This window comes from Asaia sp. SF2.1 (genome assembly GCF_000505765.1).
In the GTDB taxonomy this organism is placed as follows: domain Bacteria; phylum Pseudomonadota; class Alphaproteobacteria; order Acetobacterales; family Acetobacteraceae; genus Asaia; species Asaia bogorensis.
This window is the reverse complement of the sequence record NZ_AYXS01000002.1, coordinates 57,672-113,178: the sequence shown is the minus strand read 5'-3', so window position 1 is coordinate 113,178 and position 55,507 is coordinate 57,672. Positions and strand designations below refer to the sequence as shown.

Here is a 55,507-nt window from a genome sequence, read left to right as displayed (position 1 = left end):
GCCGGCAGGCGGGCGCGGGCCGGCATAGGCGAGGCTGTCACTGCTCTCGGCAACGCACGCGCCCTGCATCTCGCACGGATCCCATTTCTGACCGGCAGGCGGACGCGGGCCAGCATAGGCAAGACTCGAGGTGGCCGTTACCCCATTGCGCAGCTCATGCCCCGTGGAGGCAGAAGCCAGCGAGACCAGACCAAAGACAGCGCCTGAAAAGGCAAGTGCCGAAAAAGTTTTTGCAGCGTGAATGCGAATAGACATGAGAAGAATCCATTTACATGCGAAAGCTTTATTGCTTGATCAATGTATGGACTCATTTTATTGACAAGTCTCGACCAGTTATGGAATGCCTCCAAGGTAGAGTTATATCAAACAAGAATAATTTGTATTTATCTCTACTTATCTTGTATTTATGTTATCTTTTTATTTACGATATAGCGACAAGATTCCGGAAAGGGGTAATCTCTTACAATGGGTTATATTCCCATCAATCCCGGTTACTTCCTTTTTTTGGATGTGAACTAAGTCGCTATTTGAGCCCGCGCCCACTTACGACGCATCCCTGACCGGCCCCCGCTTGGACCGGGCTCCAGACACAGCCGGTGACCCATTATATGGATCACAACGATTTTGGTTTGAATTAACGTGACAAACCCTTAAAGATCACACGGACTTTGGGATTTCTTGTGTGACAACAGCGATTCCTCTGCAGACCCGGCCCCCCGGCTTTCTCGACTAAGGTCTTCTCATATGAGTAACGTTACCTCGTCCAACCCAGTAGAAACGAAGCTTCCGCTGGTTGGAAAAATGATGCTTGCTGCGATTCTCGCGGCAGTCGCAGGATTGATGTTCGGTCTCGATATCGGCGTCATCTCCGGTGCCCTTGGCTTTATTGCCAAGGAATTTCAGGCCAGTGATACCGCTCAGGAGTGGATCGTTTCTTCCATGATGTTCGGCGCGGCCCTTGGGGCACTCATTGCCGGGCGTCTTTCCTATAGCCTCGGCCGCAAGAAGGCGCTTGTCTTCAGTGCTGCCCTTTTCGTGATTGGCGCCATCTGCTGTGTCGTGGCCCATTCGGTCACTCTGCTGATTGTCGCGCGTGCGATTCTCGGGCTCGCCATTGGTATCGCCAGCTTCGTGGCGCCGCTTTACATTTCGGAAGTGGCTGACGAACAGCATCGCGGCAGCCTGATTTCGGTGTATCAGCTCATGATCACCATCGGAATTTTGCTCGCCTTCATCTCGGACGCCATGTTCGCCTATTCGGGGTCATGGCGCTGGATGCTTGGTATCGTCGCCGTTCCGGGTGCCGTGTTCCTTGTGGGCTCGCTTTTCCTACCCGACAGCCCGCGCTGGCTGATGCTGCGTGGCCGTCATGCCGAGGCGCTCGAAACACTGGCCTCGCTGCGCGCCTCGCGTGCCGAAGCAGAGAGCGAAATCCGTGATATCCAGGAAGGCCTGCAACAGAAGCAGCGCGGCTTTTCGATGTTCCTCGAAAACCCGAACTTCCGTCGCTCTGTCATGCTCGGCATTGGCCTGCAGATCGTCCAGCAGCTCACCGGCATCAATATCGTCATGTATTACGCCCCGCGTATCTTCGAAGTTGCAGGCTTCGGTCAGGACGGGCAGATGTGGGGCACGGCCATCGTCGGTCTGGTCAACATGCTGGCCACTTTCATCGCCATCGGTTTCGTCGATCGCTGGGGTCGTCGCCCGATGCTCGTCGCCGGCTTCGTCATCATGGCCATTGGCATGGGTGCGCTCGCAATCCTTCTTTCCTTCGGTCAGGATTCGAGCACGATGATGCATTACCTCTCGGTCGGGGTTCTGCTGCTCTTCATCACGGGCTTCGCTTTCTCCGCCGGCCCGCTCATCTGGGTGCTTTGCGCCGAGGTGCAGCCGCTTCAGGGTCGTGATTTCGGCATTGCCTGCTCGACCTTCACCAACTGGATTGCGAACATGGTCGTAGGCGCCACGTTCCTGACGCTGCTTGGCACACTGGGCGCCTCGCACACCTTCTGGCTGTATGCTGCGCTCAATGCAGTGTTCATTCTCGTTACTCTTGCCTTCGTGCCTGAGACACGCGGCGTGTCGCTGGAGTCTCTCGAGCACAAGCTCAACAAGGGTATCCGCCTGCGCGATATCGGTCGCTGAAACACACTCGACGTGTGACGCACAGGTCATGGGCTCCGCAGTCTCTGCGGGGCCCTTTTTTCTTGGCTTGACGCGGCAGGGACAAATCCCCATTCCCTGAACATCATGCGTATTGCTGCCATCCTCCTCGCCGCCGGTTCCGGTCGCCGCTTCGCTGATGCCAGCGCCGCGCCGGCCACCGGCCTGTCTGCCATGCCAAAGCAGTACCTGCTGCTTGGTGGCAAAACCGTCATTCGCCACGCGGCCGAAGCGCTGCGCGACCACGTGACCCTTATCCAGCCGGTCGGTGATGACCCGCTGCTGCTGCAGGCCCTCGACGGGATCGAAACACTGCCGCCTGTCGCAGGTGGGCGTGAGCGTCAGGACAGCGTGCGCGCCGGGCTTGAAACCCTTGCCCGCCTGCCTGAGCCGCCCGATCTCGTTCTGGTCCATGATGGCGCACGCCCCTACGTGCCAGCCGAGGTGGTACGGAGCGTGCTCAAGGCTCTGGAAAAGCATCCGGGCGCCATACCAGCGGTTGCCGTGGCGGATACGCTCAAGCGCGGTCGCGACGGCCTGGTCGACACAACCGTTTGCCGCGACTCCCTGTGGCGTGCCCAGACGCCGCAAGGCTTCCATTTCCCGCTTCTGCTCGACCTGCACCGCACGCATCAGGGGCCTGTCACCGATGACGCCGCCCTGCTCGAAGCCGCGGGTCATCCGGTCGCCCTCGTTCAGGGCGCTGAAGATAATATCAAACTGACCCTACCGGAGGATCTCGTGCGTCTCGAAAGACTGCTCGGCTCGACCCCACTCCCGCGCACGGGGCTGGGCTATGACGTTCATGCCTTCGAGGCCGGCCGTCCGCTGATCCTCTGCGGTATCACCATCCCCCATGATCGCGGGCTGGCGGGCCATTCCGACGCCGATGTCGGTATCCACACCCTGTGCGACGCCATTTACGGTGCGCTCGCCGAGGGGGATATCGGCCGCCATTTCCCACCCACGGATAATGAGTGGAAGGATATGGACTCCGCGCGTTTCCTGATCCACGCAGGCGAGCGTATTCGCCAGCGCGGCGGCATGCTGATCAATGCCGATGTAACGCTCATCTGCGAGCGTCCCAAGATCGGCCCTCACGCTCAGGCCATGCGCGAACGCCTTGCTTCGCTGCTTCAGGTCGATGTTGGCCGCATCTCGGTCAAGGCAACCACCTCCGAGCGCCTTGGCTTCACGGGCCGCGAAGAGGGCATTGCCGCCACGGCCGTCGCCACAGTACTCGTTCCCTGAGCGAAATACAGAGCGTATAAAAGCAGAAAGCCCGGCCATCGCGCCGGGCTTTTTCGTTGCTGTGCAGCAAGGGCGGCAAGAGCTGCGCCGTTGGACGGCTCATACCGTGCGATCTTGCCTCCCGGCGAAGGCCGGATGAGCGAAACTCAGCCTTTGATGGCGCAGATCACAACAATGACCGGGGTTGCTGCAAGGAGCAGCCAGACATTCTGGACGCAACGTGCCACGAAATGGGCAGAGCGCACCTTGAACGGAATACGACGGATGAGATTTGCAGCAGCTGCGTTCTCATCCAGTACGGCCTGAATACGAGAAGACATACCTGATCCTTGCACGAATTCTTCTGATTACCTGACAACCCTCTAATAAATCGCGAAAAGCGGGTCGAGTAACCAATGGTCACCGAGTGTGATGACCACTAAAGGCAAGGGTTAAAGGCCGATCATGGCAAAATCATGCCTGATTCGTCTCAGCTCCGTAAGAAAGCTCCAGATACCGTAACGCAATTTCCACATCTGCCGCGTTGCGATCAATCTCCTGTATCAGCGCATCATCCTCGCCCCATTGCGCCATCTGGTGCCGCTCCTCGACACTGGCCATCAGCCGTGCCGAAGCAGCGTCCACCCATCCCTCGACCAGGCCAATCGCCAGAATCAGGCTTCCCGTTGCAGGTGCGCAGATTGCGGCACAAGTCAGGGCTGCGTCATCCATACGCTCAAGGGCGGCCCCGTAGGCCTTTTGAAGCTCAGGCGCGATGGAGAGCGGCAGAAGACTGCGCGTGACCTGAGGCAAAACACCATGCCTGCTGCCAAACAGGGCCAGAACCGGATCAAACAGAGCGTCCTGCTCCCGGCCAAGAGACCCGACAGCCCGGTAACAAAGCAGATCGTTTTCACCATAGGCGCTAAGGCCACCAATGATCTGCTCGCGGTCAGGCCGGACACGCTCGATTTCCGTACCAGCCATCTGCGTCATGGGCAGATCTGCGGTCCGAAAGGCCTCTCCTTCGGGGATGGCCCGCCACTCGGCAGCAATAGCATCAGCCAGCCTTGCAGAGGATGTGGTCAGCATATTTCCGCCGGGCAGTCTGAAAGGGCGGCCGTCGAGCATGACAGCGAACTGCCCGTCCGGACCATACGCTGCGACCTCAACTGCCTTCCAGAAACGTTTGATCGTTTGGCTCAATGCAATATCCCCAAATCATGCAGCAATTCAGAGGCCTGCGAATGCTTCTTGCGCTCAGGTGCTGCTTCACCTGACATATTCTCACGCGCGGCGGAGAGGATGTCGGGACAGGTATCGGGCTGGCTGCCGCCAATTGTCAGCTGGAAACGCCCCCCTTCGGTTGCCTCCTGGCTTGCCTTGGGTGCATCGAGCGTTCCCTTGACCAGCACCGGGGTTGAAGCCCCCGTGCCGCCAAAGCCGATACGCGGCACCAGATGCAAATCGAGCATTGCGTCAGCGAGACCGTAAACACCGTGGCCAGACAGGGTAAGCGCACCAGCCTCCATACCGATCGTATCGAGCTGGGCCTGCCCTCCCTCGAACCGGGCGCGAAGCCCAAGGCAGCGCACCGGCAGTTCACGATGCGAAAGCAGCGAGCGCGCCGCATCGCCCAGATAGGCCCCAAGCCTGCTGGTATCGATCGTGCCACCCACCATGGAAAGGCCCAGATGCCCCTGCAGGGTGTCGCGCATCGCTGCGCGTGTCTCGCCCCTTGCATCGAGCTCGCCCACCAGCATCAACGGCCCATGAAAAAGGTCCGGCATTGACAGCAGGGTCTGCGCCAGCGTGGCCGGGAAGAGTACCGGAGAGAAAACAACACGGACAGAGGCAGGCGACACACTCCGGTCGTAAATGGCACGCCCGGCAAGCGTCATGCCATTGCCTGCCCCCTTGATCGACTCGATGGCCAGCCTTGCGTTGTTCAAGGCAATATGCCCGGAGACATCGCTGTAATCCTCACCATTGAAGCGCAGTTTTGCGGTAGAAACAGCAATCGATGCCTGCCCGCGGTCAATGAAGCGCTGCAAGCCGGTCGTGCTGTCGGTATCGCCCACATTGCTGGTGGATGCGGCTGTCTCAGCCGCAGTCTGCGGCGCTGCAGCACCGTTGCCGGCTGCCCCGATCAGACCCGCAATTGGCGTCTGTGCAGGCGAGGTCGCTGTGGACGCGGGAGACGAATTTTCCGAGGCTCCTGGGCCGGCTGGCACAGGGGCTTGCGCTGCTGTTCCGGCTCCCTCATCGCGTCGACCCAGCCACAGCCCCTTGAGGGCATCGAGATCAAGCGCTGAAAACTGGAGTCTCCCGTCGATGGCAGATGGCAGGGGCGCCTTCATCGAGGCATCCATCACACCCGTCGCCTCATGGCTCGTGAGGCTCAGCCCCTTGATCTGAATGGATCCGGACGTGTCGCGCTGCACCTCCCCCTTGAACGTTACATCGTGCAATGCCGCCTGCATGACATTGAGCGTGCGTGCCTGCCCTTCCAGAGCAAGCGTGGAGTCATCCGCGCCGATCTGACCGGAAAGATGGGCCGTAAGCCCGGAACCAGTCCCGATCTTGGATACATCCCGCAGATCCACCGCCACCGGGAGCGGCGTTGCAAGTCCGGACTGCCAGGCCGAACCAGCCTGCGCCAGGGTTCCAAAACGTCCCTCCAGGGCGACGCCCGGTGCCAGTTCGCTGATCAGCGCACCATTGACGACGCCACTCACCGTCAGGGCCGAGGAGAGCGTATCGGCATCGGCATGAACCGCGCTGGAAGTTAGCCCATGCCATGACGGGATGGAATCGGCATGCAGATGCACATGGTTCACACCCAGCCGCGAGAGATCGAGCCCGCTGTCTTCGGCTTGTGGATCGGAATCGAACACCCCGATCTCGCCTCCGAGCCCTTTCACATCGGGCAGATTGGCATTCGGGAAGAGGGATTCGACATCCTTGAGTGAGGCCAGTTCACCGCGCAATACGCCCGAAAAACCGTGGAGATGGCGCATATCAGTGATCTGACCATCGAAATTCAGCCAGTCCTGCTGTTTGCCGTCCCTGCCCAATGTCGCACCCAGACTGACCGCCCAGGGAGGGTTACCCCCCTGAAACAGCGAGAGCGGGCCGATATGGCCATTGATGCGAAACGGGACATCCCCGCGACGCCCATGAACATCGAGATAGGGAGCCGAGGAAGAAAGACCGTCGAATTCGGCGCGCTCTACAATCACAGCACCGCTGTGGTGACCCTGTCTGTCATCGAGAGAGATCGCCATATTGTCTAGTTTGGCAGAGCCGATCTGCAGCTTCCATCGGGCTTGCGGGTGAGACACGTGTCCCGACGGGGAACCGGTTTTGCTCGTCAGTGGGTGGAAGACCCAGTTTGCCTGCCCGGATTCGTTGCGATGCAGTATTGCCGCACCGCGCATCACCGTCAGGTTTTCGAGACGGATCTCGCGCCAAAGCAACGGAATGAGCGCGACCGACGCGCGGATGTCGCGTGCACGCAGCATCGGCGTCACGCCATCGCCCCCCTCGTCAGACAGCGTTACCTGATAAGCACTGAAGGAAGGCCAGGGCAGCACGCCAACCGAGAAACGCGCCATTGCGAGATCACGGCCGGTCTGTCGCTTGACCGCGGCAATCACATCCTCCTTCAGCGATGAGCGATCGGTCAGGATATGGGCCGTCACGGCCAGGCCTGCCGCCAGCACCAGGATGACGATGAGCGCCGCAGTCAGACGTTTCATTTGACTAGTTCCTTGGTCATTTCCTGCCGGTCTTGCCCCCGATCCGTTCGGGGCGCGGCGTCTCACCGGCGGTAAAGCCGAGATCCTTGAATGTGTCACGCATATGGGGCGGCAATGGGGCCGCTACGCGCAGGCGCCCACCGGCAGGATGCGGAAACTCCAGCGCACGCGCATGAAGATGCAACCTGTCGATAAAACCCTCCATATGCGCGGCCTTGCCACCATATTTCGGGTCGCCAAGAATAGGCGTGCCGAGGGTTTCGCAATGCACACGCAACTGATGGGTGCGGCCTGTGAGGGGCTTGAGCGCAAGCCATGAAAGGCGTTTGCCCGCCGCATCGACCACCTCATAATCGGTCTTGGCCACCACAGCGTCTTCGTCATCACGCGTAGCGGCAATCATGAGGGCGCCGTTACCGGCCCCAAGCTTCGCGAGCGGCTGATCGATCACACCTGAGCCGGGCATGGGGCGCCCGACGACTATTGCCCAGTAGGTCTTGTCCACATCGCGCCCGCGAAAGGCTGCGGCCAGCTTGGCGGCAACACCCGGTGTCCGGGCAACCAGCAACAGGCCGGACGTGTCGCGGTCGATGCGATGCACGAGGCGCGGCCGGTCGGGCAGATCGCCACGCAGGCCATCGAGCATCATGTCGATATGCTTGGTGATGCCGGGTCCGCCCTGCGTGGGCAGGCCGGATGGCTTGTCGAGCACGATCACCTGATCGTCACGATAGACCACCATGCGCTCGATCTCGCGGGCAAGCTGCGGGTCGAGCGGGGCGGGGCGGTTGGGCTGCGCCGCCATTGGAGCAGGCAGAGGCGGTATGCGCAGGCTCTGGCCGGGGACAAGACGGCTTGCACCAGTCACGCGCTTGCCATCGAGACGCACCTGCCCTGTGCGACACAGCTTTTGCAGCGCCCCCTGGGTGAGGTCGGGATAATGGCGGCGGAACCAGCGATCGAGGCGCATATGGGCCTCATCTTCACTGACAATACGGGTCGTAACACTCATGGGCGACGGCTTGCCCGTATTGCGGCCTGCCTGTCCAGATTTTTTCTGATTTCGCTTTCCCGACCACGATCGGTGGGCTGATAGAGTGACACGCGCGCCATTTCATCGGGGAAGTAGTTCTGACCCGAAAATCCTTCCTCCGTATCATGGTCATATTCATAGCCCTTGCCGTAGCCGATCGACTGCATCAGCTTGGTAGGGGCGTTGCGTATATGGTGTGGCGGTCCGAGGCTGCCCGTTTCGCGGGCCAATTTGCGGGCCTGGTTATAAGCACGATAGACGGCGTTCGATTTTGGTGCCGTAGCCAGATGCACGACCAGTTGCGCTAAAGCCAGTTCGCCCTCGGGGCTGCCGAGACGCTCATATGTTTCCCACGCTGCCACGGCCAGCGGAAGCGCTGTGGGATCAGCCATGCCCACATCCTCTGCGGCAAAGCGCGTCAGGCGGCGGGCGATATAGCGAGGGTCTTCTCCGCCTTCGAGCATCCGGGCAAACCAGTAGAGGCCCGCATCGGGGTCTGATCCGCGCAGCGATTTATGCAGCGCCGAAATCAGGTTGTAATGTTCCTCGCGATCCTTGTCGTAAAGCACCGCCCGACGGGCCACCACACCGGCCAGCCCCGCCGTATCAAGCAGCTCCCCGGCCGGCAGAGCCTGTATCTGTTCGACCAGATTAAGCAGATAGCGCCCATCGCCATCTGCCATGGCACGCAAGGCAGCACGTGCCTCTGCGGTGAGTGGCAGCGCTGTGTCGGACAGGGCTTCGGCACGCTGGAGCAGCTTCTCGAGCCCGTTATCGTCCAGCCGGTTGAGCACCATCACCTGACAGCGCGACAGAAGCGCGCCGTTGAGGGCGAATGACGGATTTTCCGTTGTCGCACCGATCAGAATGACGGTCCCACGCTCGACATAAGGCAAAAAGCCATCCTGCTGGGCGCGGTTGAAGCGATGGATCTCGTCAACGAAGAGTAACGTCCCTCGCCCTGTCTCCTGCTGGAAGCGCGAGGCGGTTTCGAAAGCCTTCTTGAGATCAGCCACGCCCGAGAAAACGGCTGATATCTGCTCGAATCTGAGCTTGGCCTCACGGGCAAGCAGCCGCGCAATCGTGGTCTTGCCGCATCCCGGTCCGCCCCACAGGATGAGGCTTGGCAGCGTGTTGCGGCTAAGCATCTGGCTGATCAGCCCTTTTGGGCCGAGAAGATGATCCTGACCAACGACTTCCGCCAGTGTGGAGGGGCGCAGCCTGTCCGCCAGCGGCTGCGTCTGTCGCGACGTCGGCGTGGACGCGGTGCCCGTTTGCGATGCAGGGGGCATCATCGGAGCAGAATGTACCGCAGGGCGCCCGTAGCGCGCGGCTTCCTTGCGAGGGGAAGGCGTGCCGAACAGATCTGCATTTCCATCATCTTGCATCGCGCTGGCCTCTTCCTTCCTGCAATCCTGCTCTATTCGACTTACCACGTATCTCATCGCGTCACCGCCAGCCTAAGCAGGAACGTGCACATGCGGACGAACGTCGCACAGAACAGATGCTTCAGATCCATCATGCGTCGGAACGATTACGGGCTATTCTCTACGCAAGGCCAATCACCGGGGCAAATATACCCTTCGTCAGACCGGTACAGGGTGCCCTATTTGGCGAGTTGACGCATGACGCCGGGTAAAAGCATGGCGAATGGATTGATCGACAGATCCGGATTTCCCGCCGTCCCCTTGACCGTAAAGGTCGCGGCAAGAAAGCCACCCCCTTTTTCCGGCGAGAACAACTTGCCCACATTCGGCAGCCGCCCCGGTGCCGCGTTCAGGCCAAAGATAGGCACGACTGTCCCGCGCAGATCGAGCCCGCCCTTGTCGAGATCGATCTTGCCTTCCAGCGTGGCCCCGAGCGCCGGGTTGCCAAGATGCCCCTCATGAATGGTCATGACGTCATCCCGCACTCTGATCGGCAGATGAAGATGCTGAACCTCAAACCGGTCATGGCTGGCCTGGGACCAGTTGAAGACAGAAAGATGGGTAGCCACTGTCAGTGCCGCTGGTGGCTGCCTGAACGCGAAGGGTGAGACAGAAATCATCCCTTTGAAAGGCGGAACGCGCCCCGTATCGCCGTCTCCTACCTGACCGGAAATCTGCGCACGCCCGCCCTCAAGACGATCCGTCATACCGGTTTCGTTCAGAAGCCGACCGAGATTATCAATACGGAGCATGAGCTGACGCCCGGCCTCATGCGGGGCAAGATCGAACGCCACGCCAACGGGCCTGACCGCTGTGAACCGGGCACGGTCCAGCCGATCATGGCGATGCTCCAGATGCGCGGTCACACCCCCCAGAAATTTCTGCGCGTTGTAGAACAGGCGGTCGGTTGCAATATCGACAGTCCAGTCCTGACCTGCTGGCGCCGTACTTTTGCCTGACGCGCTCTCGGCAGGACCGCTCGATGCGCTGCCGGTCACCGCACTGCCGCCCTGCTCCTCCCCGGGCTTTGCATCGTCGCGGTGCAGCAGGGTCGCGATATCGAGGTCCTGCGCATGAATACGCACGGCAATCGCTGCATTGGCCTGTGTCGGCAGCTCGATCACTGCATCCCCGTTGGAGCGGCCAATCATGAATCCGTTCAGATTAATGGCCTGGACCTGCCCCTCGACCAGTCGGCTGTCGCCCTCGACATGCAGGTCTGGCCCCTCGGCGCTGATGCGATCGAGTGCAACCATTTTGCCATCGCGCAGGCCGATATGGGCGGAAGCTGTTGTCGCGATACCGGCCGCTTTGCTCCAGACGGGAATCGTCAGGGCTGCCTGGGTGAGATCAAGTGCAAGATCCAGATTGGCATGACCATCGAATGCCGCATGATAGTCAGAGACGAGCTGCGCCGTACCCTTAAACAGGCCGTTATTGGCGATATGCGCCTTGTTCAGAGCCTGTTCATCGAAAACCGATACGGCATGAACAGTCTCGCGCAGCCCGCCTGACCGGCTCAGGAAATTCTCGTTCAGCGTGGCATCGGTCGGCACACCGTCGAGCAGACCGTGCCCCTGAAGCGCGAGCTTCTTTTCAGTCGCTTCCAGATTGCCCGACGCCTCGGTCAGTTGCCGCCCCAGAACAACATTGCCAAGGGTGACGTGGTCAAACCGCGCCCGTGCGTTGACGTGGATCTGGTCATTCTCGATATGCGACGAAAGCGGCAGCGTGATGGTTTCGCTCACTTTCACTGCACCTGCTGGATGCGTAAACGGCAGTGGATGCCGCGAGAGCAGATGCAGCCTTGGATGGGCAAGCAGGGTGGCACAGTCGCCCAGATTGCAGGAGAGATCGAGTGCAATCGTGCCGGTCTGATCATGGGCAAAAAGATCGCTGATCAACATCGAGCCACCATCGAGATGGATGAGACCGGCATGGGCCGCATCGGATGCGGGCTGGGTGCCATGCAGAAAGTCGATGCGAAGGACATCCGGGGCAGCAAAGCTGAAACGCGCGGCGACATCACGTGCGGGCGGCACGGGCCGAAGCCAGTTCACAGTCGCATGCTCGATGGTCAGGGACGCGTCGGTCTTGCGGGGGCGTAGCTGGTCCCAGCCCGCGTCACTGCCGAGAATGGCATCAAGATGCAGTGAGTCTGTCGTACCGGCGCTCAGATTATTGGTGACCCAGCGGCGCGCGCCCTTCATCAGGAAGCGTGGCCAGATGGAACCCAGATGGGGGACATCGAGCGGTGTCGCCGTAAGGGAAACTCCCCCCGAAATCCGCCGGGCAGAGCGAAGCGAGTCTGCCTCAAGATGGCCATGCGCCTGGAATGTGTCGGTTCTGCCTGTATCATCAACAAGCGCGATAGCGGCATCGCTCCGGTCGACGACGAGACGCCCCTCAGGCAGGGCGATATGGGCGGAGACATGACCCGACTCCACGTTCAGAGGGTCGCCTCCTGACTGATCGATTTTGCCCTTGCCGAGAGAGAGGGCAACCTGCCCTTGCGTGACCGGGATACCTTGTAGCGGCCCATCGCCAGCAGGGTGCCGCTTGCCAGTGCTGCCCCTGACCAGAAAAAAGGCCTGCAATCCGACCGGCACATGCCAGTCACCGGCATAGGGAACGAAACCGCGCAGAATGTCAGGCGTGAAAGGGGGGACCGTCACGCGCCAGGAAAGATCCCCCGCCACCGATGTACTGACGGCGAATGAACTGGCTGCGCTGAAGCCGATCGGCGGTTCATGACCCTGGCTCACCTTGCCTTCGACCAACCCGGTCCACGCATAATCGGCTGTCCGTGGATCGTGATGCAGCACGATATGGTTCAAGAAAAGCGTAGCATCAGCGCGATCGGCATAGGCTCCAACACCATTGGCTGACAGCGCATGGCGGAGTTGCACCGTCACAGCGTTCAGGTCGAGTGCCGCCAGATGATCGAGTGAAAGTGGATTAGCGGCGTTTTTGCGATGTCTCGCATCGGGCCAGTCCAAATCGATCGACCCGTCTTCTTGACGATCGAAGATGATCCGTCCCGATTGTGCAGCAAGACGTGTGGGCTCGACACGCCCGCGTAGCAAAGGCCCCATGCGCAGGGCCAGATCGACCTGCGACAACGCCAGCGTTGGGCTGCCGTCCTTGCGTAGAATACGCAGATCCTGCGCCTTGAGCACAAGTTCAGGATGAACATGACGCAGGCCAGGCTGCCAGCTCAGAAACAGACGCTCCCAGCTCAGCCTGCCGGCAGGACGCCCTGTCTCGTTGCTGGCCTGGATTGTGACCGGCGCAAAACGTGAGGCAATGGCTGTGACATCCAGCGGGCCAAGCGACAAACGCCACAGGAACGCCAGCCCAGCCACCGCAATGATGGTGACCGGCGTTACAACAATGAGCGTCGCGAGACGGAACGCCCGCCAGGACGCACGATGGAAGGGGTCGTGCGGCACTATACCCGAAAAACGCTACAGTTCAGCGGCGGCTTCAGTCACCAGCGCCACATGCTCTGCTGGCTTGACCTTGCGCCAGAGGGCCCGGATGACACCTTCGGCATCGACCAGGAACGAGCTGCGTTCCATGCCGAAATAGGTCTTGCCATACATGGTTTTCTCAACCCACGTGCCGTACTCGTCGGCAAGCTTGTGGTCCGCATCGCTGACCAGCGTGAAATCCAGCCCGTATTTCCGGGCGAAGCGTTCAAGCTTTTCAACCGGATCGGGGCTGACCCCGATCACACGAAGACCAAGCGAACTGAGCGTCTGCTTTTGATCGCGCAGGTCGCAGGCCTGGGTCGTGCAACCGGGTGTATCGGCCTTCGGATAGAAATACAGCAGATAAGGCTGCCCATTCAGGGCTTCGCTTTCGACAACCTGACCAGTTGCATCAGGCAAGGAGAAAGCGGGGGCCCTGTCACCAATGGAGACCATAATGGATGCTTAGCCTTTGAACTCAGTATGCCGGATAGGCGGGGTAAGACGGATAAACTGCAACCGGCGGCGGGTAAACCACCCGCGGAGGCGGCTGATACACAACCGGCGGCGGGGGCGGCGCATAGACCACCGGGGGTGGCGGCGGTGCCACATAGGGCCGTGCAATCGCGCCGATTACGGCACCACCAACAAGACCGCCAACGAGGCCGCCAACGAAGGCATTACCGCCGCGATGCCAGCCGCGATCACCGCGCCAGCCGCCGCCATGCCAGCCACCGCCGCCGTGCCAGCCGGGTCCGCCCCAGCCTGGGCCGGGATGAGCCTGTACCATTGGAGCGCCTCCCATGAGGCCGATCAGGGGCAGAGCCGCAAGGCCAATTTTCAGGATATGACGCATGAAGAAACCTCCTCGTCAGATCGGCCTGAAACGGGTGGCCGATCCGATATCCAGTTCATACCATCCATATGGTGTCGATTTTGGGACCAAACAGGACCAAAACCGGGCTAGAATGTAACATAATCGCTCAGACGCGTTGATGGATCCCATGGCGGCCATGGCCGTAACAAAAAAGGGGCATGCCGACGAAGCTGCCCCTTTTTTGCGCGGTATCTGAAGTGTGGAAAGGCGAATGACCGACCCACCCTTGTATCGCCATACCTCTTGATCCGGTGAGGTCCCCCAGAATGCCGGATTTCTGAAACCCAGCGGCATCTTGGAGCACGCAGGCAGGTCGTCCCGCAACAAGAGGTACAGCTCGCTCCCCCTACTGATGATCAACCTGTATGGGTTTGGCCTCATGGAAGCCTTCCGGCTCCCTGAAGATTTCTGGCCCTTGGGCAGTCATCGCGTAGGAAAGCGCCTTGATCACCTCCAGACCGTTATGGCTCGCGGATAACAGGACGCCGTTGTCATCGTAGCAGAAATCGCCGACCTGACCGTCTGTGTCCGTGGTGGTCCAGTGTGTGCATCCCTGCCCCGCGACACGATCCTGCGTCCCGCGTTGCCAGCGACCGGCGGCCGGGGTGCCGGGCGGGGCGAACTGCGCATCCGGTGCACCAGAGACCGTGTAGGTTTTCGTACGCGTATCGATCACTGAAAGACGATGCGCCTTGTAATCCGTCAGCATGATGAGCCCGGTCGTCTCCATATCGAGACGCTGCTGCCAATGGGCAGCGTTCCAGCGCATGCGCTGGCGATAGGCCTGACCATCGGGCCCCTTGGCTTCGTAGGTGACGTCCACATCGACGCGAGGTGTAACATAAGGCGTTGCCTGTACGTCTTCAGCGTACGCCATGCCGGAATGGCAGGTCAGACCAAGCGCACCGACAGAGAGGGTGGCCAGCGCCGCCCTGCGCAGCGCGGCGCGTGTACGATTATGCAGGCTGACCCTTAGCGATTGTTGGCTCATCTGGGCGCCGCGGAGCTCTGCGGGCCAGCGCCATGCGGAATGGGCATCTGCGCCGTGATCTGCTGATAATCGGCAGGCGGCTGGAACTGGGTATCGGCAACCGGGCCGTAAGTCACCTTCTGGGCTTCAAGCTTGCCATGCAGCCCGTCTGCATCCACGCCTTCCTCGCTCAGGATAACGCCGTCCTCGGTCACGCAGGCTGCCGCTTTGCCGTGGGTCGTCGTGATGGTCCACTTGTTGCAGACAAGCCCGGCCACCGTTGCGGTACCATCCGGCGCATATTGCATGGACATGTCGAGCATGAACGGGTTGCGCAGGCCATGCTTGGGGGCAAAACTCGTATAGACGCGCTGCTTATGCATGATCAGCGTCACGCGCTGGGCGGGACGATCGAGAATGGTCGAACCTGCATGGTCGGGCGAATCGATGCGAAGCTTGTCGCCCTCAGCCTTGAACTGCACGATAGCCTGTACCGGCTGGGGCATTTTCTCGGGCTGGACGGAATAGACCACCGTCACGTCACGCGCTGGCGAAAGCCGGGGGTGGGCGCCCGTGCTTTCCTGCGCCATCGCCGTGGCGGCACCGGCCGTCATTGACAGGGCCAGCGACAGTAACGCCGCATTTCTTACATCGAATACCGACATGGTGTTCCCTCCTTCATGCCTCAGCGAGCCTCTATACCATCGCGCAGACGGATGACTTCATCTCGAAGTCTGCCCAGTGAAACATCCTTGCTCCACGATGCCTCAATCCCGAGGGCATGGTCCAGTAGCAAGCGATAGGCGTGGTCTGGAACGGTCAGGCAGCCGAATGTTTCCAGATGCCGTGTGGGAAACTGGGTATCGAGCAGGGCGAAGCCCGCAAGGCGCAGTGCAGCGACAAGATGCACCAGCGCGATCTTGGACGCATCCGTGCAAAGCGAGAACATGCTCTCACCAAAGAAGGCCCCGCCGATCTGAACCCCGTAGAGCCCGCCAACCAACACATCGTCGCGCCATGTCTCGATGGAATGGGCATAACCGAGCTGGTGCAGCAGGGTATATCTGGCCTGGATACGACCGCTGATCCATGTCTCGTCACGGCCGGGGGTTTCAGCGCAAAGGCGAATGACATCATTGAAGCAGCGATCGGTCGTCACCGCGAATCTGCCCTGCAACGCTGTGCGCGCCAGACGGCGCGAAAGGTGGAACCGGGAGTCCAGCGGCAGAACGCCACGCTCATGCGGACGATGCCAGCTGATCTCGCTGGCATCGCGCCCGTCCGACATAGGAAAAATGCCGTTCCGGTACGCCTCGATCAGAAGCTCCGGTGTGATCGGATCCGTCATCCTCTGTCCCGTTTCGCAGTCTCACTACAGCTTAAGGCATAGTTGGCAGGCCTCATGTCACTAGCTCCCGGCAACTCTTCCGCAAGCCGGGATTTGTCATGGCCAGACAATGCAGCACCATGATAGGCGATCTGTCATCGCATCCTGCCGGGAGGTTCACCATGCCACTGACTTTCGTCTATCTCATCGGTATCGCGCTCAGCGCCGTGCTCGCGCTCGTGGCCCCACATTATCGCGGCCTTTGCTTCGTCATGACCGCCATCTTCTCATTGCAGATCGTTCCGGTCGGATTGCTGGAGACCTTCACTTCCCCGCGTGAGCGCTGACCTCACGCAAGGCACGAAAGCCCCGCTCTCGTCAGTCTGACCCGGGGGTGAGAAACGCGCCATGGCACGACGTGGCGCTCTCTCACCTTGGACCCGTCAGGCCGATGCGGCGTCAGCGCCTGTCTGGCGCATATGCTGGGCGGTATCGCGCACAATTGGGCCATGCTGACGCTCAAGGCGTCGGATGGTGAAATGCGCTCGGGCAAGCGCTCTGTAATGTGAGAGGAAAGCCGCGTTGAGCGACGCGCCGCAGAGCGCACCGGCAACCGGAACCATCTGCAGGGCAAACTTGCGCGAAAGCCCGATGCCGTAATGTGACGCGACCTCAGCAATGAGCAGGACAATCGGCTTGCCGCGCATCAGGGCACGGGCAGAGAAAAAGCCCAGTTCGCTCTCATCGGCATTCTGGCCCGCAAGAAATCCCTTCAGGGCAAACACTTCGAGGCAGGCGCGGCGGGTTTCGTCATCGCTCAGATCCTCACCTTCCTCACGGGCGATGCGGGCAATCTCGCGCATGATGGTGAGTGTGGTGAATCCGATATCGGGCATCAATCCGACCACGCCACCGAAACCGCCCAGCGCTCCTGAAACCGCAACTGCCGCCTGAGCCGCCGGGTCACGCCATTTCGGGGCCTTGGTCACCGATTCCTGCGTCATGCCGAGCACCGCAATATCGAAGGCACGGGCAATCGAGGCTTCAGCCAGACCCTGAAGCTTTGTCTGGATCGCCGGAGCCATGCCCAGCCCCTGCATGCCGATACGGGTCGCCTGACCCACAGCGCCACCCATCAGATCCGCAAGGCGCACGAGTACGCCGCGCCCATGTTCGACCTTGGCCAGAGCCGCCTGAAGCTGGGCGAGCGACTCGCTATCGAGGTTCATCGGGGCGATCTCACCGATTCCGGGGATCGTCGATCCGTTTGCTGTAGCCATGGGTCATGTTCTCCCTGCACTGGCGTTCGGGCCTCGGGCTCCTGCTTTCGCGGGTCGCCTGCACAGCCTGCGCCGAATTCGTTTCATGACGGGCAACGCCCGACGGGTGCGGCAGTCACCAATAATTGTGACAAAGCCTGTTTTTTTACGTCTTACAGGTTCATAGAAAAACGAAACAGACGCGCCCCTGTTAGCACCCTACAGAGGCAGGCAGGAGCACGGACATGCCCGGATCACTTTTCACCACCCCACTTACCCGCATTTTCACCGCGTTACTTTTCATGGCGCCATTCGGTACCGGCATGGCGGTGGCCGATCCGGCCTCGCAGCTCAAGGCGATGGAACACCCCCTCACCCCGGTTGAAAAAGTGGCCCTGCCCGATGGCGGTGCCCCGCCGCCGCCGCACGGCTATGTCGTGACCGAGGATTTCGACAACTCGCTGCGAGATTATTCGTACAAGGTCCGTGCCCATCCGGCACTGGGACTGCCGAATTCGGAGGCTCATCAGAGCACCCAGATCCCCAATGACGCCCCGTCACATTTCTCGTTTTTGGGCTGGCCGGTGAAATTCAATGCACCCGTGCGGCCGCCTTATACCAACGGGGTCTATCACAACTACGCCGGCTCACCCGGCAACGGTCAGACCGATGTCGTGGCCCAGTCCGATGCGGCAGGCACGGCAATGTGGCACAATAACCAGAGGTAAAGATCATGACCCATCCTGCTTCAGGCGATTGCGTATTCACGGTCAACCCGGCCACCGGAGAAACGCTGGGGCGCTACCCGTTTCTGTCGGAGCAGGCGGTCGATGACATGCTGGCCCGTGCCCAGGAGGGGTTTTTGTCATGGCGCGCCAAAACCCTGGGCGCACGGCTTGATCTGCTCCACCGTCTTGCGGCAGGGCTACGTGCGCGCAAGGAAGAACTGGCGCGCCTTGCCGTCAGTGAAATGGGCAAAACCATTACCTCAGCGCGTGCCGAAGTCGAAAAATGCGCCTCGGTTATCGACTGGTATGGCGAACACGCACCAGCCCTGCTGAGGGACAAACCCATGCCCGTACCGATGGGCAAGGCCCATCTGAGCTATGCGCCAACCGGCATTGTGCTGGCGGTCATGCCGTGGAACTTCCCGTACTGGCAGATCATTCGCGCTGCCGTGCCCATTCTGGCCGGAGGCAATAGTTTTATCGTCAAGCCCGCCGAAAACACGCTGGGCTGCGGCGCATTGCTGAACGAGATCGCGCAGGATTGCGATCTTGGCGATGTGTTCATCTCCGCCAATCTCGCTCGCGAGCAGACGGCACGTGTCATTGCCGATAAGCGGATTTCGGGCGTGACAGTTACGGGCAGTGTCAGGGTCGGGCGTCTCCTCGCTGGCATGGCCGGTGAGAACGGCAAGAAGACCGTTCTGGAACTGGGTGGGTCTGACCCGTTCATCGTGCTGGCTGATGCCGATCTGGACAAGGCCGTCGATGCCGCCGTGACGGCGCGCTTTGCAAATTGCGGGCAGGTCTGCATTGCCGCCAAGCGGATCATCCTCGAAGCGCCGATTGCCGAGGCCTTCACGGAACGTTTTCTCGAGAAGGTAAGAGCGCTTCGTCTCGAAGATCCTATGAGTGATGGCGCCTTTATTGGCCCGATGGCACGCACTGACCTGCGCGATGGCCTGCACAAGCAGGTGCAGCAGAGCATCGCGGAAGGTGCGCGGCTTGTGGTCGGCGGCGAGGCTGTGAACCGTCCCGGTGCGTGGTACGAGCCGACCGTGCTACTGGACGTCACCCCCGGCATGACCGCCTTCAGGGAAGAGCTTTTCGGGCCTGTCGCCTGCCTGATCACGGCACAGGATGTCGATCATGCCATTACGCTGGCCAATGACAGTGCCTATGGCCTTGGCGCGAGCCTGTGGACACAGGATGAGCGCCTTGGTCTCGCTCTGTCACAGCGCATCGAATCGGGTGGCGTATTCATCAATCGTATCACTGCCTCGGACCCCACTTTGCCGATCGGTGGCGTCAAGGCGAGTGGCTACGGGCGCGAATTGACCGAACTCGGCCTGCATGAGTTCATGAACATCAAGACGGTCTGGGCCTGCTGAACCAGTCAGTTTCTCTTTCTGGTCCTGACGCCATCGGCGCTCCTACGGCGCCTCCCCGGCCTCATTGACCGGGATCAGGACCGGAACCGGTAAGAACCCTCGCTCTCCCCCCGTTGCATCCGGCAATCCGAGCGCACGCATAACGACACGCCTCGTTCTTTCTCCCTCCAAGCACAGGGCGAATCAGTCTTACGAAAGTTCTTGCGTTATATCTTAAGATAGAACAGTCTAAAGATATAACGGAGAATATAAATGTTTTTTCGCCATCATCTACGTCATGCCCTCAATCGCCATGACGGTTTCGGTCACGGCTCGGACCATCGCTTTGGCGGTGGCATGGGCGGGGGTTTCGGGGGCCGCTTCGGCCGCCGCCGGGGCGGTGACATTCCCGGCGGTCGCAAGCTGAGCGCCGAGGAACTGCAACTGGTCATTCTTGCCCTGCTGGCCGAGAGTCCGGCGCACGGTTACGAAATCATCCGCCGCCTCGAGGAGCGGACAAACGGTTTCTACAAGCCGAGCCCCGGCATGGTGTACCCTGCCATGACCTATCTGGAAGAGATCGGCCAGGCTGAGGTCACTCAGGAAGGAACCCGCAAACTCTACACCCTGACAGATCAGGGGCAGGCTTACCTGACGGAAAACCGAGCAGAAGCCGCTCGCATTCTTGAAATCCTGACACGCATTGGCAGCCGCATGAGCGAGGTTCGCGAAGCATTTGCTGGGCTGCATGATGTCGATCCCGAGGCCGCGGACGGGCTGCACAAGGCGCGTCATCACCTCAAGGCAGCGCTCTACAAGCATCGTGGCTGCAGCCCTGTCGAAGCCAGACGGATCGCTGCCATCCTGATGCGCGCTGCCGCTGAAATCATGGGCAGGGAATCATCATGACCAGCAATTTGCCCCCTCTGCCCCCCACCAAGATCCGCCATCCGCTTCGCCTGAGGCAAATCGAGGTGGCACGAATCATCCCGCTATCCGACACCATGCAGCGCGTCGTCTTTACGGGCCCCGACCTGCATGATTTCGTCACCGTCGGGACCGATGATCATGTGAAGCTGTTCTTCCCCCAGCCCGGCGAGACCCATCCTGTCCTGCCTGACATGAATGCCGACCGTACGGCACCGCGTGATCCGCGTATCATTGCCCGCGACTATACGCCGCGGCGCTTTGACGAGGAAAACGGCGAACTCATCATCGATTTTGTGCTGCACGACTCAGGCCCGGCCACCCAATGGGCGGCCCAGGCCAAACCGGGGCAGCGTCTTGGGATGGGTGGTCCCAAGGCCTCGAATATCCCGCATGAGCGCCTCACCTCGCATCTGCTGATTGCCGATGACACGGGCCTGCCCGCCATCGCCCGTACGCTGGAAGAGTTGTCGCCCGAACACAGCGCCGTTGTGGTGCTCGATACGCAGGAAAGCGACAAGACCTACCCGCTGACGAGCCGTGCCTGGGTCGATCTCTTCCGCTGTGACAGGGCCGCTGGCCAAAGCCTCGCCGATCTTCTGCGCCTGGTCGTTCTGCCTGCCCCAGAGACGCTCAACGTATGGATTGCGGCCGAGATCGATACCGTGCGTGCCCTGCGCGACCATCTGGTGAATGAGGAAGCCATTCCTCGCAACCGGATCAGGGCAGCCGGATACTGGCGTCGCGATACCGAAGCTGGTGGTGCGCGAGTGGATGACTGACCATCCGGAAAACCCAGGCCCTGAGCAGTGAACTCATCCCTTACCGGGAAACCGGTGTTCAGGACCTGGGGTATCATGAATGTTCGCCTCGTTCAGTCATCAGATGATGCAGAGCTAACTGGCCCCCGCTCAGGTTTGGGTGCAGCGCACACGTTCATCGAGTGCCGCTTCGAAACGCGACGGCTCCCAGTTTTCCTGCAAGGCCTGAGTCATAAGAGCCTGCTGACTTTGGGGCGCCAAACCATTGATGGGTGGATCACGATCGAGATTGGTCGGGAAGGCATAACCCTCGGCACAAGCTGCAACAGCGTGCATTACGGCACCGCGCCCAAGCGCCCGCTCGGTCTGGAGACGCTGGAGCACAGGGTAGAGAGCCTTGGCCATTCGCGCGCGATCCATGTTTTCCATTGCGCGGCCGAAGGGGGAGGAAACCTGAAGCAGATTGGCCATACGCCGTATGGACCGGGAATGATTCCTCCCGGCAGCATGAAAGAGCGCCGGGTTGAAAAACACGGCATCACCCTTTTCCAAAGGGAGCTGCACATGGGTGTTCTGGAACCACTCCCTGATCTCGGCACTCTGGGTTGCCAAGTAACCGGGGCCGTATTGCTGAGTGAATGGCTTGTAGAGCGTCGGCCCGCTCTCGAGCGGCATGTCACAATGGGCGACCGCCCCCTGCAGAGTCAGGAAAGGTGAGACGGCGTGCACATGCACCGGATAGCGGATGACCTGCTCGGTGGACTGGAATCCGAGATGATAGTCGCGATGGACCGTCTGCGCCTCACCGCCGGGATTAACCACATTAACCTGTGACGTGATCTGGTAAGCCGGGCCAAGCCAGGCCTCACTTACGAGCGCGATCATTTCATTGCTGTAGTAACGGGCGAACCCTTCCGGATCGAAAAGGCAGAGTTTTTCCAATGCGTTCCAGACGCGATCATTGGCTCCGGCCTTGGCGAAGTGATCGCCCGACTGCACCCCATCGCGTTTTTGCAGAGTGATCAGCGCGTCGAACTGATGCGTCACGTGGTCAAGTGCGGCCATATCATCAAAGGCCTTCTTGAGCACCACAATGCCCGGGCCGTCGCGCAGCGCCTGCGCCCATTCGGCCATCACGAGCTCACGTCCCTCCTGGGTCAGGGTAAGGCGCCGGATATCACCGCAATCGAAAAGGGGAACCTGCCCGGCACCGATAGAGGCAGCCAGAGGATAATCGCGCGGCGTGATCTGCCGCTCGGTCAGCGTTTGCAGCTCTTCCAGCGTGGCATGATCCGGGGAGTACCAGTTGCGGCTTGCCCGCAATACAGAGAGATTGTCCGCTTTCACTTGTCGATCTCCATCTTGTCGATCCCTGCCTGAAACCGGGCGGCTTTCCGTCGGGCTATCGCAGGCAACGCCAGAAGATTACAATCGTGTAATCGAACGCCCCATACGGTAAACACCTCAGAAACACCTCAGGACAGTTTCAACGCTTCTTCATGGAATCCGGAGGAGACGCAGCATGGCCATCGCCCATTCACTCAAGGACATATCCCGTCAGGCCGGGGTCAGTCTCGCCACCGTTGATCGGGTGTTGCATGATCGCAAGGGCGTGCGTGACAGCATGCGACGCCGCGTGCTTCAGGCCATGGAAGAACTCTCCCGCCAGACCCTCGAGCTTTCCCTGCATGGCAGCCGGCTGACAATCGATCTGGTCATGGAAGCGCCCGATCGCTTCTCCTCAGCTGTAAGGTTGGCGCTCGAAGCCCAGCTTGCTGCGCACCTCCCGGTATTGATGCGCGTACGCGCTCATCTGGGCGAGACAGCGACCGGTGAGGAAATTGCCGCCATCATGGCGCGTATCAGGAAACGCGGGTCCAACGGCATCCTGCTGAAGGCACCCGATCACCCCTCCATACGTGCAGAGATACTGGCCTGCGCAAAGGCGCGTATCCCGGTCGTCACTCTGGTAACGGACCTGCCGCACTCCGCCAGACAGGCCTATGTCGGCATGGACAATCATGCTGCGGGAGGCATGGCCGCATGGCTGGCCTCGGGCTGGATGCCCGCCGAGACCCATGCGGGGCGATCCATTCTCGTCGTGGTCTCAAGCAACCGCTTCGTTGGCGAGGAAGAGCGCGCCCGCGGGTTTCGCGAATGGCTGCAGCAATATGCGCCGCATCTTGCCATCGTCTCGCTTGGTGAAGGGCGCGGCCTGGACTGGCAAACCTACGATCTCGTTGCCAACACCCTGCGGGACCGTCCCGATATCGCCGGTATATACTCGATCGGTGGCGGCAATCACGCCATTGCCAGAGCCTTGCGGGACTGTGTAATCGAGCCGCGCCTGTTCATCGCGCATGATCTCGACCGCGATAACAGGGCGCTTCTCTCCGATGGAACCATCACAGCGGTACTGCATCACGATCTGACGGCTGACATGCTTCTGGCTTGCCGGATTTTCACAAGCGCCAATCAGTTGCGCCCACCGGTTCAGAATATATGCCCGAGCCCCGCCCAACTGATCACACGCTTCAATCTGCCTCCGATGGGGCAGCAACTAACTGATAGTCTCTCGAATGTATCTACCCATCGGCATGCACGACCGGGTGAGTGACAACTCGCGCGGTCGCGACTCCGGTAACGGACAACACTGCGCTTTTAGGCCAGGAATTTCGCCTGCGCCTTGCGCAGCGACGCGGGGGGCAGCGTGCCTTCCGGGGTATGGCCGTCCTGCAGGCCTGTCCCGAGAGCGATCACAACCGGCACCACGCCGCCCCACTGCGTGGAGGGCAGATCGGCATCATCCTCGACCGGGCCGCCTGTTCTGATCTTTGCGCTGGCTGCCTCGATGTCCAGGGCCATGACGCCTGTAGCCTTGCGTTCCTGCGCCGTCATGGCCCGCACCTCACCCGAACGGCCCGGCAGGAGATGATCGGTTATGGCGTCGAGCGCCAGCTGATGCTCCTCTGCCAGAACCTTCCTCGCAGTGCCATGCACAACCGCACTGCGGTAATTGACCGAGTGGTGAAATGAAGAGCGGGCCACGACGATCCCCGTCAGTTGGGTCACGGTCAGGCAGAGCTTCTGGCCATCCAGCGCCATGATCCGTGTCTTGGAAGCGCCATGCAGATAGAGCGTGCTGCCGATACGGGCATAGGCCATCGGTATGACCATCGGACGCTCATCGGCCACAAACCCCACATGCCCGACCAACCCCGTATCGAGAATGGCATGGAGGGTCGCTTCATCATAGTGCGCGCGCCGTGCCTGCCTTGCCTTGGCATAATCGGGAATCATGGCTCTCTTCTCCTTGCTCGGCATGCGGCCCCTGATCCGGCACCGCTCGTAAAGGCGTTAGCGCTGGAACTGGACTGATCCGAGAGCCGGTTTTATGGTTTTTCGCCATGCCAGTTTACCTACCCGCCCTGTTCAACGTCGATCCACACGCATCTACCCCCTTGCCGGTCCAGCTCTTCGCTGCTCTGGGTCGCGCCATAAAATCGGGCAAACTGGCTCATGGCGAAGTCTTGCCCTCGACGCGACAGGCCGCCGCCATGCTCGGCCTGTCGCGCAGTTCGATCGCCACGGCCTATGACCTGCTTCGGGCGGAAGGTATTCTCGATATGCGGGCAGGACGACGCCCGGTTGTGCATTGCACGAACCTCCCCTCACCCCGGACGGTTCAGGGCGGCACGGCCACCCTGTCGGACAGAGGCAGGATTTTGGCCCAGGACCCGCGGGCTGCAAGCTACCAACGCGATACAGGCCGCTTATCCCCCGGCGTCCCGGACGAGGCACAGTTTCCCGCCGATCTGTGGGCCCAGACGTTGCGTCGTGTTGCGCGCCAGAATCACGGCGATGAAGCCGCCTATGGCGGGTATCACGGGGCTCATGCCCTGCGTGAGGCAATCAGCACCCGCCTTGCGAGCGATCGCGGGCTGCGTGTCAGCCCCGGGCAGATCATCATCACGCCAGGCACTCAGGCATCGCTCACGCTCATCGCGCAGGTCATGACCGACCCCGGTGATGTGGTTGCCGTAGAGGATCCCGGCTATCTGGGTGCCCGTGCGAGCTTCATGGCATCGGGCGCACGCCTCGTCCCAGTGCCGGTTGATGATCACGGGATGCAGGTCAGCCAGCTGCCCCCCGAAGCGCGTCTCGTCTATATCACGCCATCGAACCAGTTCCCTCTGGGTGGTCGCATGGGGCTGGACAGGCGTCTCGCCCTTCTTGACCGCGCCAGAGCCCAGAATGCGCTGATACTCGAGGACGATTATGACAGCGAATTCCTGTGGCATGGTCGCGAAATTGCCGCGCTTGCCGCGCATGGCACGGGGTGTGAATGGCTCTATCTTGGCTCCGCCTCGAAAGCCTTGCTGCCGGGACTACGGCTGGGCTGGATGGCCGTACCCGAGCCACTGGTTGCACCCTTGCGGGCGGCACACCGCACAATGGGCCTCGCCGCCAATCTGCACGCCCAGCTTGCCCTCGCGGCCCTGATGGAAACAGGGCAATACCGGGCACATCTGCGCCGTATCGCGCGTCTTTACCAGCAGCGGGGCATGGCCCTTTATCACGCTCTTGCAACCGTGGAAGGGCTGCATGTTACGCCGCCGCATGGCGGGGTGCAAATCGGCGCGATCCTTGAACATGCGGGTTTCGAGACAGCCTGCCTGACAGCGCTCAGTGCAGCGGGGTATCGCATGGGGCGTCTGTCAGCCCTTTGCCAGCAGACAAAGCTGGAGGGGCTCATCATGGGCTTTGCCTCGCTGCGAGAAGACGACCCGGCCAGACTTGCCGCCCTTTTGCGCGGCGTCCTTGAAGGTGCGCCGGGCGTTTGAGCCCGTTGCCGCAGGCTCAGCCCTTGGGCTTGTTCCACCTTCCCATATGGCAAAGATGGTGCCATTCATCTTCGGTGACGGGCGCTACCGAGAGACGTGACTGACGCAAGAGCGCCATATCAGCCAGAGCCGGATCAGCCTTGATGGTCACGAGAGAAACCGGATTTTCAAAGGCCCCACAGGCCTGCACGTCCACGCAAACCCATTTGCCGCCCTCGGCGCTCGGATCGGGATAGGATTCGCGGACAACCCGGACCACACCCACGATCTCCTTGTCCGAAACCGAGTGATAGAAAAATGCCAGATCGCCACAGCGCATGGCGGCGAGATTGTTGCGCGCCTGATAATTGCGCACACCGGTCCAGGGCTCGATGTCGTTGCGCACCTGCTGCTGCCATGAGAAGGCCTCGGGTTCGGATTTGATCAACCAGTACTGCATTATCGTCCCTCTCTTATCGGCCTGACCTGTCTGGGTTATCGGAAGAAACTGCACCTTATGGCCTCCCTCCCCCGCCATGAATCCCGTATCAGGACGGCTTTCCGTCAAAACCTGCATTGGATGGTGGCTGAAGCGGGCTATATCATGGCCGCAATCGAGGGGGAGAGAAGCACGAAGTGACAGGAACTGCGCAAGATACCAAGGGAGGCAAAAGCGTGGAACGGCCCATACGGGGAACGTTCCTGCATCGTTACGCCAATCCGGGGCGCTTCCTGAAGCTGGCGCAATGGCTGTTGCCGCTACTGGCCCTTCTGTCATGCCTGACGCTTGGTGTCGGTCTGGTCTGGGCGCTGATCTGGTCGCCAGCAGACTGGCAGCAGGGGGATGCCGTGCGGATCATGTATATCCATGTTCCCATGGCGATACTGGCCTCGGGTGGCTATGCCGCTCTTGCCATATGCGGGGTTCTGTCCCTCGTCTGGAAGCATCCCCTGGCCGACCTTGCCGCCGTCGAGATCGGGCCATTAGGCGCTTCCATTACCGCACTGTGTCTGATCACCGGTTCGCTCTGGGGCATGCCCATGTGGGGGACGTGGTGGGTGTGGGATGCACGGCTGACATCGGTTCTCGTGCTGTTTTTCCTGTATCTCGGTCATATTGCGCTGATTCAGGCCTTCGACGATCCGCAGCGCGGTTATCGTGCCGCGGCTGTTCTGGCCATCGCCGGTGTCATCGATCTGCCCATCATCAAGTTCAGCGTCAGCTGGTGGAATACCCTACACCAGCCCGACAGCATCACGCTTACCCATGCCCCTGCCATGCCCCCATCCATGCTGCTGCCGCTTTCATGCTGCATGGCCGGCTTTGCCTTCGGCTTCGCCGCCCTTGTGACAGGCCGCCTCAAGGCCGCCATTCTTGAAGCCCGGGCCCGACAGATCATGACCCGGTCGCTCATGCACGAGGGACCGGCCGCGTGACCCATCTGCCCTATATCGTTGCCTCCTATGCCGCGACGCTTGTGATGATCGGTGCCTTTACCCTGCCTCTCGTGATGCGGCTGCGCCGCGCCAGAGCCCGCCTTGCGCTGCTCGAACAGCGGCAGGGAGCCAGACACCGCAGCATCGGAAGCCCCGATACCGGGTCGATCCCCAGCCAGGGGGCGACTCCATGAGCGATGCGCTGTTTCAGACGCGCCCGAAGCGTCGCATGACCCGCAAATCCCGGCGTTTATGGCTTGTGCTAAGTTGCCTCGCCTGCTTCACCGTCGCAACGGCGCTGGTGCTGAATGCGTTTTCGTCCAGCATTGTCTTCTTCATGGCGCCCTCACAGCTTGTGCAAAAGCCACCCGCGCCTGACCGGGTGATTCGCCTTGGCGGCATGGTCGTGGCGGGGTCGCTTCGACGCGAAACGGATGGCAAGACACCGGTCAATTTCTTCAGGGTCACGGATGGGCAAGCCGCCGTCGAAGTACGCTTTGAGGGCATCCTGCCGGATCTGTTCCGAGAAGGGCAAAGTGTGGTCGCCCTTGGCAGCTATCATGCCGGCGCGCCCTTTGCAGCCTCTGAAGTTCTGGCCAAGCATGACGAGACCTATATGCCGAAAGAAGTGGCCGAAGCCTTGCAACGCAGCGGCAAATGGGACCCGCGCTATGGCAAACCGCCCAGTTCCGAAAGCTGGACGAGCATGATCCGTGACGATGCCAAGGGTCACACAACACCATGATGTCTGTCGCATGATTTCTGTCCTGGGGGCCGAACAGGGCCATTATGCACTGGCTCTGGCCTGCGTGATCGCACTGGCCCAGTTCATCCTGCCGCTCTGGGGGGCCGCACGCGCCAGAGTTGCGCTGCTCGATCTGGCCCCGGCGCTGGCTGTAGCCCAGCTTCTGGCGCTGGGCTTTTCCTTCGCAAGTCTGATTGCCTGCGCGGTAAATGATGATTTCTCGGTTCAGAACGTGGCTGCGAATTCTGCCCTGAGCAAGCCGTTGCTCTACAAGATCACGGGTGTGTGGGGTAATCACGAGGGGTCGGTTCTGCTCTGGGCGCTTATCCTTGCCCTGTGCGGAGGCGCCGTGGCCCTGTTTGGCCGCAACCTGCCGCTTGTGCTCAAGGCTCGTGTGCTGGCCATTCTCGGTGGCGTGTCAACCGGGTTCCAGCTTTTCTGCCTGCTCACCTCCGACCCGTTCGAGCGCATTTGGCCAGCACCCGATGACGGGCAGGGCATGAACCCGCTTCTGCAGGACCCCGGCCTCGCCTTCCACCCGCCCATTCTCTACACCGGCTATGTCGGGTTTGCCGTGCCCTTCGCCTTTGCTGTCGCCGCGCTGATCGAGGGCCGTGTGGATGCGGCCTGGGGCCGCTGGGTCCGTCCCTGGGCCGTGGCGGCCTGGGCGTTTCTCACATGCGGCATCGCGATGGGCTCATGGTGGTCCTATTATGTGCTGGGCTGGGGCGGCTACTGGTTCTGGGACCCGGTGGAAAACGCCTCGCTTATTCCTTGGCTGACCGGAACGGCCCTCGTTCATTCGGCCATCGTGGTCGAAAAACGCGATGCCCTGCGTATCTGGACCGTTCTACTGGCCATAGCGAGCTTCTCGTTCTCGCTTTCAGGCACATTCCTTGTACGCTCGGGTATTCTCAATTCGGTGCATGCCTTCGCCAATGACCCTGCCCGAGGCATTTTCATTCTGGGTCTGCTTGCGCTCGTCATAGGCGGGTCGCTTGTGCTCTTCGCCTGGCGAGCCCCCTCGCTCACCTCGGGGGGCATCTTTGCACCGTTTTCACGCGAAGGCGGGCTTGTGCTCAATAACATCCTGCTTTGCGCCCTGTGCGCGGTGGTGGTGACTGGCACCATGTACCCCCCCTTCATGCAGATCCTGACGGGGCGGACCCTCTCGGTCGGCAAGCCGTTTTTCGATGCCACGACCATTCCGCTGGCACTACCCCTCCTGCTTGCAATGGGTATCGGTCCTCTGCTGCCCTGGAAGCGTGCACGCCTCTCGCCGGTGCTGGGGCGCCTTTATCCGGCGGCCTGTTTTGCTGTGGTTGGGCTTGCAACCGCGCTCATTCTGCTCGACGGCCTCCTCCCCGCGCTCTGTGGGGCGGCGGGGCTGTGGGTCATTGCGGCCAGTCTTTCCGATCTGGCCATCCGTCTTGGCATCACCACGACCCGGTGGACCGCAATACCCCGGACCATGCGCCAGCGCGTGGCAGGACTTCCCCGCGCCGTGTGGGGCGGGGCTCTAGCCCATATCGGCGTGGGTGTGACGGTACTGGGTCTCACTGGCATGTCTCAGGCGAGCCATTCTGTGGTGGAACTCGGCGTGGGGGAGACGATCCAGCAAGGTACGCTGGTCTGGCGGCTCGATGGCGCGAGACAGGAGGACGGCCCGAATTACCGCGCGCTCGTGGCAGACCTGACTGTCCTGCGCGGCGGGCGTGTCATTGCCCATCTGCATCCGTCACGTCGTGATTTCACAAGCCAGCATCAGGTGACGACCGATGTCGCCATAAGAACCAACCTGCTGCGTGACCTCTACGCGGCGCTGGGTGAGAGTCATGGCACAGGTGCGCAGACCCGCTATGTGCTGCGCCTTCATAATAATCCGCTTGCCCCCTGGATCTGGCTTGGCGGTGTGATCATGGCTCTCGGGGGGGCGCTTTCGCTGTCGGATCGGCGCCATCGCCTCGGTGCGCCCGGCAGAGGCCGCACAGCCTCTACCTTGCCGGGCGCGAAGGAGATACACCCATGACACGCCTGACAAGACGCCGGATGTTCATGGCGCTTCCCGTAGCCGGGGCGACTCTTGCGGGGCTGGGATGCTGGAAGATGCTGGCAGCGATGCAGGACGGTTCCTTCGACCCTCATGCCATCCGCAACGATCAGGCGAGCGAGACGATCCCGGATTTTTCGCTGCCCGGTCTGAGCGGGCAGAGTGACGGTTTCTCAACCGCCGACCTCAGAGCCAGCCCTGTGCCTGTGCTCGTGAATTTCTTCGCCTCCTGGTGTATCCCCTGCGTCGCAGAGATGGCCGCCCTGCGGGTGATCAGCCGCGACATTGCTCTTTGGGGCATTGCCTATAAGGACAAGCCACAGGACGCCCGTCGTTTCATCGAGCGCGATGGCTCGCCTTATGCACGCACCGGCCTGGATGAAAGCGGCATGACCGCCATCGACTGGGGCGTGACCGGCGTGCCCGAAAGTTTTCTCGTCATGCCGGGTGGGCATATTGCCTGGCACGGCGCGGCTGCGCTTGATGAAGCCCTGTTGGATCACACGATCCTGCCTCTCGCCGCGCAGGCGTCTGCCCCATCTACTGGTGATGGCAGGTCAGAATGAGCCCATCAGGACTAGCTTCTCGTTCTCTCGTTCCGGCGTGGCTTGGTGTTGTTCTGCTGACAGCGCTGCTAGCCCTCACACCCCTGATATCCGGTCGGGCTCTGGCGCTGGACGATCCGTCCGAGATGCTGCACGACCCCGCACAGGAAAAGCGGGCGGCTGCCATAGGTGCCCAATTGCGCTGTCTGGTGTGCCAGAACGAATCCATCGAGGATAGCAGCGCAGGGCTGGCGCGCGACTTGCGCCATGTCGTGCGCGAGCATGTGGCAAAAGGCGAGAGCGACGCCCAGATCATGGCATGGATGACCCATCGCTATGGCGAGTTCATCCGGCTGAAGCCGCAATTCTCGATGGCCACATTGCTGCTCTGGACCATGCCGGCTCTGGCGGTTGCCGTCGGTATTGGCGCAGCCCTTGTGATGATGCGCCGCAAGCAGGAAGAACCTCCCCTGACTGAAGCCGAAGCCACGCGTCTGGCCAGTCTGCTGCGTGAGGAGAGCAAGCCATGAGCTGGCCCGGTTTCCTGCTTGTCACGCTTCTGGCCCTCTCGCCGCTGCTTTGGCTGATATTCCTCCAGTCGAAGCGCCAGATCCCACCCGTCGGGCCACGCCTGTCAGCCCTCGCGCTATATCGCGAGCAGTTACGCGAACTCGATCGGGATATGGCCTCCGGGCTGATCGACCCCACTGAGGCGGGTAAGGCACGGCTGGAGATACAGCGTCGCATCCTCGCCGCCGACGCGCTGCCTGATGACGGACTCACAGCCCGCGCTCTGCCCGCAGCACTTGTGGATCCTGATAATCCCGAGGGCCATCGGGCGCAGGTTTCACAAGGTATGCGGCGCTGGAAATCCGTGCTCTGGTTACCCGTGCTGCCCATCGCAGGGCTCGCGCTTTACCTGGTGAACGGTCATCCGTCACTTCCACCCCAGCCGCATCAGGACCGCACGCGCAGTGTTTCGCCGGAACTGCAGGCGCTTTTCGGCAAGCTGGCCCGGCAGGTGGCAACGCTCTCCCCTCAGGACCCGGATTTCATCCGGTCGGCCCTGCTGCTGGGTCAGGTGGATGAGGCCATGAATCGCCCCGATGAGGCTATCGGCCTGTATCGTCGTGTTCTAGCTGTACGCTTCATCCCCGATCTGGCCGTGCAGGTGGCAGAGCTCCAGACACGCCGTGACGGTCATATCTCGCCCGATAGCCTCGCCCTGTATCGGCGCGCTGTGGATGAAGCCCCGGCAGATGCCCCTTGGCGTCTGGCGGTCGAGGCCCGCATCGCGACAGGCGAGCACGAGAACACCCCCTGAAATCCGACCAAGCCTGTCGCCACACTTCCTGCGCGAACGCAACGCCCCTCAGAGCCGACGCGCGATCGCCGCTCGAACGCGCTTCCAGGTTCTACGCAGCCCGTAGAAACGGGTCTGCTCGAAAGCAGGCCTGACCGTGCAGCTACTGCCGAATTTCGGAGCAAAATCGACAAGGGCCCCTTCGCGCACATATCGCTGGTAGAGCGCTTGCGTCTGATCGGTCTGCCACCCAGCTGCCTGACAGAGCACAGCCGCGAAAGCCTGCGAGCGCGGGGGAAGGAGGTCAGCCGCACGGGATGCATAGCTGACGGCAAGCCAGCGATAATGATAGCGCGCATCGGGCTTGACTGCACTGCTGTCGAACCGGGCGATTTCCTGCGCCGTGACGAAGGTTCTTGAGGCAGGCGGCTTCTGGGCTGCTGGACCTTGCACCGAGCGAGGATCGATGTTGGCACCCCAGCCATAAATCCCGCCCCAGATATGATAATCCGGTCCCAGCTCCGTGCCGGTCAGCTCCATACCATAGAGCTTCACGATCCGTGCTGCCAGAAACCAGGCTTCCGCGCGCCCTGCCCGGGTCCAGCGCGACTTTGCGTCCGAAAGCGCCTCTGCATAGGTCTGGATCAGTTGATCATAGGTCAGATTGAGCGGCTGGCCTTGCGCGCTCTCAAGCGCGAACCCTGCCTTGTGGTCGTGATCCGTATAATTCAGCGCTTCCGCGAGGCGGTTTTCACGGATCAGGCGTCTCACAAGGAGCGAACGCATTACATCCGGCATCGTCTCGACGGGGGGCTCACCAGCAGGTTCTGTCTGGTCATCCTGCACCCCGGATGATCTGGCGCCGGAGGCTTCGGCCGGCGTTGGAGGCACGTTGGCATCCACAAACTGCCTGAGTTCATCCACGCTCAGCACGCGCTCAGCGACATAGGCGGCATCGATTCCGACATCACTGCCCGGTCCGGCCTGCTGCGCCGCTTTATAGAGCCAGAGAAGCGCCTGCACATATTCGCCACGCGATAGCGCCAGCACACCCTGCTCGCCCTGCATACGCACTGCAATGGCAGGGTCTTGCGCAGGCACCAGTGTCGGGAACCCTTTGGTCGCTTCGGCATAGGCGAGCGTCGCGGCTTTTGTGTCATTGGCGCGGACAGCCAGCTTGGCGCGCCCCCAGGCAGCCAGAGGGGACGGATTCTGTGTAGCGAAATCCCGCGCCAGATCGAACTGACCCTGACGATAGGCCGCGGCCGCCAGCAGATCGGTTCCGTCATCCGGTTTGACGCCCTGCTCATGCACGGCAGTTGCAAGATTTTTCAGGGATGAATGGGCGAGGTCACCGTCATAGTCGAAAGACAGGGCATAGGCGCTGAGCAGCTTGCGCGACAGCGGATCAGCGGCGAGCGCTCTCACCAAGTCGGGATATTGCGAGACCCAGGCCAGGACGTAACGCAGGGAGTCCTCACCGGCGTAGGATCCGGATTCGACCTGATGCACATAAAGAAGGAGCGCCTTGCCAATCAGATCCTTCCTCAGGCTGCTCGTGCACGGTGCGTGAGTCTCCATTTCGTGCCAGCCGCACAGACCATTGGCACCGCGCAGATAGAGCTTCGCCTCTTCACCCCATGAGGCCTGAGCTAGGGCGTCAGGATCATTTACGCCTGCCTCGACCAGCGACCGCGTCAGGGCAAAGGCCCGGGCGGCTTCGGTCAGGTCATGCTCCGGATCGTTGGCTGACGCAAAAGCCGAAGCACTATACGCCTTGCCCAGCATGAAGGCTGCCGCAACTTTCTCATGAGCATTGCTTGTGTCTGGAAGCGCAAGAACCGCCTTGAATGCGTCGATCCCGTGATCGGCGCTATTGGGGTCGCGATAGGCCTGCGCGCCGCTCTGGTAGAGATCACGCGCCCGGGCTTCAGCTGGGTTATCCTCATCCGGAGGCGACATAGCCCCTGACCCTGGCGAAGGCTCTGGCGTTACCTTCTGTCCGGGATAAAGATGTCTGATTGCATAGGAGAACGAAAAAGAAGGCAGCTTCTCAAGCGTGTGTGTACGGTCATTCAGCAACGGCTCGGGAAAGAACGGACCGCACGCCATGACGCCGACAAGGCTTGCAGGCGTCAGAACCATCACGCCAAGCAAGGCCCGCTGCCTTGCTGTCAGTCGCTTTCGACGGGGTGCACGGTCTTCAGAAGCGTCGGGTAACGTCCTGCGCTGAGACATTGATCTGATCTTTCTTTTTCTGGCAGGTCAGCCAGCCCGCAACAATTTCCTGTCCGACCGGCAGAAGCGCCTCACCCGTTCTGACAAGAACCGGGCCAGTCTGGTCGTAATCGAGACGATAAGGCCCTTGCGCCCCCATACCGGCACAGTCCTTGTCAGCATGGATAATGAGCGGCAGCGTGGCGTCAATCGTGCCGTCATTTCTCAACACGATATGATACAAAGCTGCACCTTGTGGGTTCAGGCCAAGCGAGAGTGCCCGGCGCAATGGCTCGTGCCTGACCAGCGTCAACCACGCAGGAAGGCTCCAGGCGCGTCGGTCACCCGCAACCGGCAGGCGGAACCAGATCCATCCCGCCAGACCCGCGGGCGGCGCGTGTTCGATACGCTGCATGAACCGCGCAACCTCCTCCGGAGCAACGGTCAGTTCCTGCCCCGCCCCTCTGGCAATGCCGCGTGCCATCTCGCTTTCAACCGCGACCGGCTGGCCCGCCTCCCCCCATATGATTTTCGTACCGTAGCTTGGCAGCGCAATCTGCCACGGAACGGGCGAAATCCTGCCAAAGCGGGAAGCATCGCGCTGGGCCTCATGGGCCCTGAACAATCCACCCGCCGGATTGCTGACGGCGTGAAGCTGCAGGACGACGCCCTCGACATGGGACAGGACCGAACCGAGCGCCGGGGCGCCGATCCAGCTTGGCAAGGCTGTAATCGTCAGACGGTAGCGCCCCGACAATCTGCGATGGAGTGCATCGAGCCACGCCGCATAATCGCCAAGCCGGGCGGTGGGACAGTCATGATCGATCTCGATCCCCTCCGGCGTAAGGCCGAGCGTCTGCCATTGAGCGAGCACCTGCTCGATATGGTAGCCCGTTTGCACAGGATCGAGCGCCTCTATCCGGCCGCTGAGGCGGAACACGGCGATCACACGATGCGATGCCAGAACCTGTTTTGGGCTAAGCAACGCCGTATCACGCCACTGGCCGGTCTGGTCGAACTCGGCGGCGAGAATGTGCCAGGTCTGGATAGAGGGCGCAGCCTGCGCGATAGAGCGGATCAGTTCGTCCCGCCATTGGCGCTGCCAGATATAGGCATCCGATGGCAGCTGAACGGATGCGGGTCCAAAAAACCGCATCGCCGAAACACCTGCGAGGCAGATCAGGGCAGCGAGAAGAACGAAGGCCCCGGCGAGTGCAGCACGCCATCTGTGCACGATTCACCTCCTGCATTCAGGCGCAGCCATCGAGGCTCTGGCCCCCACGGGATCAGCCTGTCAGGACGATCTAGACGGGGATCATACACGTTGCCAAGAGATGCGGCTGAGGTGGGGGGACCGTGCCTGCCATATCATATTCTTCACCCAGACCCGCGGGGGCCGGCACGTTCAAGGGCTTCCCCGGACCTTCGCACAGTAGAGGGCGATCAGACGCCTGCCAGAGAGCGCAATACGATAGCGCAACGCGGGTCCGCGGCCTGATCAGGTCAGCCGATCAAGCAGGAACCGTGATGGGTCCAAACAGTCTTGCCTTGGTCTCAGCGCGCTACCTTGCCTGATTTTCATATTGCGCTGCCCCCATGCTTCGCGGCATGTGCACTTCATGGCGCGTCTCTCCCCCCTGCCCCGACAAAGATCGGTCATCACCGGCAATTATCTTCCTGTGCCTCGACCACCGGCGCAGGAAACGGTCGTTCTGTGCCCGGTCTGCCGCGGCAAGATGCAGCGCACGGATGAAGAATGCCCTACCTGCCATGCCCAGCGTCATTTCGGCCCCACTCGTCGAGAGACAATTGTCAGCACGCTGATCGGACTCATTGCGGCTCCTGCCCTGTCCCTCCTGCTGATACGTCCTTCCGGCTGGACATTCGCCTTTGCTGTGGCAGGTCTGCTGGCCGGTTTTTTTGTGGCGCATAGCCGCCACACCGGCGATCGCTGGTTGCGTGATCCGCGCTGATCCTGAACATTCGTAACAAGATGCAGCTTTCGGCACGTCCGGCGAAACGCTAAGGGCAATACTCATGTCTGCTTCGGCTTCACGCTCCAAACAACGCTCTCCCCTGCTGCTGCGAGAACGCTATATCCTGCGTCAGCTTTTCCTTGGGCTGGTGGGCATTACCAGTGGTGCCATTGCGCTCATCTGGCTTATGCAGTCGTTGCGCTTCGTATCACTTGTCGTGGATCGTGGCCTGTCGCTGCGCGTGTTCATCCAGCTCACCTCCCTGATGATCCCGTCTTTCCTCGCGGTCATCCTGCCAATCACGACCTTCCTTGTCGTGCTGTTCGGTTATCAGCGCATGTCGGGCGATCGTGAGCTGACCGTCATGCAGGCAGCGGGGCTTTCGCCTTTCCAGCTGGCGCGGCCAGCCATGGCCTGTGCGCTGATCACGACCGTTATTGGGTATATTCTCAACCTGTGGCTTGTCCCGGTCTCCTACCACGCCTTCAGGCGCTATGAGTTTGAGATCCGCAATCGTATGGCGGCCTTCCTGCTTCAGGACGGTGTGTTTGCTCAGCTCTCGAAAGACATGACCGTCTATGTGCGCAGCCGCGACCGTGATGGGGAAATGCACGGGGTGTTTGTGGAAGATGACCGCCAGCCTGAAGCACGCGCAACCATCATCGCTGAACGTGGAACGATGGTGGTGGTCGATAACCAGCCGCGCGTGGTGCTCTTCAACGGCTCCCGCCAAGAGATCGATCATCATACCGGGCGGCTCAATGTCCTGACATTCACGCGCAATTCAATCGATCTTTCCAGCAGCAAACAGGCCGACACCGAAGTGCGCGACGCCTCCGAAATGTCTCTCCCCGAGCTCTTTCACCCTGACCCGCGCTATGTCTCGCAGCGAGACTGGGGCAAGTTCGCTGTGGAAGGGTGGAGGCGCCTGACCTCACCGCTCACCACTTTGTCTTTCAGCATGATCGCACTTGTTGCCGTGCTGAGCGGTGCCTTTTCGCGCCACGGCAACATCAAACGCCCGCTAGCCGCCATTCTCTCTGTGGTGGGGCTGATGGCCATGTCTCTCATGTTGCAAAATCTGGCAGGCCGAAATCTCGGTCTTGTCCCGCTTCTCTGGGGCGTAGCGATTCTGCCTGCCATCGGCTGCGCAGTTTGGCTCTTCCTGCCCAGAGGGTTGAATTCCGGCCGGAAGACATCTCATGGCGCGTAATACCCTGGCCCTGTTTCGCGGCACCTCGGCTGGGGTGTCGGTCACGCTTTCAGTTTATATCTCGCGAATCTTCACGCTGTTTTCGCTGGCGATGATCGCCGCGCTGACAGGGCTCGTCTCCCTGTTCGATTTCATCGATCTGCTGCGGCGTGTCGCCACCAAACCGGATGTCCCGACGAGCCTGGTGACCGAAATCGCCGGACTACATGTGCCATATTTCATGATCATGATCATGCCGTTCGGCATCCTGCTGGGGGGTATCGTGTGCTTCTGGCGTCTGACGCGCTCGTCCGAGCTGATTGTTGCCCGTGCGGCGGGCATCTCGGCCTGGCAGTTTCTGGCGGCACCCCTGGCTTGCGCCATTCTGATGGGCGCTTTCGGGACGATGGCGCTCTCTCCGCTTTCCTCCTCCATGTTCCGCAAGGCGGAGTTGCTGGACGAGGCTTATCTGAAGACTGGCGGGGGGCCGCTCTCCCTTAATGGCGGTGCGCTATGGCTGCGCCAGCTCGATGATGAGCAGGGCGGACAGGGTGTAGCTATCCTGCACGCGCGTCACGTCTTTCTGCGGGACCGCAAATTGCAGATCAACGACATCAGCATCTTCCGCCTCGATGCGCGCGATCAGCTTGTCATCCGTATCGAGGCCCCTCGCGGCGAACTGGTGGAAGGTGCGTGGAAGCTGGAAAATGCCGCGACAGTCAGGCCGAACCACTTGCCGATCCATATCGGTGATTATCTTCTGCCGACCAATCTCTCACTGCGTCGCGTCGAGCAAAGCTTTGCGTCGCCCGATACCTTGTCCGTCTGGACGCTGCCGGGTTTCATCCATCTCCTCGAGCGGTCCGGTTTTTCCTCCATCCGGCATCGACTGCACTTCCAGACTCTGTTAGCTCTTCCGATCCTGTGCGGTACAATGGCACTCGTCTCTGCCGGCTTCTCGATGCGCCCTACCCGGCGCGGCGGTGTGGCCCGGATGCTGGGCTCGGGAATCGCGGCGGGCTTCGCGCTTTTCACCATCTCGAAGGTGGCGGCGCAATTTGGTGAATCCGGTGCGTTGCCGCCTGTCATGGCGGCATGGGCACCGACTGGCGCGGGTCTCTGCTTGGCGGTAGCCTTGCTTCTGCATCTGGAGGATGGTTGATGTCGAAACGGCGCGTTGCGCATCACAGGCGCAGGTCTTGGCTTGCTGCCTCCATGCTGGCGGGCACGGTGACATTCGGTGCCATTCCTGAGGCGGATGCAACCATGCAGCGCCAGGCGGGGCCGAAAGTTGCCGTCGGCAAGCCGTCTTCACAGTCCGATCCCGTCACCTATCTTGCTGATAACGAGAGCTACACCCGCAGCGGTGTGGCAACCTGGACAGGCAATGTGCAGGTCTGGCAGGGCGAGCATGCACTTCGCGCCGACAAGATCGTGTTCGACCGTAATACCGGTGTCCTGACGGCCACAGGTCACGTTGCAATGGTCGAGCCCGATGGCAGCACCAGCTTCGCGGACTATGTCGAGCTCAGCAACGGCATGCATGACGGCATTGCACGCGGCATCTTCCTGCGCATGGAAGACAATGCCAAGCTGGCAGCCAATGGAATGAGGCGCACCACCGGCAAGATCAATGACATGGCGAAGGCCGTCTATACGGCCTGCCAGATCTGCGCCAAGGATCCGTCACGGCCGCCCTTCTGGCAGTTGCGCGCCTATAATGCGACCCAGGATGCCGAACACAAGCGCATCGAATTCAGCCACGCCTATCTGGACATGTTCGGACTGCCGATCATGTACCTGCCTCTGTTTTCGATGACGGACCCCAGCGTGAAGCGTCAGAGCGGCTTCCTGATCCCGGGGATCAACCCGCATGACCGTTATCTGGGCACCTACTTCACCATTCCCTATTTCTGGGCGATTGACGACCAGCAGGATCTGACCGTCCAGGGGCTTGTCTCGACCCGCACAGGACCGCAGATCAGCGGGCAGTATCGAAACCAGCTCAATTTCGGCAAGATCAACTTCACGGGCGGCGTGGCCTACAGCACCCATAAGGAAGGCAGCTACGTCAACACGTTCGGCAATACGGTTGATGGCACGAACGACAACGGCATCCAGGGCTATGTCCGTGGCAATGCCATTTTCGATATCGACGATCACTGGCGCGCTGGCGCAAACGTCAATCTTGCCTCTTCGGCCAACTACATGCGTGACTACCGCATCACAGGCTACGGCAACGAAACACTGCAATCGACAGCCTATATCGATGGCTTCGGCGTGGGCTCCTACACGCGTCTCGACGGGCAGTTCTATCAGGGCCTGAACCAGGGCGTTATCCGTAACTCGAATCTGCCTTTCGTTCTGCCGCGCTTTACCTATGCGTTCCAAGGTGAGACGGATCCGCTGGGTGGCACATTCTCGCTCAGCACAAACGACTTCAACGTCTATCGCCCCGAGGGAACACGCGATCAGCGCGGGCAGATCCAGATGAACTGGAACCGGCCATTCCACAACGTGCTGGGCCAGATCTGGCTGCTGACAGCGCGTCTCGATGCCACGGTTTATCAGGCGAGCCATCTGACAGAGCAGCCAACCTATTATACCGATACCGGCACGCATACGACGGGCTGGGTCCTGCCCACTGTGGCCCTTAAGATGAACTGGCCCTTCATGCGCAGCTTTGCACATGGTCACGGGTCGCAGGTGCTTGAGCCCATTGTGCAGGCAATTGCCGCGCCCAATATGGGCAATAGTGCCACCCGCATGATCCCGAACGAAGATTCGCTGCAATACGAGTTCACGGACAGCACCTTGTTTGCACTGAACCGCTATACTGGCACGGATCGTCTGGATGGCGGCCTGCGCGGCAATATCGGGGTGCACGGTAACTGGACGTGGCGTGGTCATGTGGTTGATTTTCTGGTGGGTGAGAGCATCCAGCAGCACGTTACCCAGAACCGCATCCCCTATTCGGGCCTGTCTCATCACCTCTCGTCACCTGTGGCGCGTGTGCGCGTCAGTCCCAACCGCTATCTCGATCTGACGGCCCGTGGCCGCTATGACCCCTATCGCAAGAGCTTCGATTATGGCGAGGGACTGGTCAGTGTCGGTGTGCCCATATTCCATGTGAATGCCGGGTATATCTATGAGCCTGTCACGCCCTATTACTTCTATGCGACGAATTATCGACTGAATGGTCCGACGCAGGTCTATTATACAAAGACAAACGAAGTAACAGCGGGCGTCTCGACGGCCTATAAGCAATACCACGCTTCGATCTATGGTCGCCGTTCGCTGTCACGCAAGGAGTTTGTCAGCCTGGGTGGCGATATCGGCTACTCCAATGACTGCTTCGGCTTGGACATCCTTGCGATCAAGCAATATACCTCGATTGGTGGCCAGCAGCGTAATACGACGGTGCTGTTCAATCTCACTTTCAAGACAATCGGTACCTTCGGAATCAATGGCTGACGGACGCGCAATGACCCTTACCGCCCCCTTCCTCCGGGCTGCCCCGCAATCCGGCGCTGCCCGGCCCCTGCGTGCGATACTTATGGGCTTTGCCACCTGCCTCGTCCTGCCGGCTCTGACAGCAGTGGCAGCGACCCCGCATCACGCCACCCATGCCCGCCCGGGCCATGGCAGCGTCGCCCCGGCGGCCAATCCGCCGGAAGATGCCATTCTGGGAACGATCAACGGTCAGGTTCTGACCGAGCGCGACGTCGATAACCGCGGCAAGCTTTTTGCACTCTCTACGGGGCTGAATATCAGCGCCGACCTGATGCAGCGCCTGCGCCCGCAGATCATTCGTCAGCTGGTCGATGAGCGCATCAAGACGCAGGAAATCCTCAAGCGTCACATCAATGTCGAACCGCAGCAGATCGCCCAGGCCATCAACAACATCGAATCCCGCAATGGCATGCCCAAGAATGCCCTGCGTGATCGACTGGCGCAGGATGGTGTATCGCTCACCACCTTGATCGACCAGATCCGCGTGCAGATCGGCTGGATGCAGGTGCTTCGAGAGGAAATTTCGGGCCGCGGGCGTATCACGGCGCGTGAGATAGCCCAACGCGAGGAAGCCCTCCGTGCCGAGGAAGGCCGCGCGCAGTACAATGTGAGCGAGATCTTCATTCCGGTCGCCGATCCGCGCCATTCCGAAACCGAGCTGGAATTTACCAAGACAATCATTACACAGCTGCGCAACGGGGCGCCTTTCCCTATCGTCGCCGCGCAGTTTTCGCAGGCCCAGACCGCGCTTGACGGCGGAACAATGGGTTGGGTGCAGGAAGACAGCCTCGACCCGCCAGTTGTCGAGATCGTGCGCCAGATGCCCATCGGGGCCATTTCGAATCCGGTGAAGGTGGCGGGCGGCTACGTGATCGTCACGGTCAACGGCAAGCGCACCATCGGCCATCAGAACGTCACGATGATCACGGTACGTCAGGCCTTCTTCCCCTTCTCCTCACCGCTCAACCCACAGGCGCCGACGGATCAGCAGAAGCTGACCCTCCAGAAAGCCACGGCCGCCGCACAATCTGTGCATGGCTGTGAGTCGATGGAGGCGCTCAATCGCTCTCTGGGTGAGAAGCATCCTTCCGATCCAGGCGGTCAGCTCGTCCTCGAGCGCCTGAACCCGCAGATGCGTCAGGTACTGGCCGATCTGCCCGTCGGGCTGTCGAGCCGCCCGCTTGTCTCCTCTGATGGTATCGCGCTGCTGACGGTCTGCACCAAGGGGCAGAAGAATATTGCCCAGCAGAGCCCGAGTGAGATTGCCGACAGCCTGATGAATGAGCGCGTCGAACAGGCCTCGCGTCAGCTCGAGCGTGATCTGGAGCGTCGCTCCGTCATCGAGATGCGCAAGGACGACAAGACCGCTTCGGCCAAGGCAAGCAATGACGCTGCTGCCGATGATGAGGCCCCCGCCAAGCCTGCCCATCACGGGTCGGGGCAAGGCGGTGCGGCACAGGGTGGCAAGCCCCACGGCAAGCCAGTGTCGGACCAGGGATGACCCTTCCATCCCTGCGTGACGCAATCCGGATTCATGGTCTGGATGCGAAGAAATCCTTCGGTCAGCATTTTCTTCTCGATCCGGGAATCGTTGCCCGGATCGCCGCACTGGCTGGCGACATGGCTGGACGGCAGGTGGTCGAGATTGGCCCCGGTCCCGGTGGCCTGACACGCGCCCTGCTGGATACGAAAGCCGATGCGGTGCATGCGGTTGAGATCGATCAGCGCGCCTGGCCCCTGCTGGATGAACTTGTCGCCCACGCGCAAGGCAGGCTGCATCTGATCAAGGCGGATGCCACGTCTCTGGACTGTGCCACGCTATGCCCCGCGCCACGCAAGATCGTGGCCAACCTGCCCTATAATGTCGGCACGCCTCTTCTGGTCGCATGGTTACGTCAGGCAGCGTCTTGGGAGCGCATGACGCTCATGTTCCAGCTTGAGGTGGCCGAGCGTATCTGTGCTGCGCCCGATACCGGTGCCTATGGCCGACTGGGTGTGCTGGCGCAGTGGTGCGCAACCTGCAATGTCGTCATGAAAGTCCCTGCGGGTGCCTTCTCCCCCCCGCCCAAGGTAGAGTCGGCTGTGGTCGATATCGTCCCGAAGCCCATCCAGCCTTCAGCCTCGATGTTCAAGGCGATGGAGCATGTGACGCATCTTGCCTTCGGGCAGAGAAGAAAGATGCTTCGTGCCTCGTTGCGTCCCATTGGCGGCGAGGCCCTGCTTGAAAAGGCAGGAATCATCGCGACGAGGCGGGCCGAGACACTGTCGATCGACGAGTTTGCCACGCTTGCAAAACTGGTCTGCAAAGAGGGCTGAGCCGCGCTCAGTGCTTGCACTGGGCTGAGCGAACGCCCATACAGGGTAGACGCGGGTGCTTTTGGCCGGAAATGCGGGTGCATGTGGCGCCCGAAACAGATCCACGAGAGCATGTTTGCACGCATAATTCTTCTGCGTGGCCGCTATACTATCAAGGAGCCTTGCTATGGCAACAGGCACCGTCAAGTGGTTCAACTCAACAAAGGGCTATGGCTTCATCAAGCCGGATGCCGGTGGCGACGATGTGTTCGTGCACATTTCTGCCGTTGAGAAGGCCAACCTTTCCTCCCTCAACGACGGCCAGGCGCTCTCTTATGAGACCGAAGTCGGACGCAACGGCAAGACCTCGGCAGTAGCTCTCAAGCTTAGCTGAATCCAGCCGTTACGGGTGCCGGATTCCGGTAGAGGAAAGCGAACAAAACCAGTCGGGCGCGCAAGAGCCTCCCTTGGTGACCGTTCACGTCTCGCCGGATCTGCCCTGTCTCTGCACGGGGAGGACCATTTCCTCCCCCTCGGGTCGCTTTGAGCCCCCGCTTCCCCCTCAGAATGCAATCGATGTCGCGACAGCGAAGCTGCGCCCCTGCCCCCAGCTATTGCGGTAAACCGACCCTGTCGGAGCGATGATGTAACCCTGGTTGAGCAGGTTGACCGCATTGAGTTGCAGGTTGATCTGCCGCAAAAAGAGTTGCGTCACCGTCCATGATGCAAAGGCATCAACCGTGCCATAACCGGGCACCTGGAAGCTGTTATCAAGCGCTGCCGAGCGCGTCCCCACAAGATGGACACCGCCACCTGCACGCATCGACATAGCGTGCCACGGCAAGACGCCATTCCAGGTTAGGAACAGGCTCCCGCTGTTTTTCGGCACGCCAATCAACTGGCGCCCCTCAGTGGCAGGCGTATCACGCAGCGTCCGGGCATCGGTCCACGCATAGGCGAGCACGGTGCTCCAATGGGCAGACAGTGCCCCTGTTACACTTGCCTCCAGACCTTTGGACCCGGCCAGACCGGTAAGACGCTGCACGATGTTGCCATCGCGATCCTGCCCCGCAGTCTGGAGAACGTTTTTCTTGCGGATATGATAGAGGGCGAGATCGGCTGTCAGGCCGCCATGCGCATAACGTGCCCCGACTTCAAATTCCCGACCCGTCGTGGGCTTGTAGCCTCCCTGCAGCACGCTGCCAGCGGAGAGCTGATTTGCGCCGAAGGATTGCGAATAATCGCCATAGAACGAAACGCTCCTGAATGGCTGCCAGACGAGCGCGGCAAATGGTAACGGCTTTGTATAGGATGCATCGGTCGTCTGGATGAAGGGAATCCCACTGCCATAGCGCAAACCGAACCACTGGTAGCGCACGCCGCCGCTTGCAATCAGGCTGCTTGTCAGGTGGATATTGTCCTTGAGATAGCCAGATGCCGTATTGATGTTCTGCTGCAGATTGCTGTTTGCCGGATTGGGGCGCCCGACGGGTTCCAGCCCCCCATAGACCGGATTGGCCGGGGTAAAGCCACCCTGATTGGCTGACTGATAGAACACCCCCTGATCCTGATTCCGGTTTTCGTAGTCGATACCCGCCGTGATTTCGTGACGCATCCCCCACAGATCGTGATCGCCCAGATAATCGAGGGCGACACTGCCATTGGCACGGATTGTCCCACCATTGGCACGATAGCGACGTAGCAGAATGCCGGTACGCGCCGAGTAGCTCGAAGGGTCAGCCTGCCTGTCATGATAATCGTCGCGGTTATAGCCACCGGACAGCCTGAGCCTGTCATGCATCCCGATCCGGTAGCCCAGATGACTGGCGATGAGATGACGGGCACCAAAAGACGCGGTCCAGGGTTCATCAAGACGCTTCTGAGGACCGGAAACCGGATTATTCCCGACAAAAACGGCGCCGCGATCCAGCACATTGTCGTAAGCGACATATTCGTAAGACAATGCGCCATCCCAGCGTTCGTGATGCCAGCTGAGTGTCGGTGCCACCAGGATCTGCTTGTTGGCGCCAAAATTACGCCAGTAATTCTCGTTGCGGTAACTGCCAATCAGACGGAAAGCCAGCGTCTTTCCGAGCGGCCCGGTAACATCGACATGACCATTTCCACCTCCCAGAGAGCTCCACTGGGTCCCCAAAGCTGCTCCCCAGCGCCGGAAATCGGGCGCCTTGGTGATGACATTGATCACACCGCCTGGCTCCTGCATGCCGTAGAACAGTGAGGCTGGCCCTTTGAGGATCTCGACGCGCTCGGCAGTATCACCCTGATAATTGCGTCCAATGGGCATCCTCACCCCGTCGCGCAGGATGGACCCATCATCAATAGCCCCAAAGCCACGCTTGATGAGGGCATCCTGTGTACCGCCGAAGTTGTTCCCGATTGCCATACCGGGCACGTATTTCGCCATGTCTTCCATGGTCTGCGGCGAGAAGTCCGCGAGCGTCTGATGGGTGACGACATTGGTGGTCTGTGTCTGTTGCAGAAACGGGGTGGCGCGCTTGTCCCCCATAGCGCTTTCGGCAGCGGCATAACCACCACGTGCCCCCATTACGGTCAGCACCTCATGGTTCTGATGGTGCCGCGCGTTCGTCTCGCCTCCCTGGCCTTCCCGGTGCGGGTGGGTGATATGGCGCTTCGGTGCGTCACGCGTGGCGATATCATCCCCTGTCCGCCCGGGGCTTACAGCATTGTCGCCAGGTTTGCCCTCCGCCAAGGCATCAGGCGGCAAGGTCATGCCAAGTGCCGCAATGAGGACGATTCCGGGGCCAGACAGGCTCACCCCATTTTGTGGGTTGAGAATGTTTCTCATTCGCTAATCGTTGGCACAAAGAGTTACGTAACGAAACCGTGAGTCACGGTTTCGAGAGCCTATTTTTTTAACAAAGTATGAGATCGTACGTCAGTCGGCTGACTAGGGGCCAGCCGTGCTGCACAAAATAGGCTTCAACGACCAGCCATATAGTCGCGGGTCAATGGAACAGCATCGATATCGGCAGTCAGCTGAAGCTGGAAGTTCATGTGGCCCTGCAGTCGGAAAGACAGTTCGACCCCAACGAGGTAGAACTCGAACATACGGCAGAAGCGCTCGTCATACAGCGCCTTGATCTTCTCGCGATTGGCCGCAAAGCGCTCACGCCAAAGCCGGATCGTTTTCGCGTAATGCAAGCGCAGGATCTCGCAATCCGTCACCCAAAGGCCGGCCCGCTCGATTGCAGGAAACACTTCGCTCAAAGCCGGGGAATACCCACCGGGGAAGATATATTTATCGATCCAGGGGTTGGTGGAACCCGGCTCATCCATACGTCCGATCGAATGGACAAGCGCCACACCCCCAGGCCGAAGCGCCTTGCGCAGGGTGCGGAAATAGGTGTCGTAATGGCCTATGCCGACATGTTCGAACATGCCGACTGAAACGATGCGGTCATACTGCCTGTCGAGCTTGCGGTAATCCATGAGCTTGAAGGTTACCAGCCCTTCAAGCCCCGCCGCACGGGCACGCTCGCGGGCCACCTGAAGCTGTTCCTGCGAGAGCGTGATGCCTGTCACCTTGGCGCCGTAGTCACGCGCCAGCGTCAGGGCCATGCCTCCCCAGCCGCAACCGATGTCGAGCACATCAAGGCCGGGCCGGTCGAGTTGCAGCTTGGCAGCAATATGATGCTTCTTGGCGAGCTGCGCCTCTTCCAGTGTCATGTCGTCAGAAGTGAAATAGGCGCATGAATACTGACGGTCTTCATCGAGGAAGAGGTCGTAGAGTCTTCCGTTCAGATCATAGTGATGAGCGACATTGCGACGTGAGCGCCTCTGCCCGTTCCATTGCCGAAGAAACCGCGTGACGAAACGGGCCTTTTCCTCGACGCGATTAAGCAGATGGTGACTACCGTGGATGTTGAGCATGAGAACGCTCAGCACATCCTCAAGCGAGCAGTCCACCGAGACGATGTCGCCATCCATCCAGCCCTCACCAAAGGCGAGCCCGGAATTCAGAAGGAGTGCTCTCAGCGCCTTGTCTGTCTTGACATGAATGACTGCGCTCGGACCGGGACGCGTCCCCTTGTAGCGGCGTTTTTCACCACCGGGCAGGATGACGTCGAGTGCTCCGGCACTGATAAAGCGCTTCAGAACACGGTCCAGCAGAAATATCATGGTCAATCCCGCTCTTCTCACATCAATTCAAGTAATTGAACGAGGAAAACCTGAGATCGTCAACTGGCCCCAATAACACAAAACCCGACTGCCTGAGGCAGCCGGGTTTTACATTCAATCGCTAAGCGATGCGTCTTTTCAGACGGCAGCGCCTTCGACTTCACCTTCAGCCGCGGCGTCTTCACCCTCGACTTCGGTTTCGAGAACGTATTCGTCCTCTTCAGCGACGATGGCTTCGCCACGTGCCTGACGCTCGGCTTCTTCTTCCGAACGGGCCACGTTGACCGTAACCGGGATCGACACTTCCGGGTGGAGGGCAACGCGTGCCTCGACCAGACCCAGCAGCTTAATCGGCTCGGCGAGGACAACCTGGTTGCGGCTGACGCTCAGGCCAGCAGCCGTCACAGCAATCGCGATGTCGCGCGTCGTGACGGAGCCGTACAGGCTGCCACTGTCACCAGCCTGGCGGATGATGACAACGCTCAGGCCATGCATACGCTCGGCAAGACGCTCGGCCTCTTCACGACGCTTGAGGTTCTGGGCCTCAAGCTGTGCGCGCTCGGTCTCGAAACGCTGGCGGTTCTGGGCGTTGGCGCGGAGCGCCTTGCCCTGGGGCAGCAGGAAGTTACGGGCATAGCCGGGCTTAACGCGGACGATATCGCCCATCTGGCCCAGATGCTCAACGCGCTGCAGCAGGATGACTTCAGTCTGTGACATGCCTGTCTCCTCAGTTCATCACGTAGGGGAGCAGGGCAAGGAAGCGGGCGCGCTTGATCGCCTGCGCCAGCTCACGCTGCTTCTTGGCCGAAACCGCCGTGATGCGGCTCGGAACGATCTTGCCGCGCTCGGAGAGGAAGCGGCTCAGCAGACGCACGTCCTTGTAGTCGATCTTCGGCGCATTGGGGCCGGAGAACGGGCAGGACTTGCGGCGGCGATAGAACGGACGGCGGGCGCCGACGGCAATGCGACGGGCGGCCGGGTTGATTTCGTTGGTGTTCTCGTCAGACATCGCGATTACTCCGCATCCATCTCGGCACCCTCACGGGCGCGGTATTCTTCACGATCGTCGCCACGACGGCCGCCACGGCCGCTGTCGAAACGACCAGCAGGCTTGGAGTTGCCACCACGGAAATTGCCACGATCGCCGCGATCATCGCCCTTGCGGGACAGGATCGGAGACGGGTCCTGGGTGATTTCCTCAACGCGCAGCGTGAGAACGCGCAGAACGTCTTCGTTGAGGCTCAGCTGACGCTCCAGCTCGCGGATCTGGTCCGGACGGGCATTCAGGCCGAGAAGGACGTAGTGGCCCTTGCGGTTCTTCTTGATGCGGTATGCGAGCGAACGCAGACCCCAGAATTCGCGCTTCTCGATGGAACCCCCATCCTGGGTGAGGAGGGTTTCGATCTGCTCGACGAGGGTTTCGACCTGCGCCTGCGAGATATCATTACGTGCGATAAGCACGCTTTCGTACAACGGCATATGAGCTCCCTTCGGATTGCTTCAACCCAACCGCCCGACCGGGACCGGTCGGATCAGCGCCTCTTCCACAAGGCTCGGGTATAGCCGGGACGATGCCTTCGTCCGGCAGGGAAAGGCGGCATAAAGCACATACGTCCCTACGGGGGCAAGAGTTTTCCTGCCTCGGAACGCTTCCATGCGAGCGACAGCCTGCTTTCCCGCCTATTTGTCCAAGCGATGGGTGCGCTCAGGGGCGGAGCAGATGGGCCGGCAGGGTGAGGCCAAGATCGTCGGGCACCGCCCAATGCTCTTCCTCGACCATGATTGGCACGAAGCCCGCAGCCTTGTAGGTGGGGAGCGCATTGGGGTGATCGGCCGTGCAGGTATTGACCCGCATGACCCGCGTAACCTTGCGCCAGCCATGAGATATGGCAGCCGCCAGCAATTTGCGGCCAAGCCCCTTGCCCTGCGCGCCTGGCACGAGCCCGAGATAGGACAGATAAGGGGTTTCCGGCTTGTGCATATCAAGCTCGAAAAAACCGGCCACGCCCTGCGGCCCCATCAGACGCCAGATTTCCGTATGGCGTGAAGCGATGATGCGATGATGCGATGAAGGGTATCAGCAGGCATCATGTACCGCATCCACCAGCAATGCGGAGCGCCGATCAGACGGTAAAGCGCCAGATAATCATCCACATCAGGATGCCAGCGCTCGATGTGATAGCCTTCAGGCCAGCCGATATGGGCCGAAGGTGGCGGCCTAAGACGTTCAAGGAACGTCACCTCGACCGTGACTTCGGTCGTGGGACGCTCCGGAATCGTCTCAAGCCAGGGCTCCATGAGCCGTTCCCGCCGATCAGTTATCGTCGAGGAAGGAGCGCAGCTTGCGGCTGCGGCTCGGATGCTTGAGCTTGCGCAGCGCCTTCGCCTCGATCTGGCGGATACGCTCGCGGGTCACGTTGAACTGCTGCCCCACCTCTTCAAGCGTGTGATCGGTGTTCATGCCGATACCAAAGCGCATACGCAGCACACGCTCTTCACGCGGGGTGAGTGAGGCCAGAACGCGCGTGGTTGCCTCGCGCAGATTGGTCTGGATCGCGGCATCCAGCGGAATGACCGCCGTCTTGTCCTCGATGAAGTCACCAAGATGGCTGTCTTCCTCGTCACCGATCGGAGTTTCGAGAGAGATCGGCTCCTTGGCGATCTTCAGCACCTTGCGCACTTTCTCAAGCGGCATACCCAGCTTCTCGGCCAGCTCTTCGGGTGCAGGTTCACGTCCAATCTCGTGCAACATCTGGCGCGAGGTGCGCACGAGCTTGTTGATCGTCTCGATCATATGCACCGGAATACGAATGGTGCGTGCCTGATCGGCAATCGAGCGCGTAATGGCCTGACGGATCCACCATGTCGCATAGGTCGAGAACTTGTACCCACGACGGTACTCGAACTTGTCCACCGCCTTCATGAGGCCGATATTACCTTCCTGAATCAGATCCAGGAATTGCAGGCCACGATTGGTGTATTTCTTGGCAATGGAAATCACGAGACGCAGATTGGCCTCGATCATTTCCTTCTTGGCACGCGTGGTATCACGTTCGCCACGCGACACCACGGCATAGACGCGACGGAACTCACCGACCGGCAGACCGGTGCTGTGCGCCAGATCGGCCACCTGATTACGCAGATCGATGATCTGCTCGGCATAGCGCGTGGTGAAGTTCTTCCACGACTTGCCGGGCAGCGCCGAAACGGAGGCCAGCCAGTTCGGGTCGAGTTCGTAGCCGCGATATTTCTGCAGGAAGTCATCGCGCGAGACGCGGCACCCCTCGGCCATACGCAGCATGCGGCCTTCGAGGTTATTGAGGCGCTGGAACTGAACCTTGAGCTGGGTCACCAGCTCCTCGATACGGTTGTTGTGCAGATGGACCTGCTCGACCATCTTTACGAGTTCCATACGAAGCGTTTCGTATTCCTGCTCGGAAGAGCCTGTGGTCTCGGACCCGCTGGTCAGCGTCTCGATGCGACGCACCTGAAGCGCACGCAGTGTATCGTATAGCGGCTCGATGGCCTCGAAATGCGCGAGGATCTCGGGCTTCAGCTTCTCTTCGAGGGCAGAAAGCGACAGGCCGGAGCTCTCCGGGTCGCCACCTTCCTCGTTTGCGGGCTCCTCGTCGAGATTGTCCTCGTTCTCCTCGGCGTTCTCGCTCTCGGCGGTTTCCTCTTCAGAGGGACCACCCTGCATGGCTTCAAGATCAACGATGTCGCGCAGCAACATCTCGCCTTCCTTGAGCTTGTCGTGCCAGGAAATAATGGCGCGGAAGGTCAACGGGCTTTCGCACAGCCCGCCAATCATCTCATCGCGGCCCGCCTCGATCCGCTTGGCAATGGCGATTTCGCCCTCGCGTGACAGCAGCTCGACCGAGCCCATCTCGCGTAGATACATGCGCACCGGATCATCTGTACGACCGGCGCTTTCGCTCACATTACCAGTGGGAGATTCTTCGGATTCCTCGGCCTCTTCCTTTTCCTCGGATTTCTCCTCGGCTTCGTCAGAGTCCTCGTTTTCCTCATTCTCGACGACCTGAATCCCCATCTCGGAGAAGATCGCCATGATGTCCTCGATCTGCTCGGAGGACATCTGATCCTGCGGCAGGACAGCGTTCAGCTCGTCAAACGTGATGTGACCGCGCTCGCGTCCCTTGGCGATGAGCCGCTTGACGGCACCGGACTGCGTGTCGAGGACATTGGTATCGCCGTCCTGGTCCTGCGCGTTCCGCTCCGTTCCCGTGGCCGCTTTCGTCGCCATACCCTACTCCCTGCTCCCGCACGCCCTATCGAACGCCGCACTTAAAACCAGCCATGAAAGAAACGCGCTTGGCCAGCGCTCTGCAATCACAGAACGCCGCCCCACCCGCCAGCCTGAGGCCGACCTGTCTTTCATTTGCGATCCACCAGCGCGAGCGCCAGCAATTTCGGCATCGTGCAGGTGGGCGATACGGGCCACGAAGTCAAGGGCCGGGGGCGCTCTTTTCGCGTTACGAAACCTGCATCGTCAATCTGCGTCATCGCCCTCTTCGCCGCGGCGCAGGCGCTCGAGAGTACGCAGCCGCACCATCAGCGCCTCGGGCAGTCCTTCCAGCGCGGGATTGGCCAGTGCCGCCTGCATGTCCTGCTCGACCTCACGCATGAAGGCCGGGAAATTGACCAGCCCGAAGAAATGCCACCATTGCTGAAGCGGGGCCTGATTGAAAAGTCCGCCCGTCTCGGCTTGCGCGGAGGGCACAACGCCCCGCGCAATCAGTTGCCGGGCCTCATCGCCCAGCCCCTCATGATCGAGCGCCGCAAGGGCATTCTGCTCTGTCAGGAGGTCCGACGAACCGATTTCGGCAAACCAGTCGAGAATCGTGTCGCGGATCTCATCGAGCGGATGGGGCAGATCGAGGCGGCCATAGGGGTCTTCGATCTGCGGCAGAATGGACGGGTGGCGCAGCACCAGAACCGTCAGCACCCGCAGACGCTCTCCCGCCCCGTCCCCTACAGCAATATTTCGCACCCGGCTCTTGCCGGAATCCGGCCGTGAAGGCCCACTCCGCCCCTTGCCCCGACGTGACGATGCGAAAAACCGCTCCATCAATGCACGTCGGTACTCAGCGGCAAGGTCCCTGTCCGCCACCAGTGCGGCAGAGGCCTCCAGCCGCTTTTTCAGCGCTGCACGCTGCTCGGGCACATCCTGCTTCACACCGGCCTGCATGAGCTGGAACAGCTCGTCCGCCAGAGAGGTTGCTCCATCAAGCACCTGACGCATGGCCTGAGGGCCATCGCGCCTGATCAGGCTGTCCGGGTCATCCTTGGGGTCGAGGCGGCAGAATTGCAGACTGCGCTCCGGCGTCAGAAGAGGCAGGGCCAACTCAGCCACACGAAGCGCCGCCCGCGCCCCGGCAGCATCGCCATCAAGGCACAGAATGGGATGCGAGGCCTCGCGCCACAGAAGCTCGAGTTGCTCAACACCCATCGCCGTGCCGAGCGGCGCAACCGCAGCTTCGAACCCGGCCTGTGCGAGGGCGATCACATCCATATAGCCTTCAGCCACAACCAGCTTCTGTGCCGGATCGCGCAAGGCATTGCGGGCCTGATCGAGATTGTAAAGCGCGCGGCGCTTCGAGAACAACGTGGTCTCGGGGCCATTCACATATTTAGGCTGGGCGTCGCCAAGAGTGCGCCCACCAAATGAGATCAGCCTGCCCCGCCGGTCGCGGATAGGGAACATGACACGCGAAAAGAACAGCTCGCCTCGCGGTGCGCCATGTTCATCTACACGCATCAGCCCGGCCTGCAAAAGCTGCTCGGCCGTAATATCCTGCCCGCGCAATGCCTGAAGCAGCGCCCCCCGTCCCTCGCCCGCCCAGCCAAGGCCGAAGCGCTCGATCGTTGCCTCGGTCAGGCCGCGTCGCCTGAGATAGGACAGTGCCTGACGCCCTTCAGGCGCATAGAGGGCCTGGCGATAGACGTTCTGTACAGCCTCGAGCACATCGCCAAGAGATCGCGCCTCGCGCGATCGGGCCTCCTGCCAGGGGTCCTGCCGGGGCATGTCGAGCCCGGCTTCATTCGCCAGTTGCTCGACGGCCTCCGGGAAGCTGCGTCCCTCGCTTTGCATGACGAAGGAGATCACATCGCCATGGACGCCGCAGCCAAAGCAATGGAAGTGATCGTCATAGACATAGAAGGATGGCGTCTTTTCCCCATGGAAGGGGCAGCATGCCTTCCAGTTGCGGCCTGAACGGCTGAGCTTGGTGCGGCGCCCGATGACAGCTGCAATCGGGGTGCGGGCACGCAGCTCGTCCAGAAAACCAGGATCGAACGCCATCGTTCAGCCTGCCCTCAGGACAGACGGGCTTTGACGACAGGATTGACGCGACCCATATCGAGGGCGCTGCCAAACTTGGCCTTGAGCACGCCCATGACCTTGCCCATCTCCTTCATACTGGTCGCACCAGCCTCGGCAATCGCCGCATCGATCTCGGCATTGAGCGTCGCCTCGTCCATCTCGGGCGGGAGATAGGTCTTGATCGTCTCGATCTCGGCTTCTTCCTTTTCCGCCAGTTCGGGACGACCGCCTTCGCGATACATCGTGGCGGACTCGGTGCGTGACTTGATCATGCTGCGCAGCATCGGAAGGATATCCTCGTCACCGACTTCCTTGCCATTGGCACGCGCCGCAACATCCAGATCCTTGATACGGGCAGTGATGCCACGAATCTGGGCTACGCGATCCATCTCCTTGGCCTTCATGGCGGTCTTGAGATCGGTGGAGATCTGTTCTCTCAGGGACATTGTCTCATTCCTTTTTCGGATCACGCCACATGATTTCGGGAATATTTTTCCCACATATCAGGCAACGCATGTGAGTGGGAAAAAACTTCCCAATCTCGTCTCAAGGGCTTATCTAGCACCAACCACGCGAGCGTCCGAGTGGAAAAGGACGCAAGGGAGACGGGTATGGATATCGACGAGATCATCGAGAAGGCCGGTGGCGCCGAGGCGCTGGCGAGCCTGACCGGCGTTGGCACCGAAGCCATTCGCAAGTGGCGCCAGTCGCGTGCCATTCCCGGCAAACACTGGGCCGCATTGCTGCGCCTGCCCGGCATTTCCCTTTCGGACCTCGATCCGCAGACGCCTCAGGAGGAAACCCCGACAATGACAGAGACCTGCCCTGACGGCGCGAATGCCGCCCTCGTTCTTGCTGATGGCACCGTTTTGTGGGGCGTCGGCTTTGGCGCCCATACGGATGGCTCAGCTATTGGCGAGCTCTGCTTCAATACCGGCATGACCGGCTATCAGGAAACGCTCACCGACCCGTCCTTCGCCGGGCAGATCGTGACCTTCACCTTCCCCCATATCGGCAATGTCGGCACGAACGCCGAGGATGACGAGGCCCAGCGTGTGGCCGCGCGAGGCGTAGTGGTGAAGGAAGACGTCACCCTGCCCGCCAACTGGCGCTCGACCCAGAAGCTCGCGCAGTGGATGATCGGCCAAAACCTGCCTGGCATTGCCGGCATCGACACGCGTCTGATCACCCGCCGCCTGCGCGATGGCGGCCCGCAGACTGCCGTGCTCGCCTTCCCGAAGAATGGCCAGTTCGACCTCGCCGCCCTGCGCGCCCAGGCTGTCTCCTGGCCCGGCCTTGAAGGCATGGATCTGGCCAAGGACGTGACCTGCACCCAGAGCTACTCCTGGGAACTCGGCGTCTGGCAGAAGCCCGCAGCAGAGCGCAGCACGCGCCGTCGTGTGGTCGCTGTCGATTACGGCGCCAAGCGCAACATCCTGCGCTGCCTCGTGACCGCAGGCTGCGACGTGACCGTGGTGCCTGCCACGGCAACGGCCGAGGAAATCCTGCGGCACAACCCTGAAGGGGTGTTTCTCTCCAACGGCCCCGGCGACCCGGCGGCAACCGGCGTTTATGCGGTGCCCGCCATCAAGGGCGTGCTG

General features: G+C 60.8%; 52 protein-coding genes (1 of these 52 running past the window's edge). 24 read left to right on the top strand and 28 right to left on the bottom strand.

Going from position 1 to position 55,507, the window contains the following annotated elements; translation table 11 throughout:
• A partial coding sequence (locus tag P792_RS0117805) for a hypothetical protein (protein WP_031240038.1) occupies positions 1-255 on the bottom strand: 255 nt, incomplete at its 3' end.
• A 489-nt stretch (positions 256-744) separates the two neighbouring features.
• Between P792_RS0117805 and P792_RS23340 the strand changes: the two genes are divergently transcribed.
• Both P792_RS23340 and ispF read left to right on the top strand, forming a co-directional pair.
• A complete protein-coding gene (locus tag P792_RS23340) occupies positions 745-2,148 on the top strand; it encodes a sugar porter family MFS transporter (protein ID WP_031240037.1) in 1,404 nt (467 codons plus the stop codon).
• 105 nt (positions 2,149-2,253) lie between these two features.
• Entirely contained in the window at positions 2,254-3,417 is a 1,164-nt protein-coding gene (gene ispF, locus P792_RS23335; RefSeq protein ID WP_023977687.1) for a 2-C-methyl-D-erythritol 2,4-cyclodiphosphate synthase, read from the top strand.
• Positions 3,418-3,563: 146 nt separating this feature from the next.
• Here ispF and P792_RS37920 read toward each other — a convergent pair whose 3' ends face one another.
• The 11 genes from P792_RS37920 to aat form a co-directional block, all read right to left on the bottom strand.
• Positions 3,564-3,737, bottom strand: a complete 174-nt coding sequence (locus tag P792_RS37920; protein ID WP_023977686.1) for a hypothetical protein — start codon at positions 3,735-3,737, stop codon at positions 3,564-3,566.
• A gap of 133 nt (positions 3,738-3,870) precedes the next feature.
• Complete coding sequence (locus tag P792_RS23330) at positions 3,871-4,602, bottom strand: ATP12 family chaperone protein (RefSeq protein WP_023977685.1); 732 nt, start codon at positions 4,600-4,602, stop codon at positions 3,871-3,873.
• Positions 4,599-7,157, bottom strand: a complete 2,559-nt coding sequence (locus tag P792_RS23325; RefSeq protein ID WP_023977684.1) for an AsmA family protein — start codon at positions 7,155-7,157, stop codon at positions 4,599-4,601. The genes P792_RS23330 and P792_RS23325 overlap by 4 nt, the downstream gene beginning before the upstream one ends.
• A 16-nt stretch (positions 7,158-7,173) precedes the next feature.
• Positions 7,174-8,169 carry an RluA family pseudouridine synthase gene (locus tag P792_RS23320; protein WP_023977683.1) on the bottom strand — a complete coding sequence of 332 codons (996 nt, stop codon included), beginning with the start codon at positions 8,167-8,169 and terminating at the stop codon, positions 7,174-7,176.
• A complete protein-coding gene (locus P792_RS23315) occupies positions 8,166-9,578 on the bottom strand; it encodes a replication-associated recombination protein A (RefSeq protein WP_023977682.1) in 1,413 nt (470 codons plus the stop codon). Before P792_RS23315 ends, P792_RS23320 begins: the two co-directional genes overlap by 4 nt.
• A gap of 218 nt (positions 9,579-9,796) precedes the next feature.
• Positions 9,797-13,069, bottom strand: coding sequence for an AsmA-like C-terminal region-containing protein (locus tag P792_RS23310; RefSeq protein ID WP_023977681.1), 3,273 nt, complete (start codon positions 13,067-13,069; stop codon positions 9,797-9,799).
• A 15-nt stretch (positions 13,070-13,084) separates the two neighbouring features.
• Positions 13,085-13,546, bottom strand: coding sequence for a thioredoxin-dependent thiol peroxidase (gene bcp / locus P792_RS23305; protein ID WP_023977680.1), 462 nt, complete (start codon positions 13,544-13,546; stop codon positions 13,085-13,087).
• Positions 13,547-13,568: 22 nt separating this feature from the next.
• Positions 13,569-13,946 (bottom strand): hypothetical protein, encoded by a 378-nt coding sequence (locus tag P792_RS23300; protein ID WP_023977679.1) that lies wholly within the window; start codon positions 13,944-13,946, stop codon positions 13,569-13,571.
• Positions 13,947-14,313: 367 nt separating this feature from the next.
• Positions 14,314-14,958 (bottom strand): hypothetical protein, encoded by a 645-nt coding sequence (locus P792_RS23295; RefSeq protein ID WP_023977678.1) that lies wholly within the window; start codon positions 14,956-14,958, stop codon positions 14,314-14,316.
• The gene (locus P792_RS23290) at positions 14,955-15,602 is read right to left on the bottom strand and encodes a hypothetical protein (RefSeq protein WP_023977677.1); all 648 of its coding nucleotides are present in this window, start codon (positions 15,600-15,602) and stop codon (positions 14,955-14,957) included. The genes P792_RS23295 and P792_RS23290 overlap by 4 nt, the downstream gene beginning before the upstream one ends.
• Positions 15,603-15,622: 20 nt before the next feature.
• A complete protein-coding gene (gene aat, locus P792_RS23285; RefSeq protein WP_023977676.1) occupies positions 15,623-16,285 on the bottom strand; it encodes a leucyl/phenylalanyl-tRNA--protein transferase in 663 nt (220 codons plus the stop codon).
• Between the two features lie 161 nt (positions 16,286-16,446).
• On the opposite strand from aat, the gene P792_RS37290 reads away from it, so the two are divergent.
• Entirely contained in the window at positions 16,447-16,611 is a 165-nt protein-coding gene (locus tag P792_RS37290) for a hypothetical protein (RefSeq protein WP_155996798.1), read from the top strand.
• Positions 16,612-16,707: 96 nt separating this feature from the next.
• Here P792_RS37290 and P792_RS23275 read toward each other — a convergent pair whose 3' ends face one another.
• The gene (locus P792_RS23275) at positions 16,708-17,544 is read right to left on the bottom strand and encodes an EcsC family protein (RefSeq protein ID WP_023977674.1); all 837 of its coding nucleotides are present in this window, start codon (positions 17,542-17,544) and stop codon (positions 16,708-16,710) included.
• A gap of 224 nt (positions 17,545-17,768) precedes the next feature.
• On the opposite strand from P792_RS23275, the gene P792_RS0117800 reads away from it, so the two are divergent.
• From P792_RS0117800 to P792_RS23260, 4 genes are all read left to right on the top strand, one after another.
• The gene (locus tag P792_RS0117800; RefSeq protein WP_023977673.1) at positions 17,769-18,251 is read left to right on the top strand and encodes a hypothetical protein; all 483 of its coding nucleotides are present in this window, start codon (positions 17,769-17,771) and stop codon (positions 18,249-18,251) included.
• Between the two features lie 5 nt (positions 18,252-18,256).
• The gene (locus tag P792_RS23270) at positions 18,257-19,639 is read left to right on the top strand and encodes an NAD-dependent succinate-semialdehyde dehydrogenase (protein ID WP_023977672.1); all 1,383 of its coding nucleotides are present in this window, start codon (positions 18,257-18,259) and stop codon (positions 19,637-19,639) included.
• A gap of 252 nt (positions 19,640-19,891) precedes the next feature.
• The gene (locus tag P792_RS23265; protein ID WP_023977671.1) at positions 19,892-20,527 is read left to right on the top strand and encodes a PadR family transcriptional regulator; all 636 of its coding nucleotides are present in this window, start codon (positions 19,892-19,894) and stop codon (positions 20,525-20,527) included.
• Positions 20,524-21,327: a siderophore-interacting protein gene (locus P792_RS23260; protein WP_023977670.1), complete on the top strand. Its 804-nt coding sequence runs from the start codon at positions 20,524-20,526 to the stop codon at positions 21,325-21,327. The genes P792_RS23265 and P792_RS23260 overlap by 4 nt, the downstream gene beginning before the upstream one ends.
• Positions 21,328-21,456: 129 nt before the next feature.
• On the opposite strand, the gene P792_RS23255 is transcribed toward P792_RS23260, so the two are convergent.
• Positions 21,457-22,653, bottom strand: a complete 1,197-nt coding sequence (locus P792_RS23255) for a phytanoyl-CoA dioxygenase family protein (protein ID WP_023977669.1) — start codon at positions 22,651-22,653, stop codon at positions 21,457-21,459.
• 175 nt (positions 22,654-22,828) lie between these two features.
• On the opposite strand from P792_RS23255, the gene P792_RS23250 reads away from it, so the two are divergent.
• Positions 22,829-23,923 carry a LacI family DNA-binding transcriptional regulator gene (locus P792_RS23250; protein ID WP_023977668.1) on the top strand — a complete coding sequence of 365 codons (1,095 nt, stop codon included), beginning with the start codon at positions 22,829-22,831 and terminating at the stop codon, positions 23,921-23,923.
• Positions 23,924-23,967: 44 nt separating this feature from the next.
• Here P792_RS23250 and P792_RS23245 read toward each other — a convergent pair whose 3' ends face one another.
• Positions 23,968-24,606 carry a pyridoxamine 5'-phosphate oxidase family protein gene (locus tag P792_RS23245; RefSeq protein ID WP_084331026.1) on the bottom strand — a complete coding sequence of 213 codons (639 nt, stop codon included), beginning with the start codon at positions 24,604-24,606 and terminating at the stop codon, positions 23,968-23,970.
• Between the two features lie 107 nt (positions 24,607-24,713).
• On the opposite strand from P792_RS23245, the gene P792_RS23240 reads away from it, so the two are divergent.
• Positions 24,714-26,150: a PLP-dependent aminotransferase family protein gene (locus P792_RS23240; RefSeq protein WP_031240027.1), complete on the top strand. Its 1,437-nt coding sequence runs from the start codon at positions 24,714-24,716 to the stop codon at positions 26,148-26,150.
• A 16-nt stretch (positions 26,151-26,166) separates the two neighbouring features.
• Here the strand turns inward: P792_RS23240 and P792_RS0117795 are convergent, their stop codons facing one another.
• Positions 26,167-26,589 carry an EVE domain-containing protein gene (locus P792_RS0117795; protein WP_031240025.1) on the bottom strand — a complete coding sequence of 141 codons (423 nt, stop codon included), beginning with the start codon at positions 26,587-26,589 and terminating at the stop codon, positions 26,167-26,169.
• Positions 26,590-26,804: 215 nt separating this feature from the next.
• On the opposite strand from P792_RS0117795, the gene P792_RS23235 reads away from it, so the two are divergent.
• The 7 genes from P792_RS23235 to ccmI are packed head-to-tail and all read left to right on the top strand — an operon-like array spanning position 26,805 to position 32,230.
• On the top strand, positions 26,805-27,566 hold the full coding sequence (locus tag P792_RS23235; RefSeq protein ID WP_023977663.1) for a heme ABC transporter permease: 762 nt from the start codon (positions 26,805-26,807) through the stop codon (positions 27,564-27,566).
• Positions 27,563-27,760 carry a heme exporter protein CcmD gene (gene ccmD / locus P792_RS23230; RefSeq protein ID WP_023977662.1) on the top strand — a complete coding sequence of 66 codons (198 nt, stop codon included), beginning with the start codon at positions 27,563-27,565 and terminating at the stop codon, positions 27,758-27,760. Before P792_RS23235 ends, ccmD begins: the two co-directional genes overlap by 4 nt.
• 35 nt (positions 27,761-27,795) lie before the next feature.
• A complete protein-coding gene (gene ccmE / locus P792_RS23225) occupies positions 27,796-28,311 on the top strand; it encodes a cytochrome c maturation protein CcmE (RefSeq protein ID WP_031240023.1) in 516 nt (171 codons plus the stop codon).
• 10 nt (positions 28,312-28,321) lie between these two features.
• Entirely contained in the window at positions 28,322-30,340 is a 2,019-nt protein-coding gene (locus P792_RS23220) for a heme lyase CcmF/NrfE family subunit (protein ID WP_023977660.1), read from the top strand.
• Positions 30,337-30,927 carry a redoxin domain-containing protein gene (locus tag P792_RS23215; RefSeq protein ID WP_023977659.1) on the top strand — a complete coding sequence of 197 codons (591 nt, stop codon included), beginning with the start codon at positions 30,337-30,339 and terminating at the stop codon, positions 30,925-30,927. Before P792_RS23220 ends, P792_RS23215 begins: the two co-directional genes overlap by 4 nt.
• Entirely contained in the window at positions 30,924-31,436 is a 513-nt protein-coding gene (locus P792_RS23210) for a cytochrome c-type biogenesis protein (protein ID WP_023977658.1), read from the top strand. The genes P792_RS23215 and P792_RS23210 overlap by 4 nt, the downstream gene beginning before the upstream one ends.
• Positions 31,433-32,230 carry a c-type cytochrome biogenesis protein CcmI gene (ccmI, locus tag P792_RS23205; protein ID WP_023977657.1) on the top strand — a complete coding sequence of 266 codons (798 nt, stop codon included), beginning with the start codon at positions 31,433-31,435 and terminating at the stop codon, positions 32,228-32,230. The genes P792_RS23210 and ccmI overlap by 4 nt, the downstream gene beginning before the upstream one ends.
• A 48-nt stretch (positions 32,231-32,278) precedes the next feature.
• Here ccmI and P792_RS23200 read toward each other — a convergent pair whose 3' ends face one another.
• Together P792_RS23200 and P792_RS23195 are read right to left on the bottom strand one after the other, a co-directional pair.
• Positions 32,279-34,447: a hypothetical protein gene (locus P792_RS23200; RefSeq protein WP_152530124.1), complete on the bottom strand. Its 2,169-nt coding sequence runs from the start codon at positions 34,445-34,447 to the stop codon at positions 32,279-32,281.
• A complete protein-coding gene (locus P792_RS23195; protein ID WP_023977655.1) occupies positions 34,413-35,660 on the bottom strand; it encodes a DUF3142 domain-containing protein in 1,248 nt (415 codons plus the stop codon). The genes P792_RS23200 and P792_RS23195 overlap by 35 nt, the downstream gene beginning before the upstream one ends.
• Positions 35,661-36,045: 385 nt before the next feature.
• Here P792_RS23195 and P792_RS0117790 point away from each other — a divergent pair, with 385 nt between their 5' ends.
• The 7 genes from P792_RS0117790 (at position 36,046) to P792_RS23165 (ending at position 43,796) form a co-directional block, all read left to right on the top strand.
• Entirely contained in the window at positions 36,046-36,399 is a 354-nt protein-coding gene (locus tag P792_RS0117790) for a hypothetical protein (RefSeq protein ID WP_231944553.1), read from the top strand.
• Between the two features lie 64 nt (positions 36,400-36,463).
• Positions 36,464-37,615, top strand: a complete 1,152-nt coding sequence (gene lptF, locus P792_RS23190) for an LPS export ABC transporter permease LptF (protein ID WP_023977653.1) — start codon at positions 36,464-36,466, stop codon at positions 37,613-37,615.
• On the top strand, positions 37,605-38,756 hold the full coding sequence (lptG, locus tag P792_RS23185; protein ID WP_023977652.1) for an LPS export ABC transporter permease LptG: 1,152 nt from the start codon (positions 37,605-37,607) through the stop codon (positions 38,754-38,756). The genes lptF and lptG overlap by 11 nt, the downstream gene beginning before the upstream one ends.
• Positions 38,756-41,068 (top strand): LPS-assembly protein LptD, encoded by a 2,313-nt coding sequence (locus P792_RS23180; RefSeq protein WP_023977651.1) that lies wholly within the window; start codon positions 38,756-38,758, stop codon positions 41,066-41,068. The genes lptG and P792_RS23180 overlap by 1 nt, the downstream gene beginning before the upstream one ends.
• An 82-nt stretch (positions 41,069-41,150) precedes the next feature.
• Entirely contained in the window at positions 41,151-42,608 is a 1,458-nt protein-coding gene (locus P792_RS23175) for a peptidylprolyl isomerase (protein ID WP_081866698.1), read from the top strand.
• Positions 42,605-43,423: a 16S rRNA (adenine(1518)-N(6)/adenine(1519)-N(6))-dimethyltransferase RsmA gene (rsmA, locus tag P792_RS23170; protein WP_023977649.1), complete on the top strand. Its 819-nt coding sequence runs from the start codon at positions 42,605-42,607 to the stop codon at positions 43,421-43,423. Before P792_RS23175 ends, rsmA begins: the two co-directional genes overlap by 4 nt.
• Positions 43,424-43,589: 166 nt before the next feature.
• Entirely contained in the window at positions 43,590-43,796 is a 207-nt protein-coding gene (locus tag P792_RS23165) for a cold-shock protein (protein WP_023977648.1), read from the top strand.
• Between the two features lie 168 nt (positions 43,797-43,964).
• On the opposite strand, the gene P792_RS23160 is transcribed toward P792_RS23165, so the two are convergent.
• The 10 genes from P792_RS23160 to P792_RS23120 all read right to left on the bottom strand — a co-directional run bounded on the left by P792_RS23160 (position 43,965) and on the right by P792_RS23120 (position 54,352).
• The gene (locus P792_RS23160; protein ID WP_235075385.1) at positions 43,965-46,229 is read right to left on the bottom strand and encodes a TonB-dependent siderophore receptor; all 2,265 of its coding nucleotides are present in this window, start codon (positions 46,227-46,229) and stop codon (positions 43,965-43,967) included.
• 134 nt (positions 46,230-46,363) lie between these two features.
• Positions 46,364-47,563, bottom strand: a complete 1,200-nt coding sequence (locus P792_RS23155) for a cyclopropane-fatty-acyl-phospholipid synthase family protein (protein WP_023977646.1) — start codon at positions 47,561-47,563, stop codon at positions 46,364-46,366.
• A gap of 138 nt (positions 47,564-47,701) precedes the next feature.
• Complete coding sequence (gene rplI / locus P792_RS23150; RefSeq protein ID WP_023977645.1) at positions 47,702-48,280, bottom strand: 50S ribosomal protein L9; 579 nt, start codon at positions 48,278-48,280, stop codon at positions 47,702-47,704.
• A 10-nt stretch (positions 48,281-48,290) separates the two neighbouring features.
• Positions 48,291-48,572, bottom strand: a complete 282-nt coding sequence (gene rpsR / locus P792_RS23145) for a 30S ribosomal protein S18 (protein WP_023977644.1) — start codon at positions 48,570-48,572, stop codon at positions 48,291-48,293.
• A 5-nt stretch (positions 48,573-48,577) separates the two neighbouring features.
• The gene (gene rpsF / locus P792_RS23140) at positions 48,578-49,042 is read right to left on the bottom strand and encodes a 30S ribosomal protein S6 (RefSeq protein WP_023977643.1); all 465 of its coding nucleotides are present in this window, start codon (positions 49,040-49,042) and stop codon (positions 48,578-48,580) included.
• A 226-nt stretch (positions 49,043-49,268) separates the two neighbouring features.
• Positions 49,269-49,568, bottom strand: a complete 300-nt coding sequence (locus tag P792_RS35785) for an N-acetyltransferase (RefSeq protein WP_235075384.1) — start codon at positions 49,566-49,568, stop codon at positions 49,269-49,271.
• A gap of 14 nt (positions 49,569-49,582) precedes the next feature.
• Positions 49,583-49,861, bottom strand: coding sequence for a hypothetical protein (locus P792_RS35780; protein ID WP_023977641.1), 279 nt, complete (start codon positions 49,859-49,861; stop codon positions 49,583-49,585).
• Positions 49,862-49,877: 16 nt separating this feature from the next.
• Entirely contained in the window at positions 49,878-51,827 is a 1,950-nt protein-coding gene (gene rpoD, locus P792_RS23130) for an RNA polymerase sigma factor RpoD (RefSeq protein WP_023977640.1), read from the bottom strand.
• A 246-nt stretch (positions 51,828-52,073) separates the two neighbouring features.
• Positions 52,074-53,885 (bottom strand): DNA primase, encoded by a 1,812-nt coding sequence (gene dnaG / locus P792_RS23125; RefSeq protein ID WP_023977639.1) that lies wholly within the window; start codon positions 53,883-53,885, stop codon positions 52,074-52,076.
• A gap of 14 nt (positions 53,886-53,899) precedes the next feature.
• The gene (locus tag P792_RS23120) at positions 53,900-54,352 is read right to left on the bottom strand and encodes a GatB/YqeY domain-containing protein (protein WP_023977638.1); all 453 of its coding nucleotides are present in this window, start codon (positions 54,350-54,352) and stop codon (positions 53,900-53,902) included.
• A 165-nt stretch (positions 54,353-54,517) separates the two neighbouring features.
• On the opposite strand from P792_RS23120, the gene carA reads away from it, so the two are divergent.
• Positions 54,518-55,507: the 5' portion of a glutamine-hydrolyzing carbamoyl-phosphate synthase small subunit gene (gene carA / locus P792_RS23115; protein WP_023977637.1), read on the top strand. The gene runs 363 nt beyond the window's last position; only the first 990 of its 1,353 coding nucleotides appear in the window; it begins with the start codon at positions 54,518-54,520; the stop codon falls past the right edge of the window.

Coding starts and splice junctions, on each gene's coding strand:
- P792_RS23340 (WP_031240037.1), top strand. CDS start 745: ATGAGTAACGTTACCTCGTCCAACCCAGTAGAAACGAAGCTTCCGCTG.
- ispF (WP_023977687.1), top strand. CDS start 2,254: ATGCGTATTGCTGCCATCCTCCTCGCCGCCGGTTCCGGTCGCCGCTTC.
- P792_RS37920 (WP_023977686.1), bottom strand. CDS start 3,737: ATGTCTTCTCGTATTCAGGCCGTACTGGATGAGAACGCAGCTGCTGCA.
- P792_RS23325 (WP_023977684.1), bottom strand. CDS start 7,157: ATGAAACGTCTGACTGCGGCGCTCATCGTCATCCTGGTGCTGGCGGCA.
- P792_RS23320 (WP_023977683.1), bottom strand. CDS start 8,169: ATGAGTGTTACGACCCGTATTGTCAGTGAAGATGAGGCCCATATGCGC.
- P792_RS23315 (WP_023977682.1), bottom strand. CDS start 9,578: ATGCAAGATGATGGAAATGCAGATCTGTTCGGCACGCCTTCCCCTCGC.
- bcp (WP_023977680.1), bottom strand. CDS start 13,546: ATGGTCTCCATTGGTGACAGGGCCCCCGCTTTCTCCTTGCCTGATGCA.
- P792_RS23300 (WP_023977679.1), bottom strand. CDS start 13,946: ATGCGTCATATCCTGAAAATTGGCCTTGCGGCTCTGCCCCTGATCGGC.
- P792_RS23295 (WP_023977678.1), bottom strand. CDS start 14,958: ATGAGCCAACAATCGCTAAGGGTCAGCCTGCATAATCGTACACGCGCC.
- P792_RS23290 (WP_023977677.1), bottom strand. CDS start 15,602: ATGTCGGTATTCGATGTAAGAAATGCGGCGTTACTGTCGCTGGCCCTG.
- aat (WP_023977676.1), bottom strand. CDS start 16,285: ATGACGGATCCGATCACACCGGAGCTTCTGATCGAGGCGTACCGGAAC.
- P792_RS37290 (WP_155996798.1), top strand. CDS start 16,447: ATGCCACTGACTTTCGTCTATCTCATCGGTATCGCGCTCAGCGCCGTG.
- P792_RS23275 (WP_023977674.1), bottom strand. CDS start 17,544: ATGGCTACAGCAAACGGATCGACGATCCCCGGAATCGGTGAGATCGCC.
- P792_RS0117800 (WP_023977673.1), top strand. CDS start 17,769: ATGCCCGGATCACTTTTCACCACCCCACTTACCCGCATTTTCACCGCG.
- P792_RS23270 (WP_023977672.1), top strand. CDS start 18,257: ATGACCCATCCTGCTTCAGGCGATTGCGTATTCACGGTCAACCCGGCC.
- P792_RS23265 (WP_023977671.1), top strand. CDS start 19,892: ATGTTTTTTCGCCATCATCTACGTCATGCCCTCAATCGCCATGACGGT.
- P792_RS23260 (WP_023977670.1), top strand. CDS start 20,524: ATGACCAGCAATTTGCCCCCTCTGCCCCCCACCAAGATCCGCCATCCG.
- P792_RS23250 (WP_023977668.1), top strand. CDS start 22,829: ATGGCCATCGCCCATTCACTCAAGGACATATCCCGTCAGGCCGGGGTC.
- P792_RS23245 (WP_084331026.1), bottom strand. CDS start 24,606: ATGATTCCCGATTATGCCAAGGCAAGGCAGGCACGGCGCGCGCACTAT.
- P792_RS23240 (WP_031240027.1), top strand. CDS start 24,714: ATGCCAGTTTACCTACCCGCCCTGTTCAACGTCGATCCACACGCATCT.
- P792_RS0117795 (WP_031240025.1), bottom strand. CDS start 26,589: ATGCAGTACTGGTTGATCAAATCCGAACCCGAGGCCTTCTCATGGCAG.
- ccmE (WP_031240023.1), top strand. CDS start 27,796: ATGACCCGCAAATCCCGGCGTTTATGGCTTGTGCTAAGTTGCCTCGCC.
- P792_RS23220 (WP_023977660.1), top strand. CDS start 28,322: ATGATTTCTGTCCTGGGGGCCGAACAGGGCCATTATGCACTGGCTCTG.
- P792_RS23215 (WP_023977659.1), top strand. CDS start 30,337: ATGACACGCCTGACAAGACGCCGGATGTTCATGGCGCTTCCCGTAGCC.
- P792_RS23210 (WP_023977658.1), top strand. CDS start 30,924: ATGAGCCCATCAGGACTAGCTTCTCGTTCTCTCGTTCCGGCGTGGCTT.
- ccmI (WP_023977657.1), top strand. CDS start 31,433: ATGAGCTGGCCCGGTTTCCTGCTTGTCACGCTTCTGGCCCTCTCGCCG.
- P792_RS23200 (WP_152530124.1), bottom strand. CDS start 34,447: ATGTCTCAGCGCAGGACGTTACCCGACGCTTCTGAAGACCGTGCACCC.
- P792_RS0117790 (WP_231944553.1), top strand. CDS start 36,046: ATGGCGCGTCTCTCCCCCCTGCCCCGACAAAGATCGGTCATCACCGGC.
- lptF (WP_023977653.1), top strand. CDS start 36,464: ATGTCTGCTTCGGCTTCACGCTCCAAACAACGCTCTCCCCTGCTGCTG.
- lptG (WP_023977652.1), top strand. CDS start 37,605: ATGGCGCGTAATACCCTGGCCCTGTTTCGCGGCACCTCGGCTGGGGTG.
- P792_RS23180 (WP_023977651.1), top strand. CDS start 38,756: ATGTCGAAACGGCGCGTTGCGCATCACAGGCGCAGGTCTTGGCTTGCT.
- P792_RS23175 (WP_081866698.1), top strand. CDS start 41,151: ATGGGCTTTGCCACCTGCCTCGTCCTGCCGGCTCTGACAGCAGTGGCA.
- rsmA (WP_023977649.1), top strand. CDS start 42,605: ATGACCCTTCCATCCCTGCGTGACGCAATCCGGATTCATGGTCTGGAT.
- P792_RS23165 (WP_023977648.1), top strand. CDS start 43,590: ATGGCAACAGGCACCGTCAAGTGGTTCAACTCAACAAAGGGCTATGGC.
- P792_RS23160 (WP_235075385.1), bottom strand. CDS start 46,229: ATGAGAAACATTCTCAACCCACAAAATGGGGTGAGCCTGTCTGGCCCC.
- P792_RS23155 (WP_023977646.1), bottom strand. CDS start 47,563: ATGATATTTCTGCTGGACCGTGTTCTGAAGCGCTTTATCAGTGCCGGA.
- rplI (WP_023977645.1), bottom strand. CDS start 48,280: ATGTCACAGACTGAAGTCATCCTGCTGCAGCGCGTTGAGCATCTGGGC.
- rpsR (WP_023977644.1), bottom strand. CDS start 48,572: ATGTCTGACGAGAACACCAACGAAATCAACCCGGCCGCCCGTCGCATT.
- rpsF (WP_023977643.1), bottom strand. CDS start 49,042: ATGCCGTTGTACGAAAGCGTGCTTATCGCACGTAATGATATCTCGCAG.
- P792_RS35780 (WP_023977641.1), bottom strand. CDS start 49,861: ATGGAGCCCTGGCTTGAGACGATTCCGGAGCGTCCCACGACCGAAGTC.
- rpoD (WP_023977640.1), bottom strand. CDS start 51,827: ATGGCGACGAAAGCGGCCACGGGAACGGAGCGGAACGCGCAGGACCAG.
- dnaG (WP_023977639.1), bottom strand. CDS start 53,885: ATGGCGTTCGATCCTGGTTTTCTGGACGAGCTGCGTGCCCGCACCCCG.
- P792_RS23120 (WP_023977638.1), bottom strand. CDS start 54,352: ATGTCCCTGAGAGAACAGATCTCCACCGATCTCAAGACCGCCATGAAG.